We start from the raw sequence: 55,345 nt of genomic DNA on the forward strand, positions 1-55,345 counted from the left end.
TGGAACCCGCGGCATCCGTCCACGGCCTCCGTCGCCCGCTGGACCGGTTCCCGTTCGTGCCGGACGACCCGGCCCGCCTCGACCTCGACTGCTACGAAGCGTTCAACATCCAGGTCTCCGGTCTCGAGCAGCGGCTCCGGGCGATCGGACAGCCCAAACCCGTCATCGGCGTCTCGGGGGGCCTCGACTCCACGCACGCTCTGCTGGTCGTCGCGCGAGCCATGGACCGGATGGGACGGCCGCGCAGCGACATCCTCGCCTTCACGATGCCCGGCTTCGCGACCGGCGAGCACACGAAGTCGAACGCGATCGCTCTGGCCGAGGCGATCGGAGCAACGATCGAGACGATCGACATCCGTCCGATGGCGACGGAGCTGCTGACGGGGCTCGGGCATCCGTTCGCGCAGGGCGAGCCCGTCTACGACGTGACCTTCGAGAACGTGCAGGCCGGTGCCCGGACCGATTTCCTCTTCCGCCTGGCGAATCAGCGCGGGGGCATCGTCATCGGGACGTCCGACCTGTCCGAGCTCGCGCTCGGCTGGGCGACCTACGGCGTCGGTGACCACATGGCGCACTACGGCGTCAACGCGGGCGTGCCGAAGACGCTCATCCAGCACCTCATCCGCTGGGTCGTCGCGCACAGCGACGAGTCGGGAGCGACCCTCACTGACCGTGCCAAGGAGGTGCTGCAGGCCGTCCTCGACACCGAGATCAGCCCGGAACTCGTTCCGGCCGGCCAAGACGGCAAGGTGCAGTCCACCGAGAGCACCATCGGCCCCTACGCCCTGCACGATTTCACGCTCTTCCACGTCCTGCGCTACGGCTTCCGTCCGTCGAAGATCGTCTTCCTCGCCGAGCAGGCCTGGTCGGACGCGGATGCCGGGGCCTGGCCTCCCGGCTTCCCCACCGACGAGCGGTTCGCCTACGACCGCGCGATCATCGTGAAGTGGATGCGGGTCTTCCTGAAGCGCTACTTCGGGTTCGCGCAGTTCAAGCGCAGCGCCGTCCCGAACGCACCGAAGGTCTCGCCTGCGGGCTCGCTCTCGCCGCGCGGCGACTGGCGCGCACCGTCCGACGGCAACGCGACAGCGTGGCTCGCCGAGCTCGATGCGGCTTTCCCGGACGAGGTGCACTGACGCACGGATGGGATGATGGTTCGGTGAAGCTCCTCGTCGCCGCTCTTGATTCCGAACTCGTCGCCTTCCCTGAGGAGCTCCCGGGCTTCGACCGGCTCGTCACCGGCCCCGGCAAGATGCAGGCGACGTACGCGCTGACGCGTGCCCTCGATCGGGCGGCTTACGACGAGATCGTCGTCGTAGGTACGGCCGGGTCGGTGGACGCCGAGACGGTGGGCGTTCACGAGGTGACCACCGCGCTGCAGCACGACGTCGCGAACGTCGACGGCGTCGCCGGCCAGCACGTCTCGCTGCCCGCGACCGTGTCGATCGCCGGCCGCGAAGGCACGACGATCGCAACGGGAGACCATTTCGTCGACGATGCCGACACCGTGGAGCTGATCCGCACGCTCGGCGGCACGCTCGTCGACATGGAGGCGTACGCCTACATCTGGGTGGCGCAGCAGTTCGGTGTGCCGATCCGCATCCTGAAGGCGGTCTCGGACAGCGCACAGGACGATGCGATCACCGACTGGCGTGACGCCGTCGCGATCTGCAGCGGGCAGTTGCGCGAGCGGATCACCGAGCTCTACGGCGTCTGACGCCGGCTCAGCGGCCCCGGCGTCAGGCGTCGCGGCGGCTGAACAGCGAGCGCAGGATGAAGAAGACGATCAGCGCGACGACGGCGACGATGAGGATCTTCCCGAAGAAGAAGACCACCTTGAGCGCGATGTCCACGACGATCCACGCGATGATCACGGCGACGACGACGCCGAGGATGGTCCAGATCGTGCCTTTTCTCATGCTCTCAGCCTAAGCGCTGGGTCACGACGTCCTGCCGGACGATGCTCGGCCCCTCGGGGGTCGCCTCGACGACGAGCTGGGCGGGGATCTGCTCCTTCATCGCCTCGACGTGGCTGATGACGCCGACGATCCGGCCGCCGGCGCGCAGCTCGTCGAGGGTGCGCATGGCGAGCTCGAGCGTCTCGGGGTCGAGGGAGCCGAAGCCTTCGTCGATGAACAGGGTGTCCAGGCGGATGCCGCCGGCCCGGGACGTGACCACCTCGGCGAGTCCCAGGGCGAGAGCGAGCGAGGCCAGGAAGGTCTCACCGCCCGACAGCGACTGCGGCGAGCGGAGCCTGCCGGTGTGCGCATCGAGGACCTCGATGGACAGACCGGATGCCGCGCCCCTGGCCTGCTTCGCATCGGAGTGTCGCAGGGTGTAGCGGCCCGACGACATCTCGGCCAGCCGCAGGTTCGCCGCAGCCACGATCTCTTCGAGCTCGGCTGCGAGGACGAACGTCTCGAGGTCCATCTTCATCGTGTTGGGCGCCCTGCCCGCGACGGTGTCGGCGAGACGCGTGATCGCTGCGGCATCCTCGGCCTGCGTCGCGACCGCGCCCGCGGCGTCGTCGATGCGCTCGACCAGGTCGCGCAGGCCCTTCGCGAGGCCGGTGGCATCGGCCTCCGCCGTGATCGCGGCGGACCGGGCGGCGTCCGCCTCGGCCGCGACGCGGGCAGCGGCCGATACGGCATCGGGTTCGACCGTCTGGTCGACGGTCTCGAGTTCGAGCTCGAGCGCGCGCGCTCGTGCGGCGGCGAGCGCGGCCGCATGCTCGTCGACGCGCCCCGCGAGCCGGCTCGCCTCAGCGGGCGGCAGGAGCGCGTCGAGGACGTCGTCGGGAGTCTCGAATGCCGTGTCCGCGATGCGGGCGTCGCGATCGGCCTCCGCGGCACCCGCGGCCTCGCGACGGGTCTGTTCGACGCGGCGAGCGTCGAGCAGTCGCGTGGCGAACCCACGGAGCTCGGTGTCCGCAGCGATGCGGGCGGCGACGCTCTCGTACTCTCCGCGCGCCGCATCCACCGCCTTCCGCGCCGTCTCCAGGGCTCCCTCGGTCATGGCGAGCTCCTCGCGGAGGATGCTCGCACGCTCGCGCAGGGCGGTGGTCTCGCGCACCGCTTCAGCCTCGAGGGCGTCGATCTGCTCGGCATCGCGCGTCAGGTCGTCGACGCGGGAGCGCGCCGCGACGGCGGCCGCCAGCCGTTCGTCGAGGTCGGCGACGGCCGCGGCCAGCTCGTCGGCCTCACGACCGCCCGACGTCGCCGCCGCAGCGGTGACGTCCTCCCGCGCCGCTGCGGCTGCCTGCGCAGCGGCCCTCTCGGCGAGAGCGGCGTCGTCGCGCGCCTTCTCCGCGGCGGCGAGATCGTCGTCGGTCACGGGCTCGCCGTCATGCGTCGCCGGGCGGGGGTGGGCCGTGGATCCGCACACCGCGCACGGTTCACCCTCGATGAGGGATGCCGCGAGTTCGCCCGCGTAGCCGCGCAGGCGCCGGCGGAGGAGCTCTCCGACGTGCGCGGATGCCGCGGCGGAGCGCGCGTTGGCATCGGCGTACGCCGCGTCGGCCTCGGCCGCGAGAGGAGCCAGCCGGTCGAGAGAACGGGCGGCATCGAGCCGGGCGACGAGGTCGGTGCGCGAGGCGGCGAGGTCGTCGTGCCGCCCGGCGACGGCGCGGGCTTCGGTGAGCCGACGGGCCGCGTCCTGGCGCCGCTCGGGAACGGCCGCGAGGACGGTCTCGAGGTCGCGGAGAGCCTCACCGAGACCGTCCAGCTCTTCGCGGCGCACCCGCTGCGCGTCGCCCAGAGCCGCAGCATCCCGTTCCGCTTCTGCGGCGGCCTCGGCGCGCGCGACGCGTCCCGTCAGCTCGTCGATCACGGCGGGAAGGTCGTCGTCGGCCGACCCGCCGACGTCGACCCAGGCACCCTCCGCAGCGTGACGGGTCTCCTGCGCCGCCGACCACTCCGCGCCTGCACGGATGGCGTTCTCGACGGACGCCCGCAAGACCTCCGCCGCGCGCGCCCGCGCGAGGCGTTCTCGCAGCCCGTCGATCTCTCGGGTCTCCGCCTCGCGCGCCGCGAGGTCGGCTCGAGCGCTCTGCAGCTCGGCCAGACGCTGCGCGATCTGGCGGAGTCGCTGATGTTCGGCCGCCGCCTGCTCCGCCCGGGTGGTCGCGACGGCTCGCTCGTTGCCTCGTGCATCGACGCGGTACTCGGCCCGAGCGAGAGCTCGTTCGACGGCCTCTTTCCGACCGAGGACGTCCGCGTCGAGGGGCGCGGCGCCGGTGTCCGTGCCGAGGAGGTCGTTCGCCGAGATCTCGCGCTCGGCGACCTCCAGCAGCGTGCGCACACGGGCGCCGTTCTCGTCGAGCCGCTTCTGCGCCTCTCGGCGGCGCTCGTCGAGCACGTCTTTGTACGCCTCGAAGCGCTTGGTCCCGAAGAGCGTCCGGAGCAGCTGCTGGCGCTCGGCGTTCGCGGCCAGCAGGAATCGCGAGAACTTGTTCTGCGCGAGCAGGATGACCTGCTGGAACTGCTGCGCACTGAGCCCGAGCACCTCGTCCAGGGCGATCCCGACCTCGCGCTGCTTGGCGGCACGGCCGACCCACCGGTCGTCCACCCACTCTTCGAGCTCGGCACGTGCCGGCTCGAGAGTCAGCCCTCCCCCGCGCTTGGCGGGCCGCTCGTACTCGGGCGCGCGGGTCACCCGCCACCGGGTGCCGCCGACGGTGAACTCGAGACGCACCTCGGTCGGGTCGGTGAGGAAGCTGTGGTCGCTGCGCAGCCGCCGGTCGCCGCCCTCGTATCGCGGCACCGACCCGTAGAGCGCGAAGCTGACCCCGTCGAGGATGCTGGACTTGCCGGCGCCCGTGCGCCCCGAGATCAGGAAGAGACCGTCGTCGTCGAACGCGTCGAAGTCGACGGTCTGACGCTCGCGGAACGGCCCGAACCCGGTGAGTTCGAGGCGGTGCAGCTTCACGCCATCGCCTCCTGGCGCACTCGTTCGTCGAGCACCTCATCGATGAGGCCGGCTTCGCGCTCGGTCGCCCCCTGCCCCTCGCGCACGTGCTCGAGGAAGGCCTCGACCAGCTCGCGGTCGGAGCGGGCGGCGCGGACGCGCTCGACGTAGGTGGCGGTGTCGCCGGTGCGGACCCTCGACGGTGCGTGCACGACCTTCGCGCAGAAGGGAAACCGCTGCTGCAGCCGACGCAGCGGGTCGGCCTCGGGCAGATCGTCGGTGTACTCGACGCAGACCCACGCATCCTCGTCAACGGCGTGGACCTCGTCGGACAGGATCTCGGCGAACGGACCGCGGAGGGTCACGAGGCGGCGGGGCACCGGCAGAGCAAGCCATTCGACGGCAGTGATGCCGTCGGCATCCAGATCGATCAGCCAAGAACCGCGGGGCTTGTCGCCCTCGCCGAAGCTGTAGTGCAAGGGCGCGCCGGCGTAGCGGACACTCTCGGAGAGACGCTGCCGCCCGTGGATGTGCCCGAGGGCCATGTAGTCGACACCGTGGAAGGTCGACAGCGGCACGACGTCGAGACCGCCCTGCTGGATGTCGCGCTCGAGCTGCGGCGTCGGCTCGACGCCCGCGGCGAAGCAGTGCGCGATCGCCACCGACCGCCCGCCCCGCTCGGCGAGGTCGGTGCGGACGAGGTCCATCGCTCGGCTGAGGACGGCGGCCTGGGTCCGCACTCCGTCCCACCGGTGCCGCAGGAGCGCCGGCTCGAGGTACGGGATGCCGTAGAAGTGGACAGGTCCGTGGGCGTCGTCGATCGTGAGCGGGGTACCCACGGCATCCGGATCGGTCAGGACGTGGATGCCGTCGCGCAGCAGCCCTGCCTGGAACCCGAGCCGCGCCGCGGAGTCGTGGTTGCCGCTCGTCACCACGACGCGCGCGCCCGCGTCGGCGATACCGCGGAGGACGTCGGACAGGAGCGTGTACGACGCGGCGGCCGGGGTGGCGGAGTCGAACACGTCACCCGCAACGATGACGACGTCGACGCCGTGCTCACGGACCTGGGCGGTCAATTCGCTCAGCACACCGCGGAGCGCATCGAGCGTGGAGTGACCGTGGAAGGTCCGCCCGATGTGCCAGTCGGAGGTGTGCAGGATGCGCATGCTCACACGCTAGGTCGAGGCTCCGACATCGCCGCCGAGGCGTGCCGCGCAGGCGTCACTCGGAGGCGGGTGACACCGCTCCTCGACGACGCAGGTTGATCAGGTCGACGACCGAGATGAGGGTCGCGATCGCCAGGAAGAGCCCGACCGCCGCCATCCCGTAGGCGTACGCGTCGTGGAAGACCGCGAGCGATTCGAGGCCGGCATCCGATTCGCGGTAGATCGTCGCATAGAACAGGGACAGCCCGATGGCCGTACCGACCGCCGTACCCACGCGCTGGCCGAGCTGGCCCACGGATCCCGCGAGTCCTCCTTCGCGGACGGGGATCTCGGACAGGGTGAGGGTCTGGTTCGGCGAGACCACGAGGCCACCGCCGGCGCCGGCGACCAGAAGTGCGGCTGCCATGCCGTAGGCGACCGTCTCGGGCGGCATCGTGTACGCCACGATCGTGAGCGCCACGACGCTCACGAGGACGGTCAGCAGCCCGATCGTCACCAGCTGGCGCCCGAACCGGTGGACGAGCAGGCCGCCGTAGTACGACGAGACGGCGCTGGCGACCGCGAAGCCGATCGAGACCATCCCGGCGAACACCGGCTCGAGACCGACGCCGATCTGCAGGAACAGTGTGCCGAGCAGGAACATCGGCGGGATCGCGGTGAAGTACGCGACCACCACGAACGTGCCGTTGCGATACGAGGGGATGCGGAACATCCGGAACGGGATCAGGGGCTGACGACCGGATGCCGCGTATCGCCTCTCCCACCAGAAGAACAGCGCGGCGAACAGGACGAACGCCGTCAGCAGCCACCAGCGGTTGGGGTCGTCGTCCGGCGAACCGGTGGTGAACAGGAACGGCCACATCAGGGAAACGATCATGAACCCGAACAGGACGATGCCCATCGGATCGAGCTGAAGAGGCTGGCCGGTCGCCTTCCGGGTCTGCGGCAGCAGCCAGATGACACCGGCGAGCACGAGCAGGCAGAGCGGCACGTTGAACCAAAAGATGCCGCGCCACCCGTCGGTCTCGCCGCCCAGGGCGATCATGAGGCCGCCCAGGGTGGGGCCGAAGGCGGTGGCGATGCCGATCGTCGCGCCGAACAGACCGAAGGCGCGGCCCCGCTCCTTGCCCGTGAAGAGCTGCTGGATCGTGCCCATCACCTGAGGCATCTGGATGCCGGCCGCGATGCCCTGGACGAGACGGGCCGCCATCAGGATCTCAATGCTGGGAGCGAGCGCACACGCGGCGCTCATGACGGTGAAGAGGCTGAGCCCGACGATGAACAGCGCCTTCCGCGACCGCTGGTCGCCGAGGCGCCCGAACGGGACGAGCGCGAGACCGAAGGTCAGGATGTACCCCGAGACCACCAGCTGCAGTTGCGTCGAGGTCGCATCGAGAGACGACTCGATCGCCGGAAGTCCCACGTTGACCTTGCTGAGGTCGAGGATCGTGAACGCCGCGACCGACACGCACACCCAGAACGCCCGCCAGCGCTGCGACGAGGACAGGGGGATGCTGGCGGTTACAGGCGATGTCATGACCGTCCCACGCTACCGGCCGCCCGGCGGACGCGGCTCACTCGGCCCGACGATCCGCCTGCTCGTCCGTGAGCACGTCGGGGTCGAGACCCTGCTGGATCTCGGCGCTCTCGACGAACGGGTCGGGAGCGGCATCCGGCATCGGAGCGCCCTCACGGCGTCCCCGGTCGGCCTCGTCCTCGGCTTCCTTCTGCTCGTTCGTCACGGCACCGGAGGCGACGACGGGAGCATCCTGCTCCGACCACCCGCCGGCAGGTGCTGCTTCGCTCGTGCGGTCGTCTGCGTCGTGCTCCATGGCCGTCTCCTCATCGTGGTCGTCACTCATGGTGACCCGCGGGCGACATGCGGCACACGGGCTTGACCGCATCGGCTCGACGCGACTACGAACGAGGAGGCGGCACAGGAAGGGGAGCGGATGTCGGGACACGGGCGCGACACGGCGAGCGGGCCGTTCGTGGTGACACTCGTGGTCGATCTGCCGATCACCAAGCCTGATGCGCTGGAGACGATCGCCTTCGCGTGCGACGGCGTCGTCGAGCATGCGCGGACCGCCTATCCGCGGGTGAGCCTCTCCCCCGGCGCGTGGGCGGAAGTCCAGATCCCGAAATTCGCCGACCCGCCGCCGCTGGCCATCGACGTCTGCTCCGACGAGTCGACCGCCGTCGCCCGCGCCGCAGCAGACAGGCTCAAGGGAGCACTCGAGAACCTGGGGTGGCGGATCCGCGATCCGAAGCCGGGCGAGGCCTAGGCCGTTCGCCGCTCCTGCAGCAGGGACTCATGGCCCGGGTTCGCGTCGAACCAGTCGGCGACGTACCAGCAGACGGGGATGACGCGCCGATCGCCGCGACGCTCGAGATCGGACACCGCACGCCGCACGAGCTCCGCGGCATAGCCCGAGCCGCGGAAGGTGGGGATCGTGTACGCGCGGGTCAGCGCGATCGTCGTGCCGTCGTCGTTGTAATCGAGGATGCTGACGAGATCCTTGCCGCGGTGCAGGCTGTACCGGGCGGCATCCTTCTCGTCGGTGAAGATCAGCTCGCTCATGCGCTAACGCTACGCCGAGCGCCGGGTGTCGCACACGATCTCCGACGGATTGAGCAATCTGTCACATTCCGTCATGCGGAGCTCCTCGGGGGCGGGCGGTTTGACACATCCCGACGCGGTTCGTCATAATCGGCCACATGACTGACTTCGCACGCACTCTGTCCGCCCGGGAGGCGAACGGAACTGCCGGCATCATGATGCCGCAGCGTGCTGTCATGTGTTGCCGAATGTGTCGCTGACACGGTGATCCCCGCCGGGTCGCGCCGCCGTTTCTGAACACGGCGAACCGACCCCCGAGACTCCGGCCCTCCCGCCCACAACGCGGATGCCGGCTTCTCGCACATCGGCCTATGCGAGGCCACCCGCGCAACACTCTCGAACCCGCGTCCCGCTCCGGGTTCCCCTTCGAAGGACATCGCCATGTCGACCTCCGCTCTCCTCTCCGCCCCCGCCGCTCCCCGTCACCTCCGCGCCGTCGAGGACATCGCCACCTCGCCTGTGACGGAGCGCCCCGCTCCCAAGGGACTCCCCGCCGGCACCGCTCCGCGCGGCTTCGCCCTCTACGTCGGTCTCGACGAGCTGAAGGCGGCCGCTGACGGCGTCAGCCTCTCGGTGATCGTCGATGCCCTCCGCCGCACGATCGCCGAGCTCGCCCCGTCTGCCGAGACCCACGCGACGGTCGCACTCGCCCCGGTCGGCGCCGGTGGCCGCGACGTCGACGTCGTCCGACTCGCCCTCCACGAGCCCGCCGCCGTGGCCCGCACCAAGCCCGAGGAGCCCCTCGACGAGCACGTGCCCGGAGGCGTGACGATCGACATCTCCCGTCGCCGCGTGCACATCGACGGCGAGACGGCGTCGCTGACGTTCAAGGAGTTCGAGCTGCTGCAGTACCTCGTCCTCCGCGAGGGCCGCACGATCGAACGGACAGAGCTCGTCTCGTCGCTGTGGAGCCACGCCGACGACGGGGAGACCCCCGGCGAGCGCACGATCGACGTGCACGTCCGCCGCCTGCGTTCCAAGCTCGGCCGTTACGAGGACATCGTCCGCACGGTGCGCGGCATCGGCTACCGCTTCGACCGGCACGCCGATGTCGTCATCCGCTACGGACACGGCACCCCCTCCCCCGACCGCTTCTGATCAGCCTGCTGTCGGCGCCCGGACGTAGGGTGTCGGCATGAGGTCGGGACTGCGTGAACGGATGCCGCATCCGTCGCCGTCCCCGCACCTGAAGCCGCTCGAAGCGGAGTACCGCCCGAAGGTCCCTACCGACGTGCTGGGCGCCATCCGGTACCAGCAGCGCGGTGCGCACGACCCGTCGCAGACCACGGTCGACGGCGTGATCTGGCGCGCGACCCGCACTCCCGAGGGGGTCGCGACGATCGCGATCCGCCCGGGACTGCGGACGGTGCGGGCGGCCGCCTGGGGGCCGGGTGCCGCATGGACGCTGGACCAGCTGCCACGGCTGTGCGGCTCGGGCGACGACCCCGGCGAGTTCGATGCGTCGCGGCATCCGCTCATCGCGGCGACCCACCACCGCCGGCCCGACCTGCGGATCGGGGCGACCGACCTCGTCTTCGACGCCCTCGTCAGCAGCATCTTCGAGCAGAAGGTGACCGGGCTGCAGGCCTTCGGGGCATGGCGCTGGATCCTGACGAGGTACGGCGACCTCGCGCCCGGTCCGACACCGCGGCCGATGTACGCGCCGCCGGCCGACTGGCGGATGATCCCGAGCTGGTCGTGGCACCGCGCCGGACTCGAGCCGCCGCAATCGCGCACGATCGTGGACGCTGCCCGCCGTCGCGCGTCGATCGAGCGCGCCGCCGAGGCTGCGACGACCGGGGACGACCGCGATCGGGTCTTCATGAGCCTGCCGGGCGTGGGCGTCTGGACGAGCGCCGAAGCGCGCATCCGCGCGTTCGGCGATCCCGACGCGGTCAGCTTCGGCGACTATCACGTCGCCCATCAGGTCGGGTATGCACTGACCGGCTCACGCGTCGACGACGACGGCATGGCGGAACTCCTCGAGCCGTGGAAGGGCCAGCGGCAGCGGGTGATCCGCCTCATCGGGGCGAGCGGTGTCGTCGAGCCGCGCCGCGGACCGCGCCTCGCACCGGAGGATCATCGGAACCGCTGAGGTCAGAGGCCGCGGAGCGCAGCGAGCGCCGTCGGCAGATGGTCGAGGACCGCGATGTGTCCGACGTCGGGGATCCGCACCAGCGTCGCGCGAGTGATGCCGCCGGCGATCGCCGCCGCATGTGACGGCGGGATGACGCGATCGAGCTCACCCTGCACCACCACCACCGGGGCGACGACATCGGCGAGCGCGAACCCCCAGGGCCGGGTGAAGGCGACGTCATCGTCGACCAATCCGTCAGACCCCCACTGCGCGGAGGCAGCGACGTCCTCGCCCAGCGACGCCCATGTCCCTTCGAGCGCGCGGTAGTCCGCCTCCACGAAGCTGTTCGGATCGAACTGCTCGACCTCGAGATGAACGCCCTACGGTGCGAAGCGCGAGCGCCGGGCGACGGGAACCGTAGGCTGGCCGCATGGCGCAGCGACAGCGGGGACGCGGGTTCTGGATCCTCGGGACGGTTCTGCTGTTCGCCGGCGGCATTCTGTTCGGACTCGTGTGGCAGAACATCTGGGTCGGCCTCGTCCTGGCGGCCGCGATCTCGATCGGCTGGCTCATCGCCTACGAGTCGCGCCGCGGACGGAATCAGGGCATCTACGACCGCGACGACGACGGCGCCCAGCTCTGACCCGGGCGCGGGGAAGGATCCTCCGGTGAACATCGGACCACTGCGTGAGAGCGATCTGACATCAACTCCCGCCTGGACGGCCGGACACGAGCTCCGACCGGATCTGTGGCGAGGCGAGCACACCCGGGCCGTGGTCGCGGAAACCGATGGGATCGTCGCGGTCGGGTTGATGTGGACGAGCCGCGTGCACGGTGACCGCTACTGGGTGAACGTGGTGGTCGACCCCGCGCATCGCCGCCGTGGGATCGGGACGGCGATGGTGCAGCACCTCACGTCGCTCCGCGCCGCGCCACTCCCCCTCATGACACGCGGATACGTGGACGACCCCGCACTCGCCTTCGCCGACGCGCTCGGCGCACGGACGATCCAGGTCGTTCCGCCTGCACAGACGACGACGGCGGCGCGGACCGCGCTGCGCGCAGGCCCGGCCGCAATCGCCGTCGGTGCCGTCGACCGCGCGGTGATCGAGGCCACCAACGCCCGGATCTACGAGTGGACGCACGCATCGTGGAGCCCGGTCGGGCCCGGGTTCGCCGACGCGCTCAACGAAGACCTGTGGGACGAGATCGACACCGAGGCATCCTCCGTCGTGGCGGATGCGACCGGTCGGATCCTCGCGCTCGCCCTCGTCTACGTCGACGGCGAGACCCCGCTGCTGACGGCGGAGACGACGGATGCCGCGGCCCCCGACGGCGAGCGCCTCGTCGAAGCCTGCATCCTCCGCTCGCTCGATGTCCTGTCGAGCCGTGGCGTCGTCGGCGTCGAGTTCGACGGTCACGTCAGCGACCCGCACTTCCTTCCGGTTCTCGCCCGGCTGCAGCCGACCGGCCGCTGGTTCCGCCTCGTCGAGATCCCGGTGTGATCGCCGGGCGATCCGCTCCGGTTCAGAGGGTCACGACGATCTTCCGAGCAGAGACCCCCGCGCGCTGACGATCCAGCGCCTCCTGTATCGCACCCACCCCGTCGCCGGCCACGAACGCCTCGGGCAGCGGACGGACGGTGCCGTCCGCCAGCCACTCCGGCAGCAGCCGCCCCCACAGCCGTCGTCCGACCTCGTCGTCGCGCAGGCTCGTCCCCCAGATGAAGGCGGCTCGGATGCCGGCGCGACGCGCGCGAGCGTTCAGCAGAAGCGTCCTCAGCCCCAGGCGCGAGAACACGGGCAGCATCGCCGGGAAGAGCCGGCGGCGCCCGGCGAGCTCAGCGAGCGAGACGGGCATGCTCGCCATCGCGAGCACCGAACCGCCTGTCCGGCGCAGCACCTCGAGGCATCCGGCGGTCGATGTCTCGCCGAGGGCCACGGCACCGACGACGGTGCGACCGCCGATCCCCGCCACGAGATCATCGACGGCGCCGGGGGAACCGTGGTCGACGACGACGTCGGCACCCAGCGACCGTACGAGGTCGGCGTTGCGCGGCGACGCCGTACTGACCACGTCGTATCCGGCCGCGCGGGCGAGCTGGATCGCGTTCATGCCGACGCTCGTCGACCCGCCCCACACGACGACGACCCCGCGGTCGCGAGGACGCGCGTCGGCGGGGTCGTGGATCGCCAGTCCGAGGTGGCGCGGCTGGAACAGCGCGCACGCGGCGGTGGAGACCCCGAGGGGAAGGACGGATGCCTCCACGTGCGAGATGCCGTCCGGGATCGGGGCGGTGAGGTGTTCCAGGAGCGTCGTGTACTCCTGGAACGCGCCCTCGCGCCGGGAGTCGCGACCGCGGTCCGTCCCCGTCGCCAGCCCGAAGACGCGATCGCCGATGCGGAACCGCGTGACCTCGGAGCCGATGGCGACCACCTCGCCGGCGACGTCGGAGCCGAGTACCGCCGGCATACGCAGCCACCGGTAGGTGACCGATCCCGTGCCCTGGATGACCCAGTCGATCGGGTTGATCGCGACGGCGCGGACGCGCACGACGACCTCGCGTGGCGCCGGGTCGGGCGTCGGCATCCGCTCGACGGAAAGACGCGCGCGGGGCGTTGCGAGGACGGCGGCGGCGTGGTGTCGGGGCATGTCGGTTCCTCCGGTCGTGATGTCACGTGGTGTCATCACTGTACCTCACATGACACAGGGTGTCGTCACTATGCTGTCCGGATGGCCAGATGGGCACCGGACACCCGGGAACGACTGCGAGCGGCGGCGCTCTCGCTCTTCGAGGAGCGCGGTTACGCGGCGACCACCGTGCCCGACATCGTCGACCGGGCCGGTGTGACGCGTCGCACGTTCTTCCGCCACTTCAGCGACAAGCGCGAGGTCTTCTTCGACGACGACGAGATCCCGCAGCGCGCGACCCGCATGATCGCCGAGGCGACGCGGGACGCGCAGCCGATGCAGGTAGTGATCGACGGTCTCCGGGTGCTGGCGCGCGAGCGCTTCGAGCCCCGGCGTGCCGAGATGCGCTTCGCCCGCCAGGTGATCGCGTCCGAGCCGGCGCTGCGCGAGCGGGACCTGCGCAAGCAGGCGGATCTGCGGGACGCCATCAGGGAGGGCTTCCGCCGTCGCGGCGAGGACGAGGCGACGGCGGCGGCGATCGCCGGAATCACGGTCGAAGCCCTGCAGTCCGCCCTGGACGCCTGGGCATCCGAGCCGGCGGGCGCCCCGCTGACCGATCATCTCGACGAGGTGCTCCACCGGATGCGGATGCTGCTGCAGTCTTCCGAGAGCACACGAGGGTGATGCCGTGAGCATCGTCATCCCGCTCGCCCTGGATGCCGATCCGGACCTGCGCGACGCGATCGCGGTGCGGGTGGTCGCCGAGATCGAGCGGCCGGTGTTCGACCTCGAACCGAATGCCGCCGCACCCTCGCTGCTGGGGCTCGACCTGCTGCGCCGGCTGGTGGGGCTACCTCGCCTGAGCTCTACCCCACGCGGGAGCGACGGTCGGCGGCATCCTCGCTTCCGTGGCGCGCGGCGAGCCGCACGATCCAGTAGATCCCCCAGACGATCAGCGCGATCATCAGGACCACTCCCAGGAGGATCAGGAGATGCCAGCCGACGAGTCCACCCATGCGGCCACCCTCCCACACGTCGCAGCTATGCGCACGATCGACCTTTGACGCGACACGCCCGGGCCGCTAACGTGGCAGGGCTGTGCCGACCGGCGCGGCGATACCCCGGAGGATGCCATGACCACGCAACGGCGTGATCTGCTGCAGCGGAATGAGACCCAGGTCCCGTTCCGCTACCAGCCGTACCCTCCGGCGCGCGCCGTCTGACGCCATCACCGTCCGACGCCCCGCACCGCACAGGTCCGGGGCGTCTTCTCGTGTGTTCCTCTCCGCACGAAGGCCTCCCGGGCCCTCCACGAAGGAAAGGAACCATGGAGAAGCTCTCGAACAGGCTGATGTCGTGGGCGAGCATCATCGACGAGAAGACCGTCGAGCAGGCTCGCACCTCGTCACGGATGCCGTTCATCCACCCGCACCTGGCACTCATGCCGGATGCGCACCTCGGCAAGGGGGCGACCGTCGGATCGGTCATCCCTACGCTGGGCGCCATCATGCCGGCTGCCGTCGGCGTCGACATCGGATGCGGCATGATCGCCGTCCGGACGCAGTTCACCAAGGCGCAGCTCGTCTCTCGTGACCTGACGACGCTCCGGCAGCAGATCGAGCGGGCGGTCCCGCTGTCGGCGGGCCATGACAACCGGACCATCGTCCTGACCGCTGAGCCGCGCATCGCCGAGCTGGAGGAGCTCGCGGCCAAGAACGACTTCGACCCGGCGTCGTACGCGGGTCACTGGCGGAACCAGCTCGGCTCGCTCGGGTCGGGCAACCACTTCATCGAGATCTCGGTCGACGAGGCCGACGCGGTCTGGATGTTCCTCCACTCCGGTTCGCGGGGCGTGGGCAACAAGATCGCCACCCACCACATCGGCGTGGCGCAGCGGCTCGCGACGCAGTGGTGGATCGACCTGCCCGATCGGGACCTCGCCTACCTGGCGGAGGGCACGGACGAGTTCTGGGCGTACATCCGGCAGCTGAGGTGGGCGCAGCACTTCGCGCTGCTGAACCGTGAGGAGATGATGGACCGGGTCGCCCGGCAGCTGTCCGAGACGATGGGCGAGGACGTGATCGAGCAGGAGCGGATCAACTGTCACCACAACTTCACCGAGCGCGAGAAGCACTTCGGCAAGGAGGTGTGGGTGTCGAGGAAGGGCGCCATCCAGGCGGACAAGGGGCGGCCCGGTCTCATCCCGGGATCGATGGGCACGGCGTCGTACGTCGTCTCCGGACTCGGGAACCCGCTCTCGCTCAACTCCTCCCCGCACGGCGCTGGTCGCGAGTACTCGCGGTCGGCGGCGCGGCGCACCTTCACGCACGAGCAGCTGCGGGAGGCCATGACGGGCATCGAGTTCCGGGACACGGACGCGTTCATCGACGAGATCCCGCAGGCCTACAAGCCGATCGACCGGGTGATGGCCGACGCCGGTGACCTCGTCGAGATCCGGCACACGCTCCGGCAGCTCGTGAACGTGAAGGGCGACTAGACGCGGACGGCGGCCCCTACATCTCCTCGTGGGTGTCGGGGTCGCCGTCCCACAGCCGGCCGCGCTCGAGCGCGGAGATCGCGGCGACCTCGTCGGCCGTGAGCGAGAACCCGAAGACGTCGGCGTTCTCGGCCTGGCGTGCGGGATCGGCGGACTTCGGGATCGGTGTGGTCCCCAGCTGCACGTGCCAGCGGAGCACGACCTGGGTGGGCGTGACGCCGTGGGCAGCGGCGGCATCCGTCACCACCCGTTCACTGAGGAGCTCCGACCGCCGCGCGAGGGGGCTCCAGCTCTCGGTGCGGATGCCCTGCGAGGCGTGGAACGCGCGCAGGTGCGCCTGCGGGAAGTACGGGTGCAGCTCGACCTGGTTCACGGCGGGCACGACGCCGGTCGCCTCGATGATGCGGGCGAGCATCGGCTCGGTGAAGTTCGAGACGCCGACCGATCCGACGCGCCCATCCTTCTGCAAGTCGACCATCGCGCGGTAGGTGTCGACGTACTTGTCGACGCTCGGGTTGGGCCAATGGATGAGGTAGAGATCGATGCGGTCGAGTCCGAGGCGCTCGAGCGAGCCCTCGGCGCTGCGACGCGTCTCGTCGTACCCGTGGTCGCGTCCGGGCACCTTCGTCGTGACGATGAGCTCGTCGCGGATGCCGCTGCGTCGGACGGCCTCGCCGACCTCGCGCTCGTTCTCGTAGTTGACCGCCGAGTCGAGGAGCCGGTAGCCGCCCTCGATCGCCGTGACGATCGCCTGCGTCCCCTCCTCGCCCCGCAAGTTGTACGTGCCGAGACCGAGCTGCGGGAACGCGGTGCCGTCGTTGAGGGAGACCGTGGGGATGCTGACCATCCCGCCACCGTACGCCCGATCCCGGCCTCTGGGGGATAACCCGAAACGAGGTCTCCGGTCGGCCCCGATGTGAGGGGCGGACCCCGCCCCTAGCGTGGGTGACATGACTTCCGACACCTCCTCGCCGCCCCGACGGCTGCGGCCGCTGCGGCGCCTCGGCGCGCTCGCGCAGCTCGCCGCCGTCGCCCTGGTGGGCATCGGCATCCTGACCACCGTCCTCACCCTCTTCGGCACCGGTGTCGGACTCGCCCTCGTCTTCGGCATCGGCATCCCCCTGATGATCGCCTCCGTCTACCTCGTGTGGGCCGGCGCCTGGCTCGAGCACGAGCGCGCCGAGGGACTGTACGGGCACGGAATCCCGCCGCTGACGATCCGCACGAGCGGCGAGCCGGGCTTCCGCGGATTCCTCCGCACACTGTGGCTCCAGTTCATCGACGGGGCGATGTGGCGCGGCATCGGCAGCTTCGCGATCGCCGCCGTGCTCGGCTGGATCGTCATCGGCGCCACGTCCGCCGTCGTCACCGGGATCGGCCTCGCCGTCTCGCCTCTCGGCGGCGCCGCAGGCGGGCGGGTACCGGTTCTCGGCATCCCGGTCACGGGCGGCTGGGCGGTTGCCGGCGGCATCCTCGCGGTCCTCGTGAGCCTCGGCATCCTGTTCGGCATCTCGCTCCTCGACGACCTGCTCACCCGGTCGATCCTCGTCCCGTCGCGCGAGGCCGTCCTCGCCGAGCAGGCGCGTGCCGCCGGCGCGCAGCGGGCCGGCGCGGTGCGGGCCAGCGAGGTCGAGCGCACCCGCATCGAACGCGACCTGCACGACGGCGTCCAGCCGCGGCTCGTCTCGGTCGGCATGACCTTGGGGCTCGCGCAGCAGAAGATCGACTCCGACCCGGTCGCCGCGAAGGAACTGATCGACGAGGCGCACACCTCGACGAAGGCCGCCATCACCGAGTTGCGGCAGCTGGCCCGCGGCATCCACGCCTCGGTCCTCGACGACCGGGGACTGGATGCCGCCCTCTCAGCCCTCGCGGCACGGTCCCACGTCCCCGTCGCCCTCGACGTCCGTCTCGACGAACGCTGCAGCGCGACGTCGGAGGCGGCGGTGTACTTCGTCATCGCCGAGTCGCTCACGAACGCCGCCAAACACGCCCGCGCCACCGAGGTGCGCGTCGTGGTCCGAGGCCGCGGTGACGCCGCTACCGGCCGCCTCATCTGGGCGCGCGTCGAGGACAACGGCATCGGCGGAGCCCGCGTGCTGCCCGGCGGCGGTCTCGACGGGATCATGAACCGGGTGCTCGCCGCCGGCGGCACCGCGACGCTCGACAGCCCGGCCGGCGGGCCGACCGCACTGGAGGTGACGGTCCCGTGCGCATCCTGATCTGCGAGGACTCGACGCTCCTGCGCGAGGGCCTGGTCCGCGTGCTCGAGGACGCCGGTCACACCGTGGTCGCCGCCCTCCCCCACGCCGACGGCATCGTCGAGACGGTCACCGAGACGGCGCCGGAGCTCTGCGTCCTCGACGTCCGACTGCCGCCGACGTTCACCGACGAGGGCATCCGGGCCGCGCTGACGCTGCGGGCGCAGCATCCCGCCCTCCCCGTGCTGGTGCTCAGTCAGTACGTCGAGGAGCGCTATGCGAGCGACCTCATCACCGGCCAGAACGCGGCCCTCGGATACCTGCTGAAGGATCGCGTGGCGGACGTGAGGGACTTCCTCGACTCGATCGATCGGATCGCCGCGGGCGCCACGGTCCTCGACCCCGAGGTCGTCGCCCAGCTGCTGACGCGCCGGGCACGGGACGAGCGGATGTCGCGCCTCACCGACCGGGAGCGCTCCGTCCTCGCGCTCATCGCCGAGGGGAAGAGCAACGCAGCGATCGCCGCCGCCCTCTTCGTCTCGGAGGCGAGCGTCGAGAAGTACATCACCTCGCTCTTCCAGAAGCTCGGCCTCGAACAGGACGAGCACGGCAACCGACGGGTGCTCGCGGCACTCGTCCACCTCGAACACGGCACACCGCCCGCCACCGGGCATCCCGATCAGAACGGAACACTCCGATGAGCATCGACCTCACTCCCCCGCCGACGGCTCCCGCCTCGCCGGAGCAGCAACCGCCGCGACAGCCCACCCGCTCGTCCGCCCAGATCGTGTCGATCATCGCGATGAGCGTCGGCGGCCTGCTTCTCCTCGGCACGCTCGTCTCGGGCGTCGGCTCGATCGCCTGGGCGGCCACCGATCGCGGCGAGGGCGGCCGCACGGCCGACGCGGCGGGAGTCACGGGCCTGTCGCTCGACGTCTCGGCCGGCCACCTCGTGGTCGAGTACGCCGACGTCGACGAGGCGATCCTCACCGTCGACGGGAACCGCGACTGGACGCTCGAACGACGCGGCGAGACCCTCTCGCTCTCGAACTCGCGCCCGTGGTGGGCACTGCAGGTGGGCTTCGATCCTACGGAGAACCGGGCCACGCTGACCCTCCCCGCGGTGATGGCGGACGAGAAGCTGGCTGCCGACTTCGACGTCGCCGCGGGATCGATCACGGCCGACGGGACGTACGGCCGCCTCGACGTCTCGGTCGGTGCGGGTGACGCCACCGTGACGGGCACCGCCGACGATGTGTCGGTCGATGTCAGCGCGGGCGATGCCGACGTCACGATCGACGGCGCGCAGCGCGCGAACCTGACGATCGGCGCGGGTCAGATCACTGCCGACCTCCGCGGCGACTCCCTCGACGCCGTCCGTGTGGACGTCAGCGCGGGCACCCTCCTGGCATCGCTCCCCGACGAGGCCTACCGCGTGACGTCCGACGTCTCCGTCGGGACGTTCGACAACCGCCTGCAGACCTCGACGAGCGCCAGCCGCACCATCGACGCCCAGGTCTCCGCCGGCACGGCCACCCTCCGCCCCGGCGAGTAGCCGTCACGCACCGCGAGCCGACGCGAAGTGCGCTCCCGAAAGCAGGGAGACAGCACTTCGCGTCGGCTCGACGACGTGCGGGGGTGTCAGCCGACGACGGCGATCTCGTTCGGGACGTGGTCGAGCTTGACGGTCTTCGCGATCTCGTCGCTCGTCAGGTCGACGACCACGATCTCACTGTCGGCGGGGTCGGTCACGTACGCGAAGTCGCCCGCGACCTTTACCGACGGGTGCGGGTCCTGCCACTCGGCCGGGCCCTCCCACGGGTCGACGACGGACAGGGACGAGACGATCTCACCCGTGGCCGGGTCGATCGAGTGCAGCTTGCCGTCGGTCCCGATCAGGACCGCCTCGGCGTCCGGACCGCGGCCGACGCCGCGGTAGGTGTACTCGACACCCTTGGGCAGCGCGACCTTCTCGAGCGTGTTCGCCTCGGTGTCGATCAGGGTGATGTTGCGCAGGAGGTACCCCTCGGCATCCGGATCGTCCTTGTAGTCCATGACCACCAGCGGGCTGTTCTCAGAGACGTAGGCGTTGCCCATGCGGCCGTACTCGTCTGGCGAGGCGAGCTTCGTGATCTCGCCGTTCTTCACGACGAGGGCGCCGTTCTCGCAGCCGAACACGAGGGTCTCGCCCGTCGCGGTCCCCTCGCCGTGGACGCCGGGGCACTCGTCGTTCGACGCGATCTCGTTGCGGTCCTGGTCGAGGACGCGGATGCCGGTGCGCCCCGACTCGTCGCCGACGGTCGTCAGCAGGGTGCCGTCCTCCAGCTCGACCGAGACGCCGTGGTGCGCCGTGACGCCGGGGATGACCTCGGCCTTCGGGAGCGCATCGCTCGTCTTCGCCAGTTCGGCGGAGTCGAAGATCGTCGTGTCGCTCGTCGCGTCGTCGTACAGCACCGTCTTCCCGGCGTGCGAGACGACGTGACCCGCGGTGTCCGCGGGGACGACCAGGTCGGTCAGCTCGGGCTGCTGAACGTCCAGCAGCTGGAAGCCCTTCGACGTGGTCACCATGACGTGGCGGCCGTCGCCGGCCGAGTTCAGCCGGATGAAGTCCTCGGAGTCGAACTCGCCGAGGTTCTCATAATCGTCACCGCCGAGGACGAGCACGCCGCCCTCGTAGGCGACCGCGACGCGCGGTCCGGCCGGTGCGGTCTGCGCGGCGCTGCCGGCGGGGTCGGATGCCGGCTGCTCGGCGGACGCGCAGCCCGCGAGTATCAGGGCAGCGCCGCCCGCCAGGGCGGCGAACTGCAGGGTCTTCTTCATGGGTTTCCTTTCCAGGGAATGCCTCATGGGGTGAGGCCGTCGGCGATGCTCTGCAGGTTGCGTCGCATCATGTCGAGGTAGGTGCCGCCCGGCGAGCCCTCCGGGGCGAGCGATTCGGTGAACAGCGAGACGACGTCGACGTCGCGGCCGGCTTCGTCGGCGAGAACCCGCATGAGCCGGTCGGGCTGCGAGGAGTCGGCGAAGATCGTCGTCACGCCGGCCTCGTCGATCGCGTCGACGAGGCTCTGCAGGTCCGACGCGCTGGGAGCGGCGAGGGTCGTTCCGCCGGGGATCGCCGCGCCCAGGACCCGCACGTCGTAGCGCCGGGCGAGGTAGCCGAAGACGTGGTGGTTCGTGACGAGCGCGCGATGCTCGGCGGGGATCGCGCCGAGGGTGTCGGCCATCTCGGCATCCAGCGTCTTCAGCTCGTCGAGGTACGTCGCGGCCGCGTCGTCGACGACGGATGCCTCGACCCCGTCGATGCGTGCGAGCTGCGGCGCGAGCGCCTCGACGACGCGGGCGGTCTGCGTGGGATCGGTCCAGAAGTGGGGGTCGACGGCATCCGAGTCGGCGTAGTCGAGCGGCTCGATGTGCTCCCCCGCCACGAACGACGGGACGCCGTCGGCGATCGCCGCGTCGACGTGGTTCTGCACGCCCTCTTCAAGCCCGAGCCCGTTGGAGACGAGGAGATCGGCGGTGCGCATCCGCGCGGCTTCGCGTGCGGACAGCTCGAACGAGTGGGGGTCGCTACCGCGCGGCATGAGGGTGACCACGTCGACCTCGTCGCCGACGAGATTCGCGGTGATGTCGCCGAGCAGGTCCGTCGTCACGACGACGGTCGGGCGGTCGGGTCCCGCGGCTGCGCACCCGGCGAGCGCGGCGACGGCGGCGACCACGACCGCCGCGAGCGCGCGCCTCATCGACCCGTCTCCGCGACGAAGGCGGGCGCGTCCGCCTCGAACGTGCGCGCGATGCGCGCGGAGTCGGCGTGGTCGATCTCGAACATCAGATTCTCGGCGGGTCCGTTCAGGTAGGTGCGGTTCGCATCGATCTGCAGGGTCACACCCGCCGCGAGGACGGGATCGGCGAGGGATGCCGCCACGAGTGGCTTCGTGCGGGCGAGGGTCTTCCCGCTCTCGCCGTCGATCACGAGCACCTCGCCCTTCTCCGTGAGGGCGACGACGTGCTGGTCGGCGTCGTCGACCGCGGCGACGCGGGCGAGCGGCTCGCCGGCATCGATGCGGGTCCACGTGCGTTCGCGGGTGTCGAGCAGCCAGAACCCGTTTCCGCCGGAGAGGCCGGCGACGGTCGGCCGGCTCTCGCGCGCCGCGAACGACACGGCGCGGTCGGCGCCCGCGGGGTAGGGGATCCGCTCGAACGTGGTGCCGTCGGCCTCCGTCACCGCCAGCACCGCGCCGTCGGCGCACCCGACGACGACGCCCACGTTCGTGGCGATCGAGCCGGCGGGGTCGTCGCAGGAGACGGTCTCGACCTCGGCGCCGGTCGCGTCGACGTGTCGGAGACCGTCGGCATCCGTCACCAGGGCACCCGTCGGGAGCGGGACGACCATGCCCGCGCCGGCCGGCACGTCGAGCCGGAAGCGCTCCTCGATGCGGCCCTTCTTGAGCGCGTCGAGGTCGAGGAGCACCGACTCTCCCCCGTCGAAGTACACGCCCGCGCCGAGGTCGCTCGCGACGACGGTCGGGTCGCCGTCGCCGGCGAGGTCGCCGAGGACGGCCGCGGGAGCCTCGTAGTAGTGGAAGTGGTCGACGTGGTTCCACGTCCAGACGCCGCTGTCGACGATCCCCACGCCGCCGTCCCGGCCCGCGTAGAGGAAGCGACCGTCCGTCTCGAGCGAGGTCGGCGGGGCGATCTCACCGAGGGTCTCGTTCGTCTCGTCGAGCAGGTCGAGGTGGTGCACCTCACCGGCCGGGGTGACGCTCGTGAGGTGCAGCGCCGGCTCGGCGAGCTCGGTCGCGCCGGCGATGGCGCCGTGTCCGTCGCCGGACGGTTCGGGGGCGGACGCCGGCGTCGACTGGCAGCCGGCGAGGGTCAGGGCGAGGAGGGGTACGAGGGCGATAGGGACGCGGCGGTTCATGCGGTCCTTTCGTCGAAGGTGGGGCGGGTGGGACGGATGAGAGCGCGGATGCCGGTGGACACCGCGCCCGAGCAGATAGCCGCGAAGGCGACGGTGGCGCCTGCGGCCGTGCCGAGGTGCCACGACAGGATCAGGCCGACGGCGACGGAGACCGTGCCGATGACCGCGGCGAGCGCCATCGTCGGCACGATGCGGCGGGTCCACGCGCCGGCGGCGACGGCGGGGCCGAGGAGCATGCCGACGACGAGCAGCGATCCGACGGCCTGGTAGGCCGAGACGACGGCGAGGGTCACGAGACCGACGAGAAGGATGTGCGCGAGGCGGGGCCGGAGACCGAGCAGCTGCGCCTGCCGCGGATCGACGGCGAGGGCGACGAAGGAGCGGTGGCCCGCGGCGGCGACAAGCAGGGTCACGGCCGCCGCGACGGCGAGGAGCACGAGGTCGCCCCGCTCGATCGCCAGGATGTCGCCGAAGAGGATGGCCGAGGCATCCGTCGCGAAGCTGCGCGAGGCCGAGATGACGATGACGCCGAGCGAGAGGCTCGCGACGAAGAGGAGGCCGATGCTCGTGTCGGCCGAGAGCCGTCCGCGACGCTGGAGGGCACCGACGCCGACCGACATCGCGGCGGCGCTGACAGCGGCGCCGGCGACGGGCGGGACGCCGGTGAGGGTGGCGATCGCGATTCCGGGGAGCATGCCGTGAGCCATCGCCTCGCCGAGGAAGGCCATTCCTCGGAGGACGACCCAGGTGCCGACGACGGCGCAGACGACGGCGACGAGGGCGCCGCCGATGAGGGCGCGCTGGACGAAGGCGACGGCGAACGGATCGAGGAGGACGGACACGGTGCCCGACTGTACACGTAATTGAGAACGGTTTTCATTTGCAATACTGGACGGATGCACAGCTCGGATCCGGTCATCCGCCTCCGCGACGTCCGCGTCGACGTCGAGGGGCACCGCGCCCTCGACGGCGTCGACCTGGACGTCGCCGCCGGCGCGCTGACGGCGGTCGTCGGGGCGAACGGGTCGGGCAAGTCGACGCTGGTTTCCGTACTCGCAGGGCTTCGCACGCCGACCGCAGGCTCGGTCGACATGCGCGAGGGGACGGCGATCGCGCTCGTCCCGCAGCACACCGCCGACAGCGCACGTCTGCCGCTGACGGTCACAGATCTCGTGTCGATGGGTCGCTGGCGTGAGCGCGGCGCGTTCCGTCCGCTACGGCGGAGCGACCGGGCGACCGTCGCCGAGGCGATCGACGCGGTCGGGCTGACGCGGTTCGCGTCCCGTCCGCTCGGCGCCCTCTCGGGAGGCCAGCGTCAGCGGGCGTTCCTCGCACAGGCCCTCGCGCAGCATGCGGATCTTCTCCTTCTCGACGAGCCGACGAGCGGTCTCGACGACGCGTCGCGGCGAGCCGCGGCATCCGCTCTGCGCGTCGCGACCGACCGCGGCGCGGCGGTCGTCGTGGTGACGCACGATCTCGGCGAGCTCGGAGACGTCGACGCCGTCGTGACGCTCGCGGCGGGTCGGATCGTGGATGCGCCGACCGCGCACGACACGCGGGCGCGGAGGGGGTGGAACGTGAGTAGCGTTGAGGGGTGACCAACGCTCCGATCGATGCCACCACCACGTCCGCCTGGGCTGAACTCGAGTCGCTGAAAGCCGACTTCACCCCCGATCTGCGCGGCTGGTTCGCGGCAGACCCGGAGCGCGTCGCCAAACTGACGCACGACGTCGCAGACCTGCACGTCGACCTGTCGAAGAACCTCGTGACCGACGAGATCGTCGCGGCCCTCGTGCGCCTCGCCGAGCAGGCCGGCGTCGCCGAGCGGTACGCCGCGATGCTCGCGGGCGAGCACATCAACACGACCGAGGACCGAGCCGTGCTGCATACGGCGCTCCGCCGTCCCACCGACGCGACGCCGAAGCTGACGGTCGACGGCCAGGATGTCGACGCCGATGTGCAGGGCGTGCTCGACGCGATGGCCGAGTTCGCCGGCCGGGTGCGCAAGGGCGATTTCACCGGCATCACCGGCAAGAAGGTCGAGACGGTCGTCAACATCGGCATCGGCGGATCGGACCTCGGCCCCGTGATGATCTCGGCGGCGCTGGAGCCGTACGCGGATGCCGGCATCTCGGCGCGCTTCGTCTCGAACATCGACCCGTTCGACATCGCGTCGAAGACGAAGGACCTCGACCCCGAGACGACGCTGTTCATCGTCGCGTCGAAGACGTTCACGACCCTCGAGACGCTGACGAACGCGCGTCTCGCCCGTGACTGGCTGTGGGAGGGGCTCGCGTCGGTGGGGGCGATCGACGGCAGCGACGAGCAGAAGAAGGATGCCGTCGCCCACCACTTCGTCGCCGTCTCCACCGCGCTCGACAAGGTCGCTGAGTTCGGCATCGACACCGCGAACGCCTTCGGCTTCTGGGACTGGGTGGGCGGCCGGTACTCCGTGGACTCGGCCATCGGGCTGTCGCTCGTGATCGAGTTCGGGCCCGACACGTTCCGCGAGCTGCTCGCCGGCTTCCACGCCGTCGACGAGCATGTGCGGACGACGCCGCTGGCCGAGAACGTTCCGGTCCTGATGGGTCTGCTGAACGTCTGGTACACGAACTTCCTCGGCGCGCAGTCGCATGCGGTGCTGCCGTATGCACAGCAGCTGAGCCGGTTCGCCGCGTACCTGCAGCAGCTGACGATGGAGTCGAACGGCAAGTCGGTGCGGTGGGACGGCTCCCCCGTGACGACCGACACCGGCGAGGTGTTCTGGGGTGAGCCCGGGACGAACGGGCAGCACGCGTTCTACCAGTTGATCCACCAGGGCACGCGGCTGATCCCGGCGGACTTCATCGCGTTCGCGAACCCCGCCTACGCGCTGACGGACGGCGACCGGGATGTGCACGGCCTGTTCCTCGCGAACTTCCTGGCGCAGACGAAGGCGCTGGCGTTCGGCAAGACGGCCGAGGAGGTCGAGGCCGAGGGCACGACCGGTGCGCTGGTCGCGGCACGGACGTTCCCTGGCAACCGTCCGACGACGTCGATCTTCGCGCCGTCGCTGACGCCGACGGTGCTGGGTCAGCTCGTCGCGCTCTACGAACACATCACGTTCACGCAGGGCGCGATCTGGGGCATCAACTCGTTCGATCAGTGGGGCGTCGAGCTCGGCAAGCAGCTCGCCATGCAGATCGCGCCTGCGATCGAGGGCGACGACGACGCGTTCGAGTCGCAGGATCCCTCGACCAAGTCGCTGCTGGAGTACTACCGCGACCACCGGGCCTGAAGCTCAGGCGTCGTGCGGCGCCTCGAGGTCGAGGTCGGCGGCTGGGAGCACGGCTGTTGTGGCCCTGAGCTCGTCCGGTTCACGAGGGTGGAATGGACGGTGACCGTCGCGCCTGACGGCCGCCTCATCGAGACGCACCACGACCTCGAGGACCTCGACGTGACAACGGTGATCGGCACGATCGTCGATCTGGAGGCTCTATCCGCCGGTGGATCCCGCGCCCGGATTGCGCGCGTACCCAGTGGGAGTGCGCTCGGCGGAATGGATGGAGCCGACCCGGGAGAAGTGGTCGAACTGAACACGGATCGACCAGTCGATGTCTCGGAGAACCGCTTCATCGTGACGGTCGACGTCGCGGACTGAGGTCGAGCCGCCACGGTGGGCGGCACCGTTCGCCGACCCTCTGCCTCTCGCTTCGGCACGTCCGCTGACCACTAGAACGGTGGCGGTCCGGGCGGGTCGGTGGTGAAGTGCGGGATGCGTCGTTCGGGGTGGACGAGGTAGACCCGGCCTGCGGGTGAGGTCCATTCGAGCGCGCCGCCGGATTTCGCCTTCACCCGCCAGTCGGTGTGGTGCTTCAGGGTGTGGTGCCCTCGGCAGAGCGGGGCGAGGTTGTTGGCGGCGGTCTCGCCGCCGTGGTGCCAGTCGATGGTGTGGTCGAGGTCGCACCGGTCGGCGGGGATCCCGCATCCCGGGGCCATGCACCGGGCTGCCCGCCACGCGACGAGGCGGCGAAGGTCGGCGGGTGGTCGGTACTGTTCTCGTCCGACGGACAGGACGACCCCGGTTTCGGGGTGGGTGAGGACCCGCATCCATCCGGATGCCGCCCCGCAGAGTTCGCGTGCCCGGTCGAGGGGGATCGGCCCGACGCCCTCGACCTGCGCGGCCGGGCCGTCGCCGGTGAGCAGGGTGAACGCGGGAACGGTGACCGCCACTGTCGGGCGGATGCCGCGCGCGGTGTCAGGGAGGGATCCGGTCTCCCCGTCGATGAGCAGATCCCCGAACACGTCGGCTCGTTTCTGGTCGAGAGACCGCTCATCGCCGGGCGCGTCGAGGGTCTTCGCGATCGCGGTCAATCGTCCGTGGATCGCGTGCGCTTCCACGGCGGGCAGATGCGCAGTCAGCCACGCCATCCCGTCCACACCGGCGTCGACGCGCACATGCCGGTGGGCGACGGCGGTGGCGTGCCGCTCGGTGATGGTCGCTTCCCGCTCCCGGTCGACGATCCGCTTCACCGTTCGCCGGAACGGGCCGGTCGGCATCTGCTCCGCCCGTTCGAGCACCTCGGACACGAGCTCATCGCGGACGATCTCGAGTTCGTCGAGGCCGTCGACGAGGATCGTCGCGTGCGTGTCGGTGATCCGCGCGCGACTCATCGCCTCCCACACCCGTGGGTACCGGTACACGAGCGCCCGCCCGATCCCCATCAACCGCCCCGCGGCGTGCTCTGTGATCCGCAGCGCGGACGCCACTTCCAGGCGCACGGATCGTTCGACCAGGACCGACGCCCCCTCATCCCGATTCGCGGCTCGGATCGCGTCATCCCACAGGTCCACGATGCACCGGTACCGTTGCGCCGCGTGGATGGTGGCCATGTCCGCGCTCATCACCACCCAATCCAGGGTCGTCGGGATCCCCTCGGGGACCTCTTCGACGAACGGGGATGGGCTGGACATAGTCCCAGACTAGGAGGGGGTTCCGACATCGCTTTCAGCGCGATACGGCCGCCGGCCCGACCGCGCTCCGACCTCACCCGGTAGCGTTCAGGCATGCGCGGACGCAGACTGACCTGGACCATCGGCGGCGCCGGACTGATCGCCTGCGGGGTGGCGGGCATCCTGCTGAGCGTGACCCTGGGCACATCGTTGACCGACGTTCTCGCCTTCTCCGTCGACCTGCTCTGGGCGGCTGCGGTCCTCGTCTTCGCGATCGGCACCTCGTCGCACGACAGCGTCGTCGCTCGTCGCCCGCTCGGGATGATCACGCTCGCGCTCGTCGCCCTCTGCCCCCTCCTGGTGCGGGGCGTCGGCCTCTTCCAGAACCCGGACGACCCGACTCCCCTGATCCCGTGGGCGGTGACGACGTTCGTTCCACTCGCGCTCAGCCTCGTCGCCGTCGTGCAGATCGGTCGCGCGGGGGTGGTGTCGAAACGCTGGCGCTGGGCTCCTGCCGTGGCCCTCGGGGTTTCGCTCGCGTGCGATGGGCTCAGTGTGGTCGCCATCGCAGGGCCCGACCAGGCCACTGCCGTTCAGTTCGTCGGGCTCTCATCCGCGCTCGGCGTGATCGGCTTCCTCACCCGCACACTCGGACTCGGGATCGTCGCTCTCCTCGCCGTCGCGTCGGAGCGACCGGCCTCCGTCCCCGTCTACTCGTCGCCCTCGGAGCCCGCGCCGGGCTCCTGACCTGCGCCGCCCGCCGCCGCGCGGAGATCCTCGTTCCCGAGGACGTTCGGCGCGCGCAACCTCCGCCCGGACGCAGATCTCCGCTCGAACACAGAACTCCGCTCCAACGCAGATCTCCGCGCCGACGCAGACCCCTGCACCGGATCACACCTGAAACCACAGCGCGCGAACCGAGCCCGACCCTGGACAACCGCGGCCACGAGCGCGACCCTGGTCGCACCCCCGGACGAAGGAGACGGCCATGTTCCAGAACGACGGCCCGTACAGCGGATTCGCCGTCGACGACCTCGATGCGGCGCGAGCGTTCTACGCCGACACCCTCGGCCTCGACGTGTCGACGCTCGACAGCGGCTTCCTGCAGCTGAACCTCGCGTCGGGCGGCACGGTGCTCGTCTACGGCAAGCCGCACCACGAACCCGCGAGCTTCACGATCCTGAACTTCCCCGTCGACGACGTGGAGGCCGCTGTCGACGACCTCAATGCCAGAGGCGTCGAGACCGCGATCTACGACGACATGCCCACCGATTCGAAGGGCATCATGCGCGGTCACGGCCCGACCATCGCGTGGTTCCGCGATCCCGCAGGCAACGTCCTCGCCGTCCACGAGCGCTGAGGCTCAGGGCTCCCAGAACCCGACCGCGCAGAGCAGCCGCGTCTCGTCATCGGCATCCGCCGGCGGATCGATCGCGGGCGGGAACACGCCCCACTGTCGCCACTCGTCGGCGTGCGGAACGACGTTCTCGTTCAGCCCCGCGATGAGCTCGGGCGACAAGTTGAACGGGATGCCGAGATGCTTCGCGATCAGCCACGCCTGGAACGCGCGGTACGTCGCCAGATGCGCGAACCCCTCCTCGGCGGAGTAGTCGCCGTACTGGAAACGGAACGTCGTCGCCGCATCACCCTCGCGCACGGCGGCCGTCGCCGTGTCGTTCAGGCGGTCGTACGACGCGATCGGATTGTCGCCGAGCAGGTCGGCGTTCCGGAATTCGTCGCCGTCGGCGAGCGACTTCCCTGCGAGCACGTCGGGAATCCAGGCCTCGTCGTACGCGTGCGCGAAGACGATGTCGCGGAAGGTGGGATCGGGAGTGGACGTCCACTCCTTCGGCGCCGGCTTCGACAGGTCGGCCGGGTCGATGCGATCGATGACGGAGCGCAATGCGGCATCCGCTTCGAGAAACAGTTCGTCGGTTCTCATGGCGACACCGTACGACCGGCCGCCGACACTGTCACGACCCGTGCACGTGAATGCGCTCGCCCGATGCGCTGAAGATGCTCACCACCTCGGCAGGGCCCTCGGCGGTGGCGCTGATGCTGTGCGGCAGGCGGGTGTCGAACTCCGCCGCCTCGCCCGCGCCGATCCGGTGCTCCGCACCGTCCAGCATCAGCCGGATCGTGCCGCTCAGCACGTAGAACCACTCGACCCCGTCGTGCACCTTCGGCGGCGGAGCAGCGGAGGCCGCGGCGTACCGGATCTTGTAGGTCTGCACCGGCGAGTGCTCGAGCGTCAGCGGTGCGACCACCATCCCGTGGCGGCGCTCGGTCGCACGGCGTACCCGCGGGTCGACGGGCTCCCCGCGCACGAGGTCGTCGAGACGCAGGTCGAGCACGGAGACGACCGGAAGCAGCAGTTCCAGGGATGCCTGCCGTCGCCCCGCCTCGAGCCGGGACAGCGTGCTGACCGACATTCCCGCCTTCTGCGCGAGGTCGGCCAGCGTCCAGCCGCGCTGCTGCCGCGCCGCGCGCAGCCGCGGCCCCACCCGGGTCAGATCCGTCGTCATGACCTTGATTTTGCCATTTCCGCAAACCACGTTGCTGGATGAGCCCAGAACGAGGGACCGTGGAGTCATGACAGACACCTTCTACGACGCCGTCATCGTGGGCGGCGGCACCGCCGGACTCAGTGCCGCGCAGATGCTCGGTCGCGCGCGCCGCCGCGTGCTCGTGATCGACGCCGGCGCTCCCCGCAACCGCTTCGCTGCGCACATGCACGGCGTGCTCGGACACGACGGCCGCTCCCCCGCCGAGCTGCTGCGCACCGGCAGGGCCGAGGCGGCGGCGTACGGGGTCGAGTTCCTCGACACGACCGTCACCTCGATCGACGACGCCGGCGGCCACCTCTCTGTCGCGTACGACGGCGGCATGCTCGCCGCGCGCGGCCTGATCCTCACCACCGGCGTCGTCGACGACCTCCCCGACGTCGCGGGTCTGCGCGAGCAGTGGGGGCGAGGCGTGATCCACTGCCCGTACTGCCACGGCTACGAGGTCGGCGGGCGCCGTCTCGGCGTGCTCGCCACCTCGCCCGCGAGCCTGCACCAGATCGAGCTCGTCCGGCAGTGGAGCGACGACGTGACCGCGTTCACGGCGGGTCTCGGCGCCGTCGACGACACGGTCACCGCTCGCCTGGCGGGCCGCGGCATCCGCCTCGTCGACAGCCCTGTCACCGAGCTCCGCACCGAGGGCGACGTCGTCACGGGGGTGCTCACCGTGGACGGCGCAGCCCACCCGATCGACGCGCTCTTCGTCGCACCGACACCCCGTCTGCACCTCGACTACGCCGCGAACCTGGACCTCGCGATCTCGAGCGAGCCGGGCGAGGGCCTCCACGTCGACGTGCGCGGCGCGACGAGCCACCCGCGCGTGTTCGCCGCCGGCAACATCGTGACCCCGTTCGGCAACGTTCCTCTCTCGATGGGTCAGGGATCCATGGCGGGCGCGGGGCTCAACGCGGCGCTCGTGATGGAGGACGCCGCCTCAGCCCTGCGCGACTCAGCGACCCTGCGCGCCTGAGGCGGCCTCGGCGGCGCGGGCCAGCCACGCCGGCGGTTCGCCATAGCGCTGGAACGGCACGAGCCTGCCCGCCGCGCAATCCGCGACCAGCATCGCGAGCCGGTCGGCCCGGGTCTGCTCGCGCTTCGCACTCTGCAGCCAGTTCGCCACGGCGCGTCGGTACGAGGGGATCGCTTCATCCCAGAACGCCTGAGCGGCCGGGTTCGCGGCGAGGGATGCCGCCTGCTCGGGCGTGAGCTCGTTCCGCTGCTCGTGCGAGTAGACGCCCGACAGGCCCGCGGTTCGTCGCTCGAAAGCCGCGAGCCCCGAGGGGTGCATCCGCCCCTCGGCCTGCAGCCGCTCGATGTGCGCGATGTTGACGGCGCTCCAGATGGACCGGGGCTTTCGGGGCGTCCACCGCTGGATGCGCGCGCCGTCGCCGATGCCGCGGCTGACGGAGTCGATCCAGCCGAACCGCAGCGCTTCGGGCACCGCGTCCGCCCACGTCAGTCCCTGCCGCGGATCGCCCTTGCGGTAGAAGATCGTCCACACCTCGGCGGCCGTCTCATGATGGGCCTCGAGCCAGTCGCCGAACTCCGTCGCCGAGGCGAAGAAGATCGGGTCGGATGCCGGTTCCACCATGGTCGCGACGGTATCACCGGCATCCGACGCGGTCAGCGCAGCTGCAGGCTGTTCCAGGCGCCCGGCTCGTCGAACTCGCCGTAGACGACCTCGGCACCTTCGGCGGAGACCGATCCCGCGCAGACGAGGAGCGACAGCGTCGGGTAGCCGTGCGGGCGGTTGTCGCGGATGATGGCGCGGTCGTCGGTCGGTTCCAGCGTGGTGGTGCGCTCGAGCGCGCCGAGCCACTCCGCGATCCAGTCGTCGCCGGTCGGCGCCGCGAATGCGTCGTGCCACGCGACGATGCGTGCGGTCTTCGGGTCGTCGACGTCGTCGTGCGCGATCATGTGGACGCCCGGTGCGAGATCGACCGTGCGGACGGACTCACCGTCCCACATCGCGACGCGGGCATGGCCCGGGGTGACCGTCAGCAGGTTGAAGCCGTGCGTCGATGGGACCTCGGGCAGCCCTCGCCCGGCCGCGGCGTCGAGCACGATGTGCCCGCGCGAGCCGGTCGCGAGCGAGTCGTCGATGAGGTCGGCCCGGTTGAGCACGACGGCGAGGCGGGATGCCGACGGGTCAGCGGCCAGCCACGCACCGCCCGCTCGGGTGTCGCGCACGCCGATGACTCCGGGCAGGTCGGGCCACCAGGGGCCGAGGGGATCCCACGCTCGCGCCGGATCCTCGTCGCGGACGGCCAGAACGCGGATCGCCGCCGTGGCGTCCTCCGGAACGTGGACGATCACGGTGCACATCGTGGTGGCCTTTCACGTCCGACCCCGTGGGAGGATCGGACCATGTTCGTCGTCGTGGGCGTCTCGGGCGGCATCGCCGCATACAAAACGGTGCAGGTGGTCCGTGCACTGGTGACGAACGGGCACGAGGTGCACGTTGTTCCCACCGCGGACTCGCTGCGCTTCGTCGGGACCGCCACGTGGGAGGCGATCAGCCGCCATCCTGTCACGACGAGCGTGCACGACGACGTCGCCGAGGTCCGCCACGTCGCCCTCGGCACCAGCGCCGACCTCGTGATCGTCGCCCCCGCGACCGCCAACACGCTCGCCAAGATGGCCGCCGGGATCTCCGACAACCTCCTCGGCGTCACGCTCCTCGCGACGACCGCCCCGGTCGTCGTCGCCCCCGCGATGCACACCGCCATGTGGGATCACGCGGCGACGCAGGCGAACATCGCGACCCTCCGCGAGCGCGGCGTCCACATCGTCGGGCCGGCCGACGGCCCGTTGACCGGCGGCGACAGCGGACCCGGGCGAATGGTCGAGCCGGACGAGATCGTCGCCGCCGCTCTCGCCGCTGCCAGACGCTTCGCTGCCGCCGGCGCCCCGGCATCCGATCTCGCGGACCTCCGCGTCGCGGTGTCGACCGGCGGAACGCGCGAACCGATCGACCCCGTCCGCTTCCTCGGCAACCGGTCCAGCGGAAAGCAGGGGGTCGCCGTCGCCCTCGCCGCCGCCGACCGCGGCGCGTACGTCCACCTCGTCGCCGCGCACGTCGACGACGGCGTGCTCGAGAAGGCCCTGCACCACCCGCGGATCGCCGTCGAACGGGCCCTGACCGCTGTCGAGATGGATGCCGCGATGCGGGCCGCGAGCGCAGAGGCCGACGTCGTCGTCATGGCCGCTGCGGTCGCCGACTTCTCTGTGCCCGAGGTCTCGGACGTCAAGATCCGCAAGGAGGACGGCACCGTCACCCTCGATCTCGTCGAGAACCCCGACATCCTCATCGGGCTCGTGCAGGACCGCCGCCCCGGCCAGACGATCGTCGGGTTCGCGGCCGAGACCGCCGACGACGACGCGGAGCTGCGCGAGCGCGGCATCCGGAAGCGCTCACGGAAGGGCGTCGACCTGCTCGCCGTGAACCGCGTCGGCTGGCAGGAGGGTTTCGAGACGGCCGAGAACCGGGCGCTCTTCGTCGACGCCACCGACGAGGTCGCGTCGCACGCGGCGGGTACCAAGCGCGTCGTCGCCGACGCCCTGTGGGACGCGGTCCTGCGGCTGCGCTGAACCTCGCGCTCGCGCGCAAGATAGCGGCATCCGATTCGGTTCGGGCTCCGAATCACCTGTGTGCCGCAGATACACACTCCCCTTCTCGCGCCCGTGGACGGGCACCGCAACGTCACGGACCTGCTCGTTCGCCGTGCCGAGAAGGCTCCCCACCACGCCGCGTTCGACGTCGCCACCGGCGACGGCACCTGGCGGCAGGTGTCGACCGTCCGCTTCCTCGGCGAGGTCCGCCGCCTCGCGAAGGGCTTCATCGCCGCAGGCGTCGCCCCGGGCGACGCGCTCGCGATCATGGCCTCGACCCGCTACGAGTGGGCCGTCACCGACCTCGCCGCCTGGTTCGCCGGTGCCGTCGTCGTGCCGGTGTACGAGACCTCGTCGCCCGTCCAGGTCGCCGGGATCGTCAGCGACGCCGGCGTCGTGCTCGGCGTCGGCGGGACCGAGACGCAGACCCGCCGCCTGGCTGACGCCTTCGCGGAGACCGGCGCCGGACGCCTCGGCGCCTACGCGATGGACCGGGCCGACCGGGTGGCCGGCGGCATCCGGACCCTGGACGACCTGCGCTCGCTGGCCGACGACGTGACGGATGCCGACCTCGAGCGGCACCGCACGGCGGCCGACCTCGACGCGCCCGCGACCATCGTCTACACGTCCGGCACGACCGGGGAACCCAAGGGCGCCGTGCTCACGCACCGGAACTTCCTCGGCCAGGTGCTGAACATCGCCGCCGCGTACGGCGAGGTCGTCCACGAAAAGGGCAACACGATCATCTTCCTGCCCCTCGCGCACGTCCTCGCGCGCGGACTGCAGCTCATCTGCCTCGCGAACGGCATGCGCATCGCGCACCTGAGCGAGCCGAGCACCGTCGTCGAGACACTGTCGGTCCTCCGGCCGACCTTCCTCGTCGTGGTGCCGCGCGTGCTCGAGCGCATCCAGGCCGCCGCGGCGCAGAAGGCCGAGGCCGCGCACCTGACCCGGCTGTGGCGCACCGCCGTGGCGACCGCCGTCTCGGGTGGACGCGCGGCCGAGCAGAGCACGGACGGGCGGGCACCGGCATCCGTTCGTCAGCGCCTGTTCGAGGCGCTGTTCTTCCGCAGGCTGCGCGCGGTCATGGGCGGACGCGTCGACTACATCCTGTCGGGCGGCGCCCGGCTCGACCCCGAGGTCTCGCTGTTCTTCCGCGGCATCGGGGTGCCCGTCATCGAGGGGTACGGCCTCACCGAGACGACCGCCCCGCTCACCGGCAACCTGCCCGGGGACATCCGGGCCGGAACGGTCGGGCGTCCGCTGCCCGGCTCGACGGTGCGCATAGGCGAGGACGGCGAGATCCTGGCGAAGGGCATCGGGGTCTTCCGCGGGTACCGCGATCCCGCGCACGACGCCGACGCATTCGTCGACGGGTTCTTCCGCACCGGCGACCTCGGCCGCTTCGACGCCGACGGCAGGCTCATCATCGAGGGCCGCTCGAAGGACGTGATCGTCACCTCGACCGGCAAGACCGTCGTCCCGGCGCCGTGGGAGTTCGCGGTCGAAACCGATCCGCTCGTGTCGCACGCCGTCATGGTCGGCGAGGGGCGGTCGTACCTGAGCGCGCTGATCGTCCTCGACCCCGAGGAGGTCGCGCGGCAGGGCGATGCGCCCGTCGCCGGCCAGCTGCGCGAGATCGCGGACGAGGGCCTGCGCGCGCGGATCCAGCGGAGCGTCGACGCCGCGAACGCGCTCGTCTCGCGCAGCGAGCAGGTGCGCCGGTTCACGCTCATCGCCGCCGACCTCGCCGACACGACCATCGTCACGCCGACGCTCAAGATCAAGCGCCGCGTGCTTCTGGAGCGCGGCTCCGACGTCGTCGCCGCCCTCTACCGCTGACTCCCGCCCCTTCCGAAAGGCCACCATGTCTCCGCAGAATCGTTCCGCCGTCATCACCGTCATCGTGGGGCTCGTCATCGGAGCGCTCGTCGCGCTCGCGGGCAGCCAGGGCGGAGCGACCGTCGGCGGCATCCCGGTGTTCGCCCTCGCCGTCGCCGCCGCGTTCGCCGTGCAGGTGCTCGTCTACATCCCGTCGGCGATCGCCCGCACCGAGCGCTTCTTCGACGCCACCGGCAGCGCGACCTTCGTCCTCGTCACGCTCGGCGTGGCGCTGCTCTCACCCTCACCCGACGCCCGCTCGCTCGCCCTGGCGGCGATGGTGATCATCTGGGCGGCCCGGCTCGGCTCGTTCCTCTTCATCCGCATCCACCGGTCCGGCAGCGACGACCGCTTCGACGAGATCAAGGTGAACCCGCTGTCGTTCCTGCGCGTCTGGATCATGCAGGGCCTCTGGGTGAGCATCACCGCCGCCGCGGCATGGATCGCGATGGCGACCGAACCCGCCGACCGCGTCTCGTTCGACGTGTTCGCCGGCATCGGCATCGCCGTGTGGATCATCGGCATGCTCTTCGAGATCGTCGCCGACCTGCAGAAGAACGCGTTCAAGGCCGACCCCGCCAACAAGGGCCGCTTCATCCGTACCGGGCTGTGGTCCCGCTCGCGCCACCCCAACTACTTCGGCGAGATCCTCGCGTGGGTCGGCGTCGCGATCGTCGCCGCACCCGTCTTCGACGGCTGGCAGTGGATCGGTCTGCTCTCGCCGGTGTTCGTGATCCTGCTGCTGACCCGGGTCAGCGGCATCCCCCTCCTCGAGAAGAAGGCCGACAAGCGCTGGGGCGGCGACGCCGACTACGAGGCGTACAAGACCGCGACGCCCGTGCTCGTGCCGACGCTCGGGCGGGTCGAGGTCGCCGCGCGCTGAGCCGCGGCCGGGCGACGCCGGTTCCGGGTGAGGGCCGCCGCGCGCTGAGCCGCGGCGGGGCGACGCCGGTTCCGGGTGACATCTGCACGACCGGTGGTGCGGGAGTTCACTTCCGGGGCTGGCGACGTCACTCGGGCCCCACCGATCGTGCGCCTGTCGACACGACCGCGGAGGGGTCGCGGCATCGAGCGGGCCGGGTGTCTCGAATCGGGCCCGGCGCCTCACCACGAGTCCGGGTGACACGTGCACGACCGGCGGTGCGGGAGTCAGCTCCGGGCGCCGGCGGGGCTGAACCAGCATCACCGATCGTGCATACGTGACGCCCGCGCGGCGCGTTGACTCCCCGCGACCCGCGCGCCCCCGGAACGAGGGATGCCGCGACGCGACCTCCATGCGACGGCCGCGTCCCCGGAACCCGGCTCAGCCGAGTCCGGCGACTCCCGGCGCGGGTGTGCCGTGTACGTGCTCGCCGAGGAAGCCGAACACCGTCTCGTACCAGACGACGGCGTGCTGGGGCTTCAGCACCCAGTGGTTCTCGTCGGGGAAGTACAGGAACCGGTGAACCGTCGTGCCGTCGTCCTCGCCGAAGTGCTCGTTGAGTTCGGACCAGAGGCGCAGGCTCTCGCCGATCGGCACGCGGTAGTCGCGGTCGCCATGGATCACGAGCATCGGGGTCGAGATGTCCTCGACGTAGCGGTGCGGTGAGTTCTCCACCATCGCCTCGGGCGTGAAGATCTCCTGCCAGTACGACGAGCTGTCGGTCGTCCCGGCGAACTGGTCGAGGGCCCACAGGCTCGCGTGAGTCACGATCGCGCGGAACCGATCGGTGTGGCCCGCGACCCAGTTCGCCATGTAGCCGCCGAACGATCCGCCCATCGCGGCCGTCTTCGTCTCGTCGATGTCCGGGCGCCCGACGGCCTCGTCGGTGATCGACATGAGGTCGGTGTACGGCTTCTCGCCCCAGCTGTTCCAGCCGCGCGCGATGAAGTCGAGGCCGTACCCGGTCGACAGTGCGGGATCCGGCAGCAGCACGGCATACCCGCGCGCGAGTGCGAGCTGCGGGCTCCAGCGCCAGCTCCACGCGTTCCAACTGTTGAGCGGTCCACCGTGGATCCACAGCAGGAGCGGAGCAGGGGATGCCGCGTCCGTCCCCTCCGGCAGGAGCAGCCAGCCGCGGACCCGGGCGCCGTCCTCGGCCGTCGTCTCGACCTCGGTCATCGTGCCGGCGGGCGTCGGCAGCGGAGCCGGCGTCGCGAGCGCGGTCACGGTGCCGTCGGGGTCGATGCGGACCGGGTGCGGCGGCACCATCCACGACGAGCGGAGCGCCACGAGCGCACCCGTCGCGCGATCCACCGACACGTTCGAGTACGCGTGCTCGTCGGTCGTCAGCTGCACGGGAGCGGCGCCGTCGAGCGGCACGCGGAAGATCGGTCCGCGACCGTCCTGGTCGGCGGTGACGATGAGCGCGGTGTCGTCGTGCGCGAACGCGATGCTCGTCGGCCAGCGGTCCCAGCCCTCGGCGAGCCGGCGCGGCTCGGAACCGTCGATGCCGGCGACCCAGAGCTCCTGATCGGCGGGACCGGTGGGGTCCGAGAACGCCGCCCGTCCGTAGGCGATCGACCGGCCGTCGTGGCTGATCGCGGGCGACTCGAAGTACGTCGAGCGCTCCTCGAACAGCGTCGTGCGCTCGCCCGAGGCGACGTCGATCGACACGATCGCGAACCGCTCCGCGCGGCCCTGCGGCAAGCGCATCGCGGCGATGAGGGTGCGTCCGTCAGGGGTGAGCGCCGCGCCGGCGGTGTCGGCCGTGCGGCCGGGCGTCGGCGTCAGGTCGCGCGGGCGCGGAAGCGACGCGGGGTAGGGGGTCGTGGCATCCGGTTCGTCCTCCGCCGTGTCCGAGGCGGCGAGCGACCCGATCGTGTCGGCGAGCGCGTCGAGGTCGAGCGAGAGCAGGTGCGGCTCGGCGGGTCCGAGATCGTGGTCCCAGTAGCGGACCGGGTAGGTCGTGTGCAGGATCGCGGACAGCTTGCGCTTCTTCCGCTCGGCGCGCAGCTTCGCGTCGGCCTCGAACGAGTCCGCGGACGGCAGCAGATCGGCGGCGAGGACGGCGACGGATGCCGCGTCCGCGACGGCGGCGATGCCCGACACTCCCCCGGCCAGGCGCGTGATGGCGCGTGCGTCACCGCCGTTCGCGGGCAACAGCCAGAGCTGCGCCGCCTCGTCCTCGCCGTCACCCTCCGCGTCGGGACGGGCGCTCACGAACAGCAGGTCGCCGTCCGCCGTAAACGCGGCGCCCTGCTCGCCCTTCGCCGAGCGGGTCAGACGACGGGGCGTGCCGCCGCCGGTCGCCGGGACCTCCCAGAGCGCCCGGTCGTACCCGGTCTTGTCCTTGTTCAGCGTCGCGACCGTGAGGACGGCTCGCGTGCCGTCGGGCGAGAGTGCGACGGCGTCGATGCGGGGCAGGGCGATGTAGTCCTCGAGCGAGGCGAAGGGGTTCTGCGGCATCCCTCCACGCTAACCGCGGACCCCGTCGCGGCGACAGGGGCCGTTCAGCTGAGCAGGTCGGCCGTCGAGCAGACGGTGGCGAACTCGCCGTCGAGGTTCGTCGCCGTGATCGCTGCAAGGGTCGCCGCGGGGATGACGGTGCCGTCGGGCGCCGTCCGGTCGAACGAGTGGGTCGCGTCGAGGGCGAAGTACACGTCGTAGCCGAGGTTGCCGCCCACCCGGGCGGTCGTCTCGCAGCAGTGGTTCGTCGAGATTCCGGTGACGACGATCCGCTCGATCCCGTTCGCGCGCAGCCACGCGTCGAGGTCAGGCGAGCCGTGGAACGACGAGTTCACGCTCTTCGTGACGAGAAGGTCCGGGATGCCGGTGACCTCGGGTTTGAGGTCGTTACCCGCCTGGCCGGGTCGCAGCGGTGAGGCATCCGAGGTCGAATCGTGCCGGACGAACACGACCGGCCACCCGCGCTCGCGCCAGCGGTCGAGGAGCGCGGCGATGTTCGCCTCGCAGTCGGGGTTGTCGCGCTCGCCCCAGTGCGCGGTGTCGTCGAACCCGCGCTGCACGTCGATCACGACGAGCGCGGCGCGGTCGAGGGCGAGGTGTCGCGGCGGGATCTGCACACATCGAGCCTGGCATGGGGTGTTGCCGAGCGGCGGTCAGGGAGCGGCGGGATCCTGCCAGGTGGTGGGCTATCGACGCACGCGGGCGGTGGCCGCGCTGGACCGCGAATGCGTGGCGTACCCGCTCTTGCTGCCCGTCACCTTCACCGAGATCTTGTCCCCGACGAGGCCGGAGGTGAGCGTCAGCGACGAGCGAGTCGCTCCCTTGATCCGAACTCCGTCGGCATACCACTGGTACGTGAGCGACGTCCCACGCGTCCAGGCGCCGGGCTGGACGGTCAACGTCTTGCCGCGAGCGGTCGCCCCGGTGATCCGCGGGGTAGACGAGGTCAGGGTGCCGTAACCGACCGCCTTCGCCGCGCTCGTGCGGGACGCAGTGGCGTAGCCCGCCTTCTTCCCTGTCACCGTGACGGTCAGCTTCGCACCACGGTCGGCTGCGACCGGCGTGTAGGACGACTTCGTGGCCGAGGCGATCGGCTTCCCGTTCCGGCGCCATTGATACGTGACGGTTGTCCCGGACGTCCAGCCGGTGGTCCTCGCGGTCACGGAGCGTCCGACGGTCGGCGCCGCGGAAAGGGTCGGTGTCGGCGTCGCGAGCACCCGCGTGAGGGCTACGTCCAGCGTCGAGATCCGGCGGTTCACACCGGTCACTTGCGTCGAGTACTTCACCGTCGTGGTTCGGGCGGCGACCTCGACCGTCGTCTTGTGCCCGCCTTCGAGCCACGCCTCGAACCGTCCGGATGAATCCGTGCGCACCGTCACGGTCTCGGTGCGACCCCTCACAGTCACGACGGCCCCCGGAACGGGAGCACCGCTCTCCCGGACGATCCCGCGCAGTGTCGCGTGGTTCGGCTGATCCGTCTCGTCCGGCATCTTCTCGTCGACCCGGACGGTCTGCCCCTCGGCGAGGGTGAACACGCGCGAGGTCCTCCAGTCACCCTCCGAAGCCAGCCACACGGGGGCCACACCGTCCGTCCAGCGGGGATGATCGTCCATCTGCAGGTGGTACCGGCCGGGGAGCAGGCCGACTATCTGGAAACGTCCCTTGGCATCGACGATGCCGGTGCCGGCCCGTGCGACGGAGTTCCTGGTCTCCGCCCACGCGATGACTCGCGCGCCCTCAAACAATTCAGGCAGCTTCGAAAAGAGGGTGCCGACGATCGTTGCCGACTCCGACGGGAGCGTGCGCGCAAGCGTCGGCCTGACACTCGTCGTCTTGCCGGCGTCGACGCGGATTCGGGTGGCGTCCGCGAGGTCGCTGCCGCCCAACCATGTCGTCGTGTAGTGGTAACGATGTTCCGACGTGCTGTCCGCGAAGCGCAGGCGGTAGTCGCCGGGCGGGAGGGCGGGGAACGTGACCGAGTCGACCTGCAGAAGATCGCGCCCACGAACCACACCGTCCGCGTCGTACAGCCAGACAGCCGAATCGGTCACGGGTTCGCCCCGCGGTCCGACCGCGGCGACGGAGATGCTTCCGCTGTTCGCCGCCGTCGCCACACTGAGCCGGTAGTCGACCGGCGTGACCTCTCCGGGCACAACGGTCACGGTCCGCGCTCCCGCGCTGGTCGATGCGCCGTCGTACCAGCCGCCCAGGATGTCGCTGCTTCCGTCCGCGCCCAAGAAGTACTCGCCGGCGTCGAGGTCGTCGAACGTCACTGTCTCAGACAGGCCACGCTCACTGAGCTGCCGCTTCGCGATGAGTTTCAGGTCGCCGTCGTAGAGCGACACGGTCCGGCCGACGATCATCTCGTCAGCGCTAACGGTCACGGACAGAGCACCCCGCGGCGAGAGGGCGATGTCGAGGGGCGTCGTCTCGCCGAGCTGAACCCGCGCGGTCGTCGACAGACGTGAGTGGCCATTGCCCGACGACGTGATCCGGTACTCACCCGACCGCAGAGCGAGGATCCGATACCGGCCGTCACCGTCCGCCTGCGCCCATCCCGCTTCGACACCCGCGCTCGTGTATGCCGTGACGTAGGCTCCCGCAACCGGTGCGCTCGTTCCTGCGGATACCACCCTGCCCTCCACGACGCCACCCCGAACGAGGTCGGCCGTGATCTCGGTCGTCTGCCGAGAACGGATCGTGATGATCCCGGCATCAGCCCGCGTTTCGCCGGCGGGCCACCAGGTCTCGACGAAATCGTGCACGCCGCGCTCGGGGCTGATGCGCAGGTGATAGTCGCCTGGCGGGAGGTCCTCGGCGTTGACGACGTTGCTGCCGGTAGGTGCGTGGATCTCCCGCTCCTCGCCCACGGGGATCAGATCGGCCCGTACCGAGGAGTATCGCCCCGTGGTCACACGCAAGGTGCCCGTGGGCTCGGCGGAGACGGACCACGTCGTGAAACCTTCCGACACGGTGAGCGACGTGGTCGCGACGACGTAATCGCCGTCAGAGGGAGAGTCGACCCTGACGTCGTACTCTCCGGGCGGCAGCATCGAGAACCGGTAGCGGCCGTCACGGTTCGTGGTCTCCCATGTACGAAGAGGCCCGTCCAGCGAGACGCTCGCCCCCGCGACCGGCTGTCCCGTCAGCGCATCGGTCACGATTCCTGTGACCCCCGGGCCGACGGCTCCGAGCTGCCACGACGTATCGATCGTGCGGCCCTCCGTGAGGGAGACGATCTGAGCCTCTCCCGCGGTCCCCACGCCCGGGTACCACCGGGCGCCGTACGCCTCGCGCGCCGGATCGTGATGCGAGGACGCGGACACCCGATAATCGCCCGCGGGCAGAGTGCTGCCGAACCTCCCGTCGACGTCAGGGGACGTGTCCGACACGCGCCCGGTGTCGACGTTCTCGAACCGGACGGTCACGTTCCGGACCACGTCGCCGTCGACGTTGGTGAGCACCCCGGTGATACGCGTCGGTGCAACCTCGGCGGCCTGTGCGGGGAGACCGGTGAACACGAGCGCCACGACGGCGATCAGCGCGCCGACGAACCGAAACTGAAACCGCATGCGTCCCCCAGGATGACGTGCCGAACCCCTCGACCGGCATCTGAATACTACGGGCGTGTCAAGGGTGTCCGCGGATGCCGTTTCCTCGACGACCGTGGAAGGATGCCACGCCGCTCCACCCCTGCATCGTCCGCCCCCGATCGCGCCGAGGTGGAGCGCGTCGCCGCCGAGCGGTTCCGGCTGACGCACCTACGGCCTGCGCAGCTCGACGCGATCGAAGCGGCAGCCGGTGGGCGCGATGTGCTCGTCGTCTGGGCGACGGGATCGGGCAAGTCCGCCGTCTACCAGGTGACCGCCGCCCTGCGGCCGGGCGTCACCGTCGTGGTCTCTCCGCTGATCGCGCTGCAAGAGGACCAGCTCGCCGGTCTCGAGCACGCCCCCGATGCGCCGAAGGCCGTGGCCCTCAACTCCGGGCGGGGCGAGAAGGCCCGCGCCGAGGCGTGGCGCCGCCTGCGCGAGGGCGAGGCGACCTACGTGCTCCTCGCACCCGAGCAACTGGCCAACGACGAGGTCGTCGCCGAGCTCGCCACCCTCGACATCGCGCTCCTCGCCGTCGACGAGGCGCACTGCATCGCCTCGTGGGGGCACGACTTCCGCCCCGATTACCTCGGTCTCGGCGAGGTCGCCGAGCGGCTTGGACGGCCGCCGATCCTCGCGCTGACCGCGACGGCATCCACCCCCGTCCGCGAGGAGATCGCGGCCCGCCTCGGACTCGACGACCCCTCGATCCACATCGGCGACGTCGACCGGCCGTCGATCCGCCTCGGCGTCCGCCGCCACGGCGACGACCGGGAGAAGCGCGCCGCCGTCGTCGACGAGGTCGCTTCGCTTCCCGTGCCGGGGCTGCTGTATACATCGACCCGCCGCTCGGCGGAGCAGTACGCCGACGACCTGACCGAGCGCGGCAAGCGGGCGCGGGCGTACCACGCGGGGCTCCCGTCGAAGGAGCGCGCCGAGGTGCACCGGCAGTTCCTCTGCGACGAGCTCGACGTCGTCGTCGCGACGAGCGCGTTCGGCATGGGGATCGACAAGGAGAACGTGCGCTTCGTCATCCACGCCGACGTGCCCGAATCGATCGACGCCTACTTCCAGGAGCTCGGCCGCGCCGGCCGCGACGGCGAGGAGGCCCACGGCACGCTGCACTACCGTGCCGAGGACCTCGCGCTGCGGCGCTACTTCGCGACGAAGAATCCGGATGCCGCCGAGCTCCGCCGCCTCATGCGGGCGATGTCGACGCGGGCACGCCTGAAGTCCGCTCTCGCGAAAGAGTCCGGACTCTCGCCGCGCCGCGTCACGGGACTGCTCACCCTGCTGATCGACACCGGATCGGCGCGCGCATCGAAGTCCGGGGTGTCGCTCCGGCGGAACCTCGACGAGCGCGCCGCGGTGAAGGCGGCGTTGGAACGGGTCGAGGAACGCGAGCGCATCGAGCGCTCCCGCATCGAGACGATGCGGGAGTACGCCGAGACGCGGCGCTGCCGCCGCCAGGTGCTGCTCGGCTACTTTGGACAGGACCTCGACGAGCCGTGCGGCAACTGCGACACGTGCGCCGCGGGGGCATCCGACGTCGTTCGCGACCCGGCATCCGTCTCGGACGCCGGATTCGCGATCGACGAGAAGGTCTCGCACCGCGAATGGGGCCCGGGCACGGTCGTCTCGATCGACGAGGACCGCATGCGGGTGTTCTTCGACAGCGAGGGCTACAAGGTGCTCTCGCTCGAGATCGTCGAACGAGAGCACCTGCTCAAGGCCGGCTGACCTCGCCCTCGGATTCGAACGAGGCCGCCGGATTCGGACCGGGGAACGCTTCCCGGTCCGGATCCGCGGCACATCTCCGAATCCGAACGAACCTCAGACCTCGATGCCGACGGCGGCGGAACAGCGCGCGAGCTCGTCGTCGGAGAGCTCGAGGTTCCGCGCCTGGAACGAGTCGGTGATGGATGCCGCGCGGCTCGCCCCGGGGATGGGGATGACGGTCTCGCCGAGCGACAGCTCCCACGCGAGGACGACCTGCTGCGGGCTGACGCCGTGCGCCTGGCCGATCTCGGCGAATGCGCTGAACCGCTCGCCGATGGAGCCGGCGCCGCCGATGCCGCCGAGCGGGCTCCACGGCAGGAAGGCGATGCCGTTCTCGGCGCAGTAGGTCAGTTCGCCGTAGCTGCCGGGATGCCGCGGCGAGAACTCGTTCTGCACGCTCGTCAGATTCCCCTCGCCGAGGACCTCCTGCGCGATCTGGATCTCCTCGACGCTGGCGTTCGAGATGCCGACCGTGCGGACGAGCCCCTCGTCCTGCAGGGTCTTGAGGTTCTGCATGACCTCGCCGTAGACCATCCAGCGGTCGGGGCGGTGGTACTGGTACAGGTCGATGACGTCGACCTGCAGGTTCTTGAGCGACTTCTGGACGGCGCTGCGCAGGTATTCGAGTGAACCGTCGCGGCCGAAGTCCTTCTCAGCTGTCCGCGTGATGCCGCCCTTCGTGGCGACGACGATCGACGACCGGTCGCCGTCCCAGCCGGCGAGCGCGTCGGCGACGATGCGCTCGTTGTGGCCCATCTCGTCCCAGCTGGGGGCGTAGATGTCGGCCGTGTCGATGAGCGTGACGCCCGCGTCCAGCGCCGCGCGCACCGTCGCCACGGCGTCGTCGTGCGAGGGCAGGCCGTTGCCGTTCATCGACACCGGCATCGCGCCGAGTCCGATGGCCGAGACGGTGAACGGTCCGAGAGTGCGCTGCGACATGGGTCTCCTTCGACGGGGTGGGGTGCGGCATCCACCCTGCCAGTCGGCACCGTCCGGCGCGACGACCCTTGACAGATCAGCGCGGGCAGATCAGCGCGGACGGATCAGCGTGCGGTGAGCTGCTCCCGCACCTGCCGGCGGAGCACCTTGCCGATCTGCGAGCGCGGCAGGTCGTCGAGCTGCACGACCCTGCGGGGCACCTTGTAGGCCGCGAGGTGCGAGCGGGCGAAGTCCTTGAGAGCGGATGCCTCGAACGCCGTCCCCGGCTTCATCACGACGGCCGCGACCACGTCCTCGCCGCCCGCCGGCCGGGGCACGCCCACGACCGCGGCGGAGTCGACGTCGGGGTGCAGGGTCAGGACCTGCTCGACCTCGCTCGGGCTGACGTTGAAGCCGCCGGTGATGATGAGCTCCTTGACGCGGTCGACGACCGTGACGAAGCCGTCCTCCGACACCGTGACGATGTCGCCGGTGCGGAGCCACCCGCCGTCGAGCAGCACGGCGGCGGTGTCCTCGGGGCGGCGCCAGTACCCCTGGAACACCTGCGGCCCGCGGATGAGCAGCTCGCCCGCCTCGCCCGCGGGCCGGTCGACGGTCGGGTCGTTGGGGTCGACCACGCGGATGAAAGTGCTCGGGAACGGCACGCCGACCGTGCCCGGGCGCCGTGTCGGACCGATCGGGTTGCCGAGCGCGACGGGCGACGTCTCGGTCATGCCGTAGCCCTCGACGAGCAGTCCGCCCGTGACCTCCTCCCACCGCGTCACGGTGGGGACCGGCAGGCTCATCGCCCCCGAGATCGCGAAGCGGATGCTGGACAGGTCGACGCCCTTGCGGGTGCTCGCCCGCGAGAGCGCGTCGTAGATCGGCGGGACGCCGGGCAGGAACGTCGGCGGCGACTTCTTCAATGCACCGACGACGAGGTCGACGTCGAACTTCGGGAACAGCACGATCCTCGCGCCGATCGACACGGCGAAGGTCAGACAGAGCGTCAGGCCGTAGGCGTGGAACATCGGGAGCACGGCGTAGAACGTCTCAGCGCCTTCCGTGAGCCCCGGCACCCACGCCCGCCCCTGCTCGGCGTTCGAGCGGAGGTTCCGGTGCGAGAGGACGGCGGCCTTCGGCATCCCGGTCGTTCCGCTCGTGAGCTGCAGGAGCGCGGTGTCGTCGAGGACGGGACGTGCGTACTTGCGCGGCAACCGGCGCGTGTTCGTGAACTGCGACCAGCGGATGACGCCGCGGGCGGTGGGCTTGGAGGTCATCGCCTCGCGCCGCTCGCGGAGCGCGGGCACGGGCACGCGCAGCGCGGTGCGCATGGCCCACGGCAGCGCATCGGTCATGTCGACCGCGACGATCGCGGCGGGTGCCACGTCGCTCGGGAACTCGGCGACCATGTCGGCGACCTTGTCCCAGACGATCGCGACGACCGCCTCGTGCACCTCGAACTGGTGACGGAGCTCGCGCGCCGTGTACGTCGGGTTGTGCTCGACGACGATCGCGCCGATCCGCAGCGCCGCGTAGAACGCGACGATGTGCTGCGGACAGTTGGGCAGCACGAGGGCGACCCGGTCACCCGCGCTGACGCCGAGCTTGCGCAGCGCGTTGGCTGCGCGGGAGACCTGTTCGCCCAGCTCGGCGTAGGTCGTCTCCGCGCCGAAGAACTCCGTCGCCACTTTCGAGCCGTAGCGGGCGACCGAATGGTCGAGCAGGTCGACGAGCGTCTCGTCGACCGGGTCGATGTCGGTCGGGACGCCGGGCGCGTAGGCCGCGAGCCAGGGGCGTTCCTGCAGATCGGATGCCGGCGGTGTCGAAGTCATCGTCGTGTCCTCCTCGGTGTCCCGCCAGCGTAGGGCGGTTTTTCGATGCATCTCCTGTGCGTCCGCTACGCGCGTTCGAGCCCGGCGAGCCCGGTGGAGAAGACCCGGATGACGTCGTCGACGTGGTCGTCGTCTCCCGTGGCGAGCCACCAGGCCGCGAGGCCTTCGGCCGCCGCGTGGATCACTGCCACGAGGGTCGAGGTCGGGACGGTCAGCGCCGCGGCGCGGGACGCCGCCCAGGCGTCGACCAGCCGCTCGACCTCGCTCCGCACCGCGTCGGTCTCGGCGTGCGCCGCGTCGACGAGCGCATCGGACGAGCGGGCCATCGCGGTGAGCTCGGCGAGCCGCTCGTGCCGCACGCGGTCGCGCCGCAGTTCGCCGATGAAGGTGTGGAGTGCCGCGGCGACAGCCTCGACGAGCGGGGCCGGGGCCAGCGGCTCGGCCCAGAGCCTGCGCGTCAGGAGCTCCGATTCGCGCTGCAGCAGAGCGGTCACGAGGTCGGCCTTGGAGCCGAAGGCGTAGCTGACGACACGATGCGCCACGCCGGCGCACTGGGCCACGGTGCGCAGCGACAGGGCCGCCACCCCGTCGTGCACCATCACCTGCACCGCGGCATCGAGCAGCTGCCGACGTCGGTCGTCGACGTCGAGATAGGTCCGGCGAGGTGAGGGTTCGTTCACAGCGATCTCCGAGCGTGCAGCACGTGGGCCTGTCCATACTAGTTTTATCCACTCGGACCAATTCAGGAGGAATCATGATCAGCGTGACCCCCGCCCGCGCCACCGACCTCGCCCCGGCCGCTGCGATCCTCGCCGAGGCCTTCTCGCAGGACCCGGTGATGTCGAGCGTCGTCCCGGGTTCGACGCGACGACGCGAGCGGCTCACCGACCTGTTCCACGCGCTTCTGGCCAGCGGCCCGTACGCCACGGGCACGGTCGACCTCGCCCGCGATGCCGACGGCACGATCTTGGGCGTCGCCGCATGGGAAGGACCTCACGCCGAGCGGGGAGCCTTCGGCCGTCAGGCGGCGGAGCTGCCCCGATTCGCCCGGGCCCTCGGCTGGCTCGGGATGCCGCGGGCCCTCGCCCTGCTCTCGCGCCTCGCCCGCCACCGGCCGCGCGCTCCGCACTGGTACCTCGCGGAGATCGGCGTGAGCTCCGCGGCGCGCGGCAGGGGCGTCGGCAAGGCTCTGCTGTCTGCGCAGCTCGAGACCCTCGACACGACGCGCCAGGTCGCGTACCTGGAGTCGTCCACGCCCGACAACCGGCGGCTCTACCGCCGCCTCGGATTCGAGGAGCTCAGCCCGATCGAGGGGCTGCCGGGAGCGCAGCCCGTCGCGATGCTGCGCCTGCCCGCCGCGCGATAACGTGCTGGCATGGACCGATCCGGCGATGACAAGTGGCGTCCGCTCGTGGCCGCACTCGCGAACGACCGGGTCCGCGAGGCGTTCGCCCGGCTGACGCTCGGCGCCAGCGCTGACGACGCTCTCGAGGGCCTGTCGCCGTCGCGTCGGCGCCACGTGGTCGACACGCTGCAGCGCGCCGGACTCGTCACGGACGACCTGCGGGCGGACGGCGGTGTGTTCGCCCGCGTCCTCGCGTCCGCTCCGGCGGCGCCGAGACCGACCGGTGTCGAGCGCCACCTCTCGCGAGAGGGGCGTCTCACCGGCTACCCGTCGAGCCCGACGGAGCGTCGTGAGCTGCTCAGGGTCCTCGCCCACCGGGTGCTGCGCCCGGGGGAGGTTCTCGACGAACGCGGGATCAACGAGCGACTCGCAGCACTCACCGACGATGTGGCCGTGCTCCGCCGATATCTCGTCGACCACGAGCTCGTCGAACGCACCCGCTCCGGCACCGAGTACGCGCTGGTCGCCGACCCTTCTCAGTCGTAGGAGGCGAGCACGCGCCGCTCGATGCCGTCGAGCCGCATCGTCCCGCCGTACGGCACGATCCACTGGGGGCGGGTGTGTCCGAAGGGCACCCCGACGCAGACGACCGCGTCGGGGTTGTACCGCTGGACCAGCTCGGTGACCACCTCGCGCTGCGCGTCGCGTCGCGCGCGGCGGGTCTCGGCATCCGGCTCGTCGTCGAACGCGCTGACGGGCGGACGCGCGACCAGCACGCCGGCGGCGGCGCCGAGGATGCCGCGCTCCCCCAGCGCTCTGACCCACCGGGCGACGAGGCGAGGCGAGGGCAGTTCCTCGCTCGTCTCCAGCAGCAGGATGCCGCCGCGCAGGTCCTCGGGATCCGGCATCCGTCCCGCCACGCCGATCTCGTCGAGCACGTCGAGGCACCCGCCCCAGGTGCGCCCTTCGACGACGCGTTCGGCCCCGGACCACGTCCACGGTTCGGTCGCGCGGCGGTCGCCGTACGAGGTGAGTGCCCGCGGGTCGAGCCAGTCGACCCCGATGTCCTCGGACTCGCCCGGCTCCGTGAGTTCCACTTCACCGCCGTCGAAAAGAGCGGCGCGCAGGGACTGCAGATGGATGGCGTCGATTGCCGGCCCCGCGCCGATGTGCACCTGCGTCGACCCGCCGTAGAAGCCGGGGACGCCGGCCTGCCAGAGCGCATTCAGCAGGTGCGTGTTGTCGCTGTAGCCGACGAAGGGCTTCGGGTCGGCGAGCGCGTGGCCCACGTCGACGTGCGGAACGACGGTGATCTGGTCGTCGCCGCCGATGCTCGCGAACACCGCACGGACATCGGATGCCGCGAATGCCGCCTCGACGTCGGCCGCGCGGGCGCGCGGGTCGGCGCCCAGCATCCGCGTCGTCGGGTACTCCACCGGTTCGAGCCCGAGGTCGTCCCGGATCCGACGAAGCGCCTGCTCGTGCACCGCGGGCGCGAAGCCGGGCGCGGCGAACGACGGCGACAGCACGGCGACGCGGTCGCCACGACGGAGTTTCGGGAGGGTCCGGAACGGGCGAGGCATGCCCCCATCGTGGCATCTGGACGACCGTCACCCGGTGTTCACCGGCGATTCACCGCGTCGCAGGAACGCCGACGGATCCTGGAACGGATCTGCACGAGAGGACCCCCCTGTGACCACTGTGGAACCCCCCACCACCCGCACGAACCTGCCGCTCGCCGCCCACGCCGTCGGCAAACGCTCCGCGGTGACCTGCCAGTTCAAGTGCGCCAACGCGTGCCTCGGCCCGGAGTGCAACGGGTCCGACAACCCGACGTTCCGGAGCATCGCCGAGATCGCGCTCTCGCGTCGGATGCTGATCGGTGCGGCCGCGGCGAGCGCCGTCGTCGTCGCCACTGACGCGTTCGGTGTCGTGAACCCGACGTCAGCCTCGGCGCACCCCGGTGGACCGGTCGAATCGACGTGGGGCTGGGGACACCACAGCCTGCCGTTCCAGCCGATCGCCCCGGTCGCGGCATCCGTCGATGCGCTCACGGTGCCCAAGGGATACACGTGGTCGCCGATCATCCGCTGGGGCGACCCCCTGTTCTCGGATGCGCCGACGTTCTCGCTCGAGGGCCAGAGCCGCGCGTCGCAGGAGCGGCAGTTCGGCTACAACAGCGACTACCTCGACATCCTCGCCGATCGCAGCGGCAAGACGGGCGTGCTCGTCAACAACCACGAGTACGTGAACCCGAACATCATGTTCCCGCCGTCGACGGATGCCGCCGAGCTCCGCCGCCGCGGCGAGGTCTACAAGGCCGCGCAGGGCATGTCCGTCGTCGAGATCGAGCGCCGTCGGCGCGGCAAGCCGTGGCACTACGTCGTCGACGGGCGCCGCAACCGGCGCATCACCGTCGAGACCGTGTTCGAGCTCACCGGTCCCGCCGCCGGCTCCGATCTCGTGAAGACGGCCGCCGACCCCGAGGGCCGCTGGGTCCACGGCACGCTCGGCAACTGCTCGGGCGGCACCACCCCGTGGGGCACGATCCTCTCGGGCGAGGAGAACTTCACCGGATACTTCGCGTGGGCGGCGGACACCGCCGGCCAGAAGCGATACCAGGCGAGCGCCTCGCGGACGACCTCGACCGGGTGGGAGCAGTACGACCCCCGGTTCGACTCGTTCGACCCCGGCTACGTCAACGAGCCCAACCGCTTCGGCTACATCGTCGAGATCGACCCGGACGACCCCACCTCGACGCCCAAGAAACACACCGCGATGGGCCGCTTCAAGCACGAGGGCGCGAACGTCATCGTCGCGGAGGACCGCCGCGTCGTGGCCTACATGGGCGATGACGAGCGCAACGACTACCTCTACAAGTTCGTGTCGAAGAACCGCATCAGCTCGTCGCGCAAGAAGAACATGATGCTGCTCTCGGAGGGCGACCTGTACGTCGCGCGGTTCCGCGGAGACTCCCCCGCGAGCCAGATCGACGGGTCCGGAAAGCTTCCCGCCGACGGTTCCTTCGACGGGACCGGCGAGTGGATCGCACTGACCCGCCACGGCAAGAGCGTCGTGCCCGGCATGACGACCGAGGAGGTCCTCGTCTACACGCGCCTCGCCGCCGACAAGATGGGGGCGACGAAGATGGACCGCCCCGAGGACGTGCAGCCGAGCCTGCGCACGGGCAAGGTCTACGTCGCCCTGACGAACAATTCCGACCGCGGCAAGACCTCGATGGTGGATGAGGCGAACCCCCGCACCGGAAACCGCTTCGGCCACGTGCTCGAGATGACCGAGCGCCGCGGGCAGGCGGGCACGTCATTCGGGTGGAGCATCCTGCTGCAGTGCGGCAATCCCTCGGATCCGAGCACCTACTTCGCCGGGTACCCGAAGGACAAGGTGTCGCCGATCTCGTGCCCCGACAACCTCGCGTTCGACGAAGACGGCAACCTCTGGATCTCGACGGACGGCGCTCCCAGCACCATCGGATTCAACGACGGACTGTTCCGGGTCCCTCTCACCGGACGGGAGCGCGGGCGCGTGCAGCAGTTCCTCGCCGTGCCGCGCGAGGCCGAGACGTGCGGCCCGGTGATCCACGCGCGCGAGAAGCTCGTGTTCGTCGCCGTGCAGCATCCCGGCGAGAACGGCACCGTCGCGGCGCCGACGTCGCTGTTCCCCGACTACGGCTCGACGCGTCGCGGCGACGTACCGAACGCACCGCGTCCGTCGGTCGTGCAGGTGTACCCGGGCTGATCGCACGGGAGACGCGAAGGGAGGGGGTCGACGTCGCGTCGGCCCCCTCCCTTCGTCAACGGACGACGCCGATCGGGTCGCCGGTGCGCGCGAGGTCGGCTTCGAGCTCGCGGACGATCGGGATGACCTTCTCACCGAACGCCTCGAGCTCCTCCTGGAAGTGCAGGAAGCCGAGCAGGAACAGGTCGACGCCGCGCTTCTTGTAGGCGATGATGCGCTCGGCGACCTGCTCGGGCGGGCCGAACAGCTGGGTCCGGAAGCCGTCGTTGTACTGCACGAGGTCCTCGAACGAGGAGTCGGCCCACATCCCCTTGCGGTCCGCGGTGGATGCCCCGGCCTGCTGCACGGACCTGCGGAAACCCTCGACCGAAGCCGGATCGGCCTGCGCGATGATCTCGCGCAGCTGCTCGCGGGCCTCAGCCTCGGTGTCGCGGACGATCGCGAACCCGTTGAGCCCGAACCGCACGGTCCGGCCGTGCTCCGCGGCGACCCGCGTGACGTCGTCGTACTGCTCGGTGAAGCCGTCGAAGTCCTTCCCGTTGGAGAAGTACCAGTCGGCGTGCGCACCGCCGTTGAACCGCGCGGCCGTCGAGTTGCCGCCCTGGAAGATGTCCGGATGCGGCCTGCCGGGCACCGGGTACGGCCCGGGGCGCAGCGTGAAGTCGTTCACCCGGTAGAAGTCGCCGTGGAACTGCACGTTCTCCTCGGTCCAGAGCTTCCGCAGGACCTGGATGAACTCGGCCGAGCGACGGTAGCGCTCGTCGTGCTCGAGCCAGGGCAGGCCGAGCTTCGTGTACTCGTCCTTGAACCAGCCCGAGACGACGTTGACGGCAGCGCGACCCTTCGAGAACTGGTCGGCGGTGAGGATGAACTTCGCGAGCACCGCCGGCTCCCAGAGGCCGGGGTGCACCGCGGCGATGACCTTCAGCTTCTCGGTTGCGAGCAGTAGGGCGAGGCTGATCGAGGTCGACTCGTGCTGCTGCGCGGCGCCGTAGCTCGACAGGTAGCGCACCTGGCTCAGCGCATACTCGAACCCGACGCGCTCGGCCGTCTGGGCGAGCTTCACGTTGTACTCGTAGTCCCAGGACGTCCGCTGCTCGATGTTCGAGACCACGAGGCCGCCGCTGACGTTGGGTACCCAGTAGGCGAACTTCGGCGGCTCGTGGGTCGAGGCCGGGTCGAACGAGGAGGTCTGCTCGGTCATGGTGTTCTCCCTGGGCTGGCGACGCGGTCGGGCGACGCGATCGGATGGGTTCCCCGGAACCTTCCGCCCGGGCGCCGGGCAGTGTCAATCGATGTGAACGCGTGTGTCGGGGCGTGACGGTGTGTGTCGGCCCGTGACGACGGGATGCCGCGATTCACGTCACAAACGCGCCTCGCGCGGATTCGGCGAGTAGCAAGGGTGCGACGACCACGACCCCACTGCTGAGAGGCGACGACATGACCCGGCATCCCGACCCCGCGCTCCACGACGAGCTCTCGCTCGGCACCGACTACGAGACGCTCGCGGCGCGGTTCCGGCCGCTGTTCGCGCAGATCACCGACGGCGCGGTGGACCGCGAGAACGACCGTCGGCTGCCGCGCGAGGAGATCCGGCTGCTCACCGATGCCGGGTTCGGCGCCGTCCGTGTCCCGCGTGCGTACGGCGGATCCGGGGCATCCCTCCCCCAGCTGATCGAGCTGCTCACCGAGCTCGCTGCCGCCGACTCCAACATCCCGCAGGCGCTGCGGGGCCACTTCGCCTACGTCGAGGACCGCCTCAACCAGCACGCGACCGTCGACCAGTCGGCCTGGTTCACGCGCTTCGTCTCGGGCGAGATCGCCGGGAACGCCTGGACCGAGATCGGCGAGGTGAAGGTCGGCGACGTCAACACGAAGGTCACCCGTCGCGGCGACGACCTCGTCGTCAACGGCACCAAGTTTTACAGCACCGGGAGCATCTTCGCCGACTGGCTCGACGTGTACGCAGAGCACGACGGCGTCCCCGTGATCGCGATCGTGCGCGCCGATCAACCCGGAGTGACCGTCCACGACGACTGGGACGGCTTCGGGCAGCGCACGACCGGCAGCGGCACGACGATCCTCGAGGACGCCCGCGTCGATCCCGACGACATCACCGTCTTCGCCGATCGCTTCCGCTACCAGACGGCCTTCTACCAGCTCGTCCACCTCGCCACGCAGGCCGGCCTCGTCGCGGGCGCGGCGCGGGAGGTCGCGGCACACGCCCGCGCCCGCACGCGTGTCTTCAGCCACGGCTCCGCCGGAACCTGGGCCGAGGATCCGCTCGTGCAGCAGACCGTCGGAGTCGCGACCGCGCAGGGATTCGCTGCCCGGGCGGTCGCGGTGCGGGCGGCCGAATCCGCGCAGGACGCCTACGTGGCGCGCTTCGCGGGCGATCCCGAAGCCGAGGAACGCGCCAATCAGCGCGCCGAGATCGAGTCCGCCCAGGGCCAGATCGTCCTCACGTCCCTCTCCCTCGAGGCGACGAGCACCGTGCTCAACGCGCTCGGCGCGTCGGCTGTCTCCGAGACGAAGCGCCTCGACCGCTTCTGGCGCAACGCCCGCGCCGTGTCGTCGCACAACCCCGTCATCTTCAAGCAACGCATCGTCGGCGACTGGGCGATCAACGGCACGCCCGCCCCCTATGTGTGGGCGATCGGGCAGCAGCGGACGACCGCCGCCGCGGCGCGGTGAGGGCCACACCGGACACCGAGCTGGCTCATCACAGAT

The 55,345-nt window shown here is 70.8% G+C and carries 53 protein-coding genes (1 of these 53 only partly in view); 26 read left to right on the forward strand and 27 right to left on the reverse strand.

What is annotated here, in order from left to right:
• Both BBA86_RS10260 and BBA86_RS10265 read left to right on the forward strand, forming a co-directional pair.
• A protein-coding gene (locus tag BBA86_RS10260) for an NAD(+) synthase (protein WP_065571472.1) crosses the window boundary here: on the forward strand, positions 1–1,136 show its 3' portion. The gene continues 931 nt to the left of window position 1, outside the view; the window shows 1,136 of its 2,067 coding nt (coding positions 932–2,067); the start codon falls outside the window, past its left edge; it ends in the stop codon at positions 1,134–1,136.
• 23 nt (positions 1,137–1,159) lie between these two features.
• Positions 1,160–1,717: a nucleosidase gene (locus BBA86_RS10265; protein WP_065571473.1), complete on the forward strand. Its 558-nt coding sequence runs from the start codon at positions 1,160–1,162 to the stop codon at positions 1,715–1,717.
• A 22-nt stretch (positions 1,718–1,739) separates the two neighbouring features.
• Here BBA86_RS10265 and BBA86_RS10270 read toward each other — a convergent pair whose 3' ends face one another.
• From BBA86_RS10270 to BBA86_RS10290, 5 genes are read right to left on the reverse strand one after another with little or no spacing between them, the layout of a single operon-like run.
• A complete protein-coding gene (locus BBA86_RS10270) occupies positions 1,740–1,919 on the reverse strand; it encodes a hypothetical protein (RefSeq protein ID WP_065571474.1) in 180 nt (59 codons plus the stop codon).
• A gap of 4 nt (positions 1,920–1,923) precedes the next feature.
• On the reverse strand, positions 1,924–4,926 hold the full coding sequence (locus BBA86_RS10275; protein ID WP_065571475.1) for an AAA family ATPase: 3,003 nt from the start codon (positions 4,924–4,926) through the stop codon (positions 1,924–1,926).
• Positions 4,923–6,071, reverse strand: a complete 1,149-nt coding sequence (locus BBA86_RS10280) for an exonuclease SbcCD subunit D (RefSeq protein ID WP_065571476.1) — start codon at positions 6,069–6,071, stop codon at positions 4,923–4,925. Before BBA86_RS10280 ends, BBA86_RS10275 begins: the two co-directional genes overlap by 4 nt.
• A 55-nt stretch (positions 6,072–6,126) precedes the next feature.
• A complete protein-coding gene (locus tag BBA86_RS10285; RefSeq protein WP_189318453.1) occupies positions 6,127–7,608 on the reverse strand; it encodes an MFS transporter in 1,482 nt (493 codons plus the stop codon).
• A 37-nt stretch (positions 7,609–7,645) separates the two neighbouring features.
• Positions 7,646–7,903 (reverse strand): hypothetical protein, encoded by a 258-nt coding sequence (locus BBA86_RS10290; RefSeq protein WP_065572262.1) that lies wholly within the window; start codon positions 7,901–7,903, stop codon positions 7,646–7,648.
• Between the two features lie 120 nt (positions 7,904–8,023).
• Here BBA86_RS10290 and BBA86_RS10295 point away from each other — a divergent pair, with 120 nt between their 5' ends.
• On the forward strand, positions 8,024–8,356 hold the full coding sequence (locus BBA86_RS10295; RefSeq protein ID WP_065571477.1) for a hypothetical protein: 333 nt from the start codon (positions 8,024–8,026) through the stop codon (positions 8,354–8,356).
• On the opposite strand, the gene BBA86_RS10300 is transcribed toward BBA86_RS10295, so the two are convergent.
• Complete coding sequence (locus BBA86_RS10300) at positions 8,353–8,652, reverse strand: GNAT family N-acetyltransferase (RefSeq protein WP_065571478.1); 300 nt, start codon at positions 8,650–8,652, stop codon at positions 8,353–8,355. The two genes, BBA86_RS10295 and BBA86_RS10300, sit on opposite strands and share 4 nt — an antisense overlap.
• Before the next feature lie 420 nt (positions 8,653–9,072).
• Between BBA86_RS10300 and BBA86_RS10305 the strand changes: the two genes are divergently transcribed.
• Entirely contained in the window at positions 9,073–9,789 is a 717-nt protein-coding gene (locus tag BBA86_RS10305; RefSeq protein ID WP_065571479.1) for a winged helix-turn-helix domain-containing protein, read from the forward strand.
• 61 nt (positions 9,790–9,850) lie between these two features.
• Entirely contained in the window at positions 9,851–10,786 is a 936-nt protein-coding gene (locus BBA86_RS10310) for a DNA-3-methyladenine glycosylase family protein (protein ID WP_065571480.1), read from the forward strand.
• 2 nt (positions 10,787–10,788) lie between these two features.
• Here BBA86_RS10310 and BBA86_RS10315 read toward each other — a convergent pair whose 3' ends face one another.
• Positions 10,789–11,106 carry an alpha/beta fold hydrolase gene (locus BBA86_RS10315; protein ID WP_223247069.1) on the reverse strand — a complete coding sequence of 106 codons (318 nt, stop codon included), beginning with the start codon at positions 11,104–11,106 and terminating at the stop codon, positions 10,789–10,791.
• 92 nt (positions 11,107–11,198) lie between these two features.
• Here BBA86_RS10315 and BBA86_RS10320 point away from each other — a divergent pair, with 92 nt between their 5' ends.
• Positions 11,199–11,411: a hypothetical protein gene (locus BBA86_RS10320; RefSeq protein WP_065571481.1), complete on the forward strand. Its 213-nt coding sequence runs from the start codon at positions 11,199–11,201 to the stop codon at positions 11,409–11,411.
• Positions 11,412–11,436: 25 nt separating this feature from the next.
• Positions 11,437–12,273 carry a GNAT family N-acetyltransferase gene (locus tag BBA86_RS10325; RefSeq protein ID WP_065571482.1) on the forward strand — a complete coding sequence of 279 codons (837 nt, stop codon included), beginning with the start codon at positions 11,437–11,439 and terminating at the stop codon, positions 12,271–12,273.
• A gap of 22 nt (positions 12,274–12,295) precedes the next feature.
• On the opposite strand, the gene BBA86_RS10330 is transcribed toward BBA86_RS10325, so the two are convergent.
• Positions 12,296–13,420, reverse strand: a complete 1,125-nt coding sequence (locus tag BBA86_RS10330) for a zinc-binding alcohol dehydrogenase family protein (RefSeq protein WP_065572263.1) — start codon at positions 13,418–13,420, stop codon at positions 12,296–12,298.
• A gap of 81 nt (positions 13,421–13,501) precedes the next feature.
• On the opposite strand from BBA86_RS10330, the gene BBA86_RS10335 reads away from it, so the two are divergent.
• The gene (locus BBA86_RS10335) at positions 13,502–14,083 is read left to right on the forward strand and encodes a TetR/AcrR family transcriptional regulator (protein ID WP_065571483.1); all 582 of its coding nucleotides are present in this window, start codon (positions 13,502–13,504) and stop codon (positions 14,081–14,083) included.
• A 182-nt stretch (positions 14,084–14,265) separates the two neighbouring features.
• Here BBA86_RS10335 and BBA86_RS14595 read toward each other — a convergent pair whose 3' ends face one another.
• Positions 14,266–14,415 carry a hypothetical protein gene (locus BBA86_RS14595; RefSeq protein ID WP_189318454.1) on the reverse strand — a complete coding sequence of 50 codons (150 nt, stop codon included), beginning with the start codon at positions 14,413–14,415 and terminating at the stop codon, positions 14,266–14,268.
• Positions 14,416–14,726: 311 nt separating this feature from the next.
• Here BBA86_RS14595 and BBA86_RS10340 point away from each other — a divergent pair, with 311 nt between their 5' ends.
• Positions 14,727–15,896, forward strand: a complete 1,170-nt coding sequence (locus tag BBA86_RS10340) for an RtcB family protein (RefSeq protein WP_065571484.1) — start codon at positions 14,727–14,729, stop codon at positions 15,894–15,896.
• Between the two features lie 16 nt (positions 15,897–15,912).
• On the opposite strand, the gene BBA86_RS10345 is transcribed toward BBA86_RS10340, so the two are convergent.
• Positions 15,913–16,743, reverse strand: a complete 831-nt coding sequence (locus tag BBA86_RS10345; RefSeq protein WP_065571485.1) for an aldo/keto reductase — start codon at positions 16,741–16,743, stop codon at positions 15,913–15,915.
• Between the two features lie 103 nt (positions 16,744–16,846).
• Between BBA86_RS10345 and BBA86_RS10350 the strand changes: the two genes are divergently transcribed.
• The 3 genes from BBA86_RS10350 to BBA86_RS10360 are packed head-to-tail and all read left to right on the forward strand — an operon-like array spanning position 16,847 to position 19,652.
• Positions 16,847–18,118 (forward strand): sensor histidine kinase, encoded by a 1,272-nt coding sequence (locus tag BBA86_RS10350; protein WP_065571486.1) that lies wholly within the window; start codon positions 16,847–16,849, stop codon positions 18,116–18,118.
• Complete coding sequence (locus BBA86_RS10355) at positions 18,106–18,798, forward strand: LuxR C-terminal-related transcriptional regulator (protein WP_065571487.1); 693 nt, start codon at positions 18,106–18,108, stop codon at positions 18,796–18,798. The genes BBA86_RS10350 and BBA86_RS10355 overlap by 13 nt, the downstream gene beginning before the upstream one ends.
• Positions 18,795–19,652 carry a hypothetical protein gene (locus tag BBA86_RS10360; protein WP_065571488.1) on the forward strand — a complete coding sequence of 286 codons (858 nt, stop codon included), beginning with the start codon at positions 18,795–18,797 and terminating at the stop codon, positions 19,650–19,652. The genes BBA86_RS10355 and BBA86_RS10360 overlap by 4 nt, the downstream gene beginning before the upstream one ends.
• A gap of 86 nt (positions 19,653–19,738) precedes the next feature.
• Here BBA86_RS10360 and aztD read toward each other — a convergent pair whose 3' ends face one another.
• From aztD to aztB, 4 genes are read right to left on the reverse strand one after another with little or no spacing between them, the layout of a single operon-like run.
• A complete protein-coding gene (gene aztD, locus BBA86_RS10365; RefSeq protein WP_065571489.1) occupies positions 19,739–20,917 on the reverse strand; it encodes a zinc metallochaperone AztD in 1,179 nt (392 codons plus the stop codon).
• Between the two features lie 23 nt (positions 20,918–20,940).
• Complete coding sequence (locus BBA86_RS10370) at positions 20,941–21,837, reverse strand: metal ABC transporter substrate-binding protein (RefSeq protein WP_065571490.1); 897 nt, start codon at positions 21,835–21,837, stop codon at positions 20,941–20,943.
• Complete coding sequence (locus tag BBA86_RS10375) at positions 21,834–23,015, reverse strand: hypothetical protein (RefSeq protein WP_065571491.1); 1,182 nt, start codon at positions 23,013–23,015, stop codon at positions 21,834–21,836. The genes BBA86_RS10370 and BBA86_RS10375 overlap by 4 nt, the downstream gene beginning before the upstream one ends.
• Positions 23,012–23,857, reverse strand: a complete 846-nt coding sequence (gene aztB / locus BBA86_RS10380) for a zinc ABC transporter permease AztB (protein ID WP_065571492.1) — start codon at positions 23,855–23,857, stop codon at positions 23,012–23,014. Before aztB ends, BBA86_RS10375 begins: the two co-directional genes overlap by 4 nt.
• Before the next feature lie 54 nt (positions 23,858–23,911).
• Between aztB and aztA the strand changes: the two genes are divergently transcribed.
• Genes aztA through BBA86_RS10395 form a run of 3 tightly spaced genes read left to right on the forward strand, consistent with a single transcriptional unit; the run spans position 23,912 to position 26,655 of the window.
• Positions 23,912–24,613, forward strand: a complete 702-nt coding sequence (gene aztA / locus BBA86_RS10385; RefSeq protein WP_065571493.1) for a zinc ABC transporter ATP-binding protein AztA — start codon at positions 23,912–23,914, stop codon at positions 24,611–24,613.
• Positions 24,610–26,292 carry a glucose-6-phosphate isomerase gene (gene pgi / locus BBA86_RS10390; RefSeq protein ID WP_065571494.1) on the forward strand — a complete coding sequence of 561 codons (1,683 nt, stop codon included), beginning with the start codon at positions 24,610–24,612 and terminating at the stop codon, positions 26,290–26,292. Before aztA ends, pgi begins: the two co-directional genes overlap by 4 nt.
• Positions 26,293–26,304: 12 nt before the next feature.
• Entirely contained in the window at positions 26,305–26,655 is a 351-nt protein-coding gene (locus BBA86_RS10395; protein ID WP_141677860.1) for a hypothetical protein, read from the forward strand.
• Between the two features lie 71 nt (positions 26,656–26,726).
• On the opposite strand, the gene BBA86_RS10400 is transcribed toward BBA86_RS10395, so the two are convergent.
• Complete coding sequence (locus BBA86_RS10400) at positions 26,727–27,968, reverse strand: HNH endonuclease signature motif containing protein (protein ID WP_065571496.1); 1,242 nt, start codon at positions 27,966–27,968, stop codon at positions 26,727–26,729.
• 93 nt (positions 27,969–28,061) lie between these two features.
• On the opposite strand from BBA86_RS10400, the gene BBA86_RS10405 reads away from it, so the two are divergent.
• Both BBA86_RS10405 and BBA86_RS10410 read left to right on the forward strand, forming a co-directional pair.
• Positions 28,062–28,694: a hypothetical protein gene (locus BBA86_RS10405; RefSeq protein ID WP_065571497.1), complete on the forward strand. Its 633-nt coding sequence runs from the start codon at positions 28,062–28,064 to the stop codon at positions 28,692–28,694.
• A 241-nt stretch (positions 28,695–28,935) separates the two neighbouring features.
• Complete coding sequence (locus BBA86_RS10410) at positions 28,936–29,307, forward strand: VOC family protein (protein WP_065571498.1); 372 nt, start codon at positions 28,936–28,938, stop codon at positions 29,305–29,307.
• A 3-nt stretch (positions 29,308–29,310) separates the two neighbouring features.
• Here the strand turns inward: BBA86_RS10410 and BBA86_RS10415 are convergent, their stop codons facing one another.
• The gene (locus BBA86_RS10415; RefSeq protein ID WP_065571499.1) at positions 29,311–29,889 is read right to left on the reverse strand and encodes a hypothetical protein; all 579 of its coding nucleotides are present in this window, start codon (positions 29,887–29,889) and stop codon (positions 29,311–29,313) included.
• 31 nt (positions 29,890–29,920) lie between these two features.
• A complete protein-coding gene (locus BBA86_RS10420) occupies positions 29,921–30,472 on the reverse strand; it encodes a helix-turn-helix domain-containing protein (protein WP_065571500.1) in 552 nt (183 codons plus the stop codon).
• Positions 30,473–30,539: 67 nt separating this feature from the next.
• On the opposite strand from BBA86_RS10420, the gene BBA86_RS10425 reads away from it, so the two are divergent.
• Entirely contained in the window at positions 30,540–31,481 is a 942-nt protein-coding gene (locus BBA86_RS10425) for an NAD(P)/FAD-dependent oxidoreductase (protein ID WP_065571501.1), read from the forward strand.
• Here BBA86_RS10425 and BBA86_RS10430 read toward each other — a convergent pair.
• Positions 31,461–32,102: a YdeI/OmpD-associated family protein gene (locus BBA86_RS10430; protein ID WP_065571502.1), complete on the reverse strand. Its 642-nt coding sequence runs from the start codon at positions 32,100–32,102 to the stop codon at positions 31,461–31,463. The two genes, BBA86_RS10425 and BBA86_RS10430, sit on opposite strands and share 21 nt — an antisense overlap.
• 32 nt (positions 32,103–32,134) lie before the next feature.
• On the reverse strand, positions 32,135–32,836 hold the full coding sequence (locus tag BBA86_RS10435; protein WP_189318455.1) for an NRDE family protein: 702 nt from the start codon (positions 32,834–32,836) through the stop codon (positions 32,135–32,137).
• Between the two features lie 42 nt (positions 32,837–32,878).
• Between BBA86_RS10435 and coaBC the strand changes: the two genes are divergently transcribed.
• Genes coaBC through BBA86_RS10450 form a run of 3 tightly spaced genes read left to right on the forward strand, consistent with a single transcriptional unit; the run spans position 32,879 to position 36,887 of the window.
• On the forward strand, positions 32,879–34,102 hold the full coding sequence (coaBC, locus tag BBA86_RS10440; protein WP_065571503.1) for a bifunctional phosphopantothenoylcysteine decarboxylase/phosphopantothenate--cysteine ligase CoaBC: 1,224 nt from the start codon (positions 32,879–32,881) through the stop codon (positions 34,100–34,102).
• A gap of 60 nt (positions 34,103–34,162) precedes the next feature.
• Positions 34,163–35,965, forward strand: coding sequence for an AMP-dependent synthetase/ligase (locus BBA86_RS10445; RefSeq protein WP_065571504.1), 1,803 nt, complete (start codon positions 34,163–34,165; stop codon positions 35,963–35,965).
• 25 nt (positions 35,966–35,990) lie between these two features.
• Positions 35,991–36,887 carry a DUF1295 domain-containing protein gene (locus BBA86_RS10450; RefSeq protein ID WP_065571505.1) on the forward strand — a complete coding sequence of 299 codons (897 nt, stop codon included), beginning with the start codon at positions 35,991–35,993 and terminating at the stop codon, positions 36,885–36,887.
• A gap of 420 nt (positions 36,888–37,307) precedes the next feature.
• Here BBA86_RS10450 and BBA86_RS10455 read toward each other — a convergent pair whose 3' ends face one another.
• The 3 genes from BBA86_RS10455 to BBA86_RS10465 all read right to left on the reverse strand — a co-directional run bounded on the left by BBA86_RS10455 (position 37,308) and on the right by BBA86_RS10465 (position 42,964).
• Entirely contained in the window at positions 37,308–39,392 is a 2,085-nt protein-coding gene (locus BBA86_RS10455; RefSeq protein ID WP_065571506.1) for a S9 family peptidase, read from the reverse strand.
• A 44-nt stretch (positions 39,393–39,436) separates the two neighbouring features.
• The gene (locus BBA86_RS10460) at positions 39,437–40,009 is read right to left on the reverse strand and encodes a cysteine hydrolase family protein (protein ID WP_065571507.1); all 573 of its coding nucleotides are present in this window, start codon (positions 40,007–40,009) and stop codon (positions 39,437–39,439) included.
• Positions 40,010–40,078: 69 nt separating this feature from the next.
• A complete protein-coding gene (locus tag BBA86_RS10465; RefSeq protein ID WP_065571508.1) occupies positions 40,079–42,964 on the reverse strand; it encodes a carboxypeptidase regulatory-like domain-containing protein in 2,886 nt (961 codons plus the stop codon).
• Between the two features lie 102 nt (positions 42,965–43,066).
• Between BBA86_RS10465 and BBA86_RS10470 the strand changes: the two genes are divergently transcribed.
• Positions 43,067–44,722, forward strand: a complete 1,656-nt coding sequence (locus BBA86_RS10470; protein WP_065571509.1) for a RecQ family ATP-dependent DNA helicase — start codon at positions 43,067–43,069, stop codon at positions 44,720–44,722.
• A gap of 93 nt (positions 44,723–44,815) precedes the next feature.
• Here the strand turns inward: BBA86_RS10470 and BBA86_RS10475 are convergent, their stop codons facing one another.
• The 3 genes from BBA86_RS10475 to BBA86_RS10485 all read right to left on the reverse strand — a co-directional run bounded on the left by BBA86_RS10475 (position 44,816) and on the right by BBA86_RS10485 (position 48,194).
• Positions 44,816–45,700 (reverse strand): aldo/keto reductase, encoded by an 885-nt coding sequence (locus tag BBA86_RS10475; protein ID WP_065571510.1) that lies wholly within the window; start codon positions 45,698–45,700, stop codon positions 44,816–44,818.
• Positions 45,701–45,804: 104 nt separating this feature from the next.
• Entirely contained in the window at positions 45,805–47,514 is a 1,710-nt protein-coding gene (locus tag BBA86_RS10480) for a long-chain-fatty-acid--CoA ligase (RefSeq protein WP_065571511.1), read from the reverse strand.
• Between the two features lie 65 nt (positions 47,515–47,579).
• The gene (locus tag BBA86_RS10485; protein WP_065571512.1) at positions 47,580–48,194 is read right to left on the reverse strand and encodes a TetR/AcrR family transcriptional regulator; all 615 of its coding nucleotides are present in this window, start codon (positions 48,192–48,194) and stop codon (positions 47,580–47,582) included.
• Positions 48,195–48,268: 74 nt separating this feature from the next.
• On the opposite strand from BBA86_RS10485, the gene BBA86_RS10490 reads away from it, so the two are divergent.
• Both BBA86_RS10490 and BBA86_RS10495 read left to right on the forward strand, forming a co-directional pair.
• Complete coding sequence (locus BBA86_RS10490; RefSeq protein ID WP_065571513.1) at positions 48,269–48,880, forward strand: GNAT family N-acetyltransferase; 612 nt, start codon at positions 48,269–48,271, stop codon at positions 48,878–48,880.
• A gap of 9 nt (positions 48,881–48,889) precedes the next feature.
• Positions 48,890–49,405 (forward strand): DUF2087 domain-containing protein, encoded by a 516-nt coding sequence (locus tag BBA86_RS10495; RefSeq protein WP_065571514.1) that lies wholly within the window; start codon positions 48,890–48,892, stop codon positions 49,403–49,405.
• On the opposite strand, the gene BBA86_RS10500 is transcribed toward BBA86_RS10495, so the two are convergent.
• Complete coding sequence (locus tag BBA86_RS10500; RefSeq protein ID WP_065571515.1) at positions 49,396–50,442, reverse strand: S66 peptidase family protein; 1,047 nt, start codon at positions 50,440–50,442, stop codon at positions 49,396–49,398. The genes BBA86_RS10495 and BBA86_RS10500 overlap by 10 nt on opposite strands.
• Positions 50,443–50,551: 109 nt before the next feature.
• Between BBA86_RS10500 and BBA86_RS10505 the strand changes: the two genes are divergently transcribed.
• A complete protein-coding gene (locus BBA86_RS10505) occupies positions 50,552–52,615 on the forward strand; it encodes a PhoX family protein (protein WP_083199538.1) in 2,064 nt (687 codons plus the stop codon).
• Positions 52,616–52,670: 55 nt separating this feature from the next.
• On the opposite strand, the gene sfnG is transcribed toward BBA86_RS10505, so the two are convergent.
• Positions 52,671–53,819 (reverse strand): dimethylsulfone monooxygenase SfnG, encoded by a 1,149-nt coding sequence (gene sfnG / locus BBA86_RS10510; RefSeq protein WP_065571517.1) that lies wholly within the window; start codon positions 53,817–53,819, stop codon positions 52,671–52,673.
• 236 nt (positions 53,820–54,055) lie between these two features.
• On the opposite strand from sfnG, the gene BBA86_RS10515 reads away from it, so the two are divergent.
• A complete protein-coding gene (locus tag BBA86_RS10515; protein ID WP_065571518.1) occupies positions 54,056–55,309 on the forward strand; it encodes an acyl-CoA dehydrogenase family protein in 1,254 nt (417 codons plus the stop codon).
• The last annotated feature ends 36 nt before the right edge of the window (positions 55,310–55,345 follow it).

Origin of the sequence: Microbacterium oleivorans, from assembly GCF_001691565.1 — a bacterium.
GTDB lineage: Bacteria > Actinomycetota > Actinomycetes > Actinomycetales > Microbacteriaceae > Microbacterium > Microbacterium oleivorans_B.

What these genes read in the sequence shown, in the direction of transcription:
- BBA86_RS10515 (WP_065571518.1), top strand. Translation starts at nt 54,056, where the DNA reads ATGACCCGGCATCCCGACCCCGCGCTCCACGACGAGCTCTCGCTCGGC.
- BBA86_RS10435 (WP_189318455.1), bottom strand. Translation starts at nt 32,836, where the DNA reads ATGTGCACCGTGATCGTCCACGTTCCGGAGGACGCCACGGCGGCGATC.
- BBA86_RS10480 (WP_065571511.1), bottom strand. Translation starts at nt 47,514, where the DNA reads ATGACTTCGACACCGCCGGCATCCGATCTGCAGGAACGCCCCTGGCTC.
- BBA86_RS10270 (WP_065571474.1), bottom strand. Translation starts at nt 1,919, where the DNA reads ATGAGAAAAGGCACGATCTGGACCATCCTCGGCGTCGTCGTCGCCGTG.
- BBA86_RS10500 (WP_065571515.1), bottom strand. Translation starts at nt 50,442, where the DNA reads ATGCCTCGCCCGTTCCGGACCCTCCCGAAACTCCGTCGTGGCGACCGC.
- BBA86_RS10300 (WP_065571478.1), bottom strand. Translation starts at nt 8,652, where the DNA reads ATGAGCGAGCTGATCTTCACCGACGAGAAGGATGCCGCCCGGTACAGC.
- BBA86_RS10375 (WP_065571491.1), bottom strand. Translation starts at nt 23,015, where the DNA reads ATGAACCGCCGCGTCCCTATCGCCCTCGTACCCCTCCTCGCCCTGACC.
- sfnG (WP_065571517.1), bottom strand. Translation starts at nt 53,819, where the DNA reads ATGACCGAGCAGACCTCCTCGTTCGACCCGGCCTCGACCCACGAGCCG.
- BBA86_RS10475 (WP_065571510.1), bottom strand. Translation starts at nt 45,700, where the DNA reads ATGTCGCAGCGCACTCTCGGACCGTTCACCGTCTCGGCCATCGGACTC.
- BBA86_RS10330 (WP_065572263.1), bottom strand. Translation starts at nt 13,420, where the DNA reads ATGCCCCGACACCACGCCGCCGCCGTCCTCGCAACGCCCCGCGCGCGT.
- BBA86_RS10290 (WP_065572262.1), bottom strand. Translation starts at nt 7,903, where the DNA reads ATGGAGCACGACGCAGACGACCGCACGAGCGAAGCAGCACCTGCCGGC.
- BBA86_RS10465 (WP_065571508.1), bottom strand. Translation starts at nt 42,964, where the DNA reads ATGCGGTTTCAGTTTCGGTTCGTCGGCGCGCTGATCGCCGTCGTGGCG.
- BBA86_RS10310 (WP_065571480.1), top strand. Translation starts at nt 9,851, where the DNA reads ATGCCGCATCCGTCGCCGTCCCCGCACCTGAAGCCGCTCGAAGCGGAG.
- BBA86_RS10280 (WP_065571476.1), bottom strand. Translation starts at nt 6,071, where the DNA reads ATGCGCATCCTGCACACCTCCGACTGGCACATCGGGCGGACCTTCCAC.
- BBA86_RS10400 (WP_065571496.1), bottom strand. Translation starts at nt 27,968, where the DNA reads ATGTCCAGCCCATCCCCGTTCGTCGAAGAGGTCCCCGAGGGGATCCCG.
- BBA86_RS10490 (WP_065571513.1), top strand. Translation starts at nt 48,269, where the DNA reads ATGATCAGCGTGACCCCCGCCCGCGCCACCGACCTCGCCCCGGCCGCT.
- BBA86_RS10350 (WP_065571486.1), top strand. Translation starts at nt 16,847, where the DNA reads ATGACTTCCGACACCTCCTCGCCGCCCCGACGGCTGCGGCCGCTGCGG.
- BBA86_RS10340 (WP_065571484.1), top strand. Translation starts at nt 14,727, where the DNA reads ATGGAGAAGCTCTCGAACAGGCTGATGTCGTGGGCGAGCATCATCGAC.
- BBA86_RS10305 (WP_065571479.1), top strand. Translation starts at nt 9,073, where the DNA reads ATGTCGACCTCCGCTCTCCTCTCCGCCCCCGCCGCTCCCCGTCACCTC.
- BBA86_RS10345 (WP_065571485.1), bottom strand. Translation starts at nt 16,743, where the DNA reads ATGGTCAGCATCCCCACGGTCTCCCTCAACGACGGCACCGCGTTCCCG.
- BBA86_RS10320 (WP_065571481.1), top strand. Translation starts at nt 11,199, where the DNA reads ATGGCGCAGCGACAGCGGGGACGCGGGTTCTGGATCCTCGGGACGGTT.
- aztA (WP_065571493.1), top strand. Translation starts at nt 23,912, where the DNA reads ATGCACAGCTCGGATCCGGTCATCCGCCTCCGCGACGTCCGCGTCGAC.
- BBA86_RS10420 (WP_065571500.1), bottom strand. Translation starts at nt 30,472, where the DNA reads ATGACGACGGATCTGACCCGGGTGGGGCCGCGGCTGCGCGCGGCGCGG.
- BBA86_RS10470 (WP_065571509.1), top strand. Translation starts at nt 43,067, where the DNA reads ATGCCACGCCGCTCCACCCCTGCATCGTCCGCCCCCGATCGCGCCGAG.
- BBA86_RS10410 (WP_065571498.1), top strand. Translation starts at nt 28,936, where the DNA reads ATGTTCCAGAACGACGGCCCGTACAGCGGATTCGCCGTCGACGACCTC.
- BBA86_RS10450 (WP_065571505.1), top strand. Translation starts at nt 35,991, where the DNA reads ATGTCTCCGCAGAATCGTTCCGCCGTCATCACCGTCATCGTGGGGCTC.
- BBA86_RS10285 (WP_189318453.1), bottom strand. Translation starts at nt 7,608, where the DNA reads ATGACATCGCCTGTAACCGCCAGCATCCCCCTGTCCTCGTCGCAGCGC.
- aztD (WP_065571489.1), bottom strand. Translation starts at nt 20,917, where the DNA reads ATGAAGAAGACCCTGCAGTTCGCCGCCCTGGCGGGCGGCGCTGCCCTG.
- BBA86_RS14595 (WP_189318454.1), bottom strand. Translation starts at nt 14,415, where the DNA reads ATGGGTGGACTCGTCGGCTGGCATCTCCTGATCCTCCTGGGAGTGGTC.
- BBA86_RS10425 (WP_065571501.1), top strand. Translation starts at nt 30,540, where the DNA reads ATGACAGACACCTTCTACGACGCCGTCATCGTGGGCGGCGGCACCGCC.
- BBA86_RS10405 (WP_065571497.1), top strand. Translation starts at nt 28,062, where the DNA reads ATGCGCGGACGCAGACTGACCTGGACCATCGGCGGCGCCGGACTGATC.
- BBA86_RS10455 (WP_065571506.1), bottom strand. Translation starts at nt 39,392, where the DNA reads ATGCCGCAGAACCCCTTCGCCTCGCTCGAGGACTACATCGCCCTGCCC.
- BBA86_RS10360 (WP_065571488.1), top strand. Translation starts at nt 18,795, where the DNA reads ATGAGCATCGACCTCACTCCCCCGCCGACGGCTCCCGCCTCGCCGGAG.
- BBA86_RS10295 (WP_065571477.1), top strand. Translation starts at nt 8,024, where the DNA reads ATGTCGGGACACGGGCGCGACACGGCGAGCGGGCCGTTCGTGGTGACA.
- BBA86_RS10430 (WP_065571502.1), bottom strand. Translation starts at nt 32,102, where the DNA reads ATGGTGGAACCGGCATCCGACCCGATCTTCTTCGCCTCGGCGACGGAG.
- BBA86_RS10415 (WP_065571499.1), bottom strand. Translation starts at nt 29,889, where the DNA reads ATGAGAACCGACGAACTGTTTCTCGAAGCGGATGCCGCATTGCGCTCC.
- coaBC (WP_065571503.1), top strand. Translation starts at nt 32,879, where the DNA reads ATGTTCGTCGTCGTGGGCGTCTCGGGCGGCATCGCCGCATACAAAACG.
- BBA86_RS10370 (WP_065571490.1), bottom strand. Translation starts at nt 21,837, where the DNA reads ATGAGGCGCGCGCTCGCGGCGGTCGTGGTCGCCGCCGTCGCCGCGCTC.
- BBA86_RS10495 (WP_065571514.1), top strand. Translation starts at nt 48,890, where the DNA reads ATGGACCGATCCGGCGATGACAAGTGGCGTCCGCTCGTGGCCGCACTC.
- BBA86_RS10335 (WP_065571483.1), top strand. Translation starts at nt 13,502, where the DNA reads ATGGCCAGATGGGCACCGGACACCCGGGAACGACTGCGAGCGGCGGCG.